The following is a 57032-nucleotide window of genomic DNA, read 5'->3' on the forward strand; positions in this document are numbered from 1 at the left end:
CTTCGAAGAGAGCGGCGACTCCGACCTGACCATGGCGTACGGCTCGCAGCGCCAGCAGGTATGGCGCACCAGCCTGGGGCTGGACACCGGCCATGTCATGCGCCGCGGGGATCGGGAAACTGTAATGCTGACCGGCGGCCTGGCCTGGGGCATGCGTATTCAGTCAGGTGGCGGCACCCGGGCTTCCCTGAGCGCAGACACCACCGGAGGCAGCTTCGTGTTAGCTCCCGACAACCGCACCGTTCACTCGGCCGACGTCAACACCGGCCTGAGCTGGGAGCGTGAGCTGTCAGGCAGTGACAGCATTGCCATCAGCGGCATGTACGAGGGATCGTTCTCGAACCGTGAAACGGAACACGGCGCAAGGCTCACTCTGGCTTACCGCTGGTAAGCGACACGAGCGGTAAACTTCAACTCTATTCGGGCGGCCTGTACGGTACCAGGCTGCCCTGGCCAGGCCCACCCTACTCCACCACCTCGCGCTTGCGCACCACGTCGACTTTCTGCTGCTGCCGCGTCCACTTGCCTTGAGGCTTGTCGATGTACTGGAAGTACTCGTTGGTGAAATTGCCCTGATTGCAGGTGGTGCGGTAGCAGGCCGTGGGCACCTCATGACGTGGTAACACCCGGTTGAAGACTCCAGGTCCGGTCAGCTCGAAGACGTTTTTTTCGTTCTCGTTCTCGATATTGGCGAGGATGGTCTCGCCGATGCGCACGATGCGGGGGTTCGCCGGCTTGCTGGCGATGAAATAGTTGCTGATGTCACCACGGCGGGTGGTGATGTAGAGCTCATCCAGCTCGGGCCTGACGATTCGCGCCAGCGGCCACACCGCATGGGCATCGATATCCAGATAGACCCCACCGTGCTTCTGCAGCACCAGCACTCGCCAGAAGTCGGCCTGCGCCGCCCCCACCTGCAAGCGAGAATAGGCCTCGAAGATCTGCGGCGAGAAATGCTCACGAATGAAGACCGAGCGAGCCTCGGTAATCATGAAGCGGTACTCGAAGCTCGGTGCCATTAAACGGTTGAAGAGATAGTTCAGATAGACCGGCAGCGTGGCTTTGTCGGTGAAGTTGGTTTGCCAGATGATACGCGGCACCTGGGAAGACCGCTTTGAGCCCCACCACGGCGCGGCACGCTCGGGAATGGTGAATCGCTTGTGGGGAAATACATAATGAAAGCCATACGACGCCACCTTGGTAATGTTGGCCAGTAGCTTGACCAACCTGGCGAAGGCCAGAATACCTGTATTCTTCACTTTGTATCCTCTGTTCGAGCACGCCCGACATCTACCGATGCCCTGTGCGTCCCACTGCGATGATCCCTCCATGGTGATCCACCTCTGCCTGCTCCACGCTCATACCAGGCATCGCCTGGAACGGCTGCGGGCAGACGTTGGCCCCCCTACGACAAACCCACGCCAGCCCAGTTCCCTCACTGTCTCACGACCAGGGATCACGCGCTGCGCGCTGTGCGGACTCTAGCATAACGATACGGCTCGCGGACGAGAGAAACACAGGCAGAATCAACGGTTATCGGGCGGACCCGCTTACCGCCTCATGCGTTGCCGGGCCGGCCGCCTAGGCGCGTTGGTGGGTATCGGGTAAACTGGCCGGTCAAACGACATGGCCTGTCTACATGGCTAATTAACACGGAATGTGGAGCACGGATGCGATGTTGAAACGGTTCGCCTTTGTCATTTCCGACCTTTATGGCGGCGGCGCGGAAAAATCGCTGCTGTATACCGCTGACGCGCTGCGTCAACGCGGCCACACGGTGCGCGTCTTCACGCTACGCGAACGCATCGAGCATCGCATTCCCGAAGGTCTCGACATCGTCAACCTGGCCGTCGTCAACCACTTCACCAAGGCCTTCAATACCGTCTGGGTGGAAAAGTGGCAAGCGAAGCAGATCGCCAAGTCCGTCAACGATTATCAAGCCGATGTCGTGCTCTCCTGCTCTTGCGATCGAATTACCCGGCACATGCAGCATCCCAATCTTTACTTCTGGGTAAAAGGCGATACCTCCGCCCAGTTTCGTCACTCAGCCAAGCGAGAAAAGAAGTTTGCCAAGCAGCGCACCTACTACAATGGACGCAAGATAATCGCCGTGTCCCGTGGGGTAGAGCAGAATCTGCTGAACGTCATTGGCATCAGGCCGGCACACATCCAGACCATCTACAATCCCTACGAACGCCAGCCCTTCCTAGAAATGACCAAGGAAGAAGTCTCGCTTCCCTTCGACGAGTACTTCCTGCACGTCGGCGCCTTTACCCACGTCAAGCGGCAGGACCGCCTGCTACGCGCCTACGCTCGAAGTGGTGTGGAAACGCCGCTGGTGCTGCTCGGCAAAGGGGGAACCGAAGGGGAAATCAAGCAGTTGATCACCGATCTTGGACTCGAGGACAAAGTGACCATGCTCGGCTACCGCACCAACCCCTACCCCTTCATCCAGCAGGCCAAGGCACTAATTCTCACCTCCGATGCCGAAGGGTTGCCCCGCGTACTCATCGAGGCGCTGCTGCTGCATACCCCGGTCATCAGTGTGGACTGCCCCAGCGGGCCCAGGGAGATTCTCACGGGTGAACTGGCCGATTTCCTAGTTGGACAGGAAGACGAGCAAGGCCTAGCCGACGCTATCAGCCAAATGGACCAATCGCCGGTCAAGATCGATGAGCGCTATTACCAGCAGTTCTTGACTGAGAACGTCATCCCTCAGTTCGAGGCGCTGTAAACGGGACATGACATGAAACTGCTCAACATCCCGTTCGACGATCGCCGTCGTCGCTACCTGGTCTGCCATGCAAACGGCCTACCCGAGAAGCTCGCGCTCGACAGCACGACCACCACGTCGCAATTCGAAGCCATCGGCAGCAGCCGCTTCTTCGTTTCGCGTGACGGCACACTATTGGCCAAGGTCGTGCCGGACAAGTTCAGGAAAGCGCAGGCCCCGCTAAAATGGCTGCTGCGCGATTACCTCGAGAAACGCTGGCTGGCACAGTGCGACGCGCGCAAGGAGTACAACAGCCTGCGAATCCTGAGGCGCGCCGGCCTGGCCACGCCCCGCTGCCACGGCTGGGGCCTCTCGCTCAACCCCAGCAACCGCTATGCCTCACTGCTGCTGATGGAACATATTCGTAATGCACGCCCCGGTGGCGAAATGTTCGAAGAAATGAGCGAAGCGGATCGCCATTCCTTCCTGAAACTCTTCTGTACCGAAGTGGCCCGGCTCGCCAGATACGGCTACGTGCATCGAGATCTGCACTACAACAACCTGCTGATAACCGAGGCCGGCAGGTTATTATGGATTGACGCCCATGTTCGCCGCTTGCCGAAGCAAAGTGACAAAGCATGGAACGCCCTTGAAGCTTCGCTAACGGAGAGCAAGCTTCGCGGCGCTGCGTACCTCACGGCTACGCGAGAAATATTGCAGGCGGAGCTTCACCCAGGCATCAACCGCCGCTGAAGCGGAATGGAACTGCAAAACCGTTAAGCCATCGATATATGGACATGAATTCAAGCCATGGCGAAATTCCTATTTATCATCGACCAGCTCTCCAGTGGCGGCGCACCTCGCTCTGTCATCAAACTAACGCGTGCCCTACTGGAACAGGAGCATCGAGTCACGCTCATTGCACTCCGCGCCCCGGTCACGCTGCCGGTTCCAGAAGGAGCCAGTGTGCATGTCGTGCCGTTCGCCCCCAAGGGTCGATGGGAAAAGCTGCGTCGTTACGAATTCCACGCCAGGCAGCTCGATGAGTTTCTCGATCGGTTAGGGGAGGCCTTCGACCTGGTCGTCGCCAATCTCAATCACGCCCATCAGGTCGCGGCACGCTCCAAGCTTTCATCCAAGGCCTGGCTGTGTATTCGCTCGGACCCTTGGCAAAGATTGATCTCGCACAAGCAGGGCTGGCAGCGTGCCATCAAGCAGCAAAAGGTGAAGGCGCTGTATAGAAACAAGAAGATCCTTACCCTGACCCAGGAGAATGTACGCTCGCTGGACCGCATCGGCATCCAGCCTGCCAGAGCCGAGGTCATACCCAACCTGGTGGAACTCGAGCATATACGGAAAAAGATGATAGCCCCACTGCCCGAACCCGAGCTGGAGCAATGCGATTTCTGTCTCTTCGTCGGGCGGCTCAACATGCGCCAAAAGCGGCTGGACAGGCTGTTGGAGGGATACAAGGCGAGTGGCACCGAGATGCCATTGATCATGGTAGGCGATGGAGACGCCAACGCCGTGGAGGAGGTGCAGACGCGCGCCGCTGCACTTGGTATCGATAAGCAGGTTATGCTGTTGGGAAGCCGCGACAATCCTTTTCCCTACATGCACCGTGCCCGCCTATTACTGCTGGCCTCTGACTACGAGGGGTTGCCCAACGTCATCATCGAAGCGCTGGCCTGCGGCACGCCAGTGGTGAGCACCGATTGCCTCTCAGGCCCTCGCGACATACTGCAGGGCAAACTGGCGAGAGGCCTGGTAACACCCAAGGAGGACACCGCGGGGTTCGGCCGGGCGATAAGCGACCTGCTGGCCAATCCACCCACCATCGATCCCGAAGCTCTCGAGCAGTACGCACCGGCCACGGTGGTTTCTCGCTACCTTGAGCTAGCCGAAGAAGACGCCATTTCCCGCTGAGTGGAACTTGAGAGAAGGCCCCATAGCACAGCGAGCCAGAACGCGAACATCATCACGCCACTATTGTGCTCCATGAAGGTCTGGGTCAGACCAAAGTCGATATAGGTCACGCTGAGTAGTGCCCCGGCAATTGCCACGGAGCGGACTTCCAGGGAAGGGTGACGGAACTGTTTCATGAACAAGCGCATCGGCACCAAATAGAGCATCAGCAGTACGGCAAGTCCGATCACACCACGCTTGGCGAAGGCATCCAGGTATTCATTATGGGGGTGACCGTACATGGTCACCCCGCGCCGGATCTCACCCGCTTCCCCCAGCTCGATCAGAGCGGCGTGGTAGCCGTCGCTTCCCCAGCCGGTCAGCGGTCGCTCCTTGATGAGCATCACAGCCCCCTTCCACATCTCGAAGCGATCCCCAACCGAGCTGCCCTTCTGACTACCCGCCCGATAATCAGCCACCTGCTCGAAAGCCTGATGAACGCGCGCCTGCACGCCTGTCTGAGGAATGCTGTATACAGCCGTGGCACCCAGTACCACAACGATCATAATGGCAACCTTTACCCGGTTGGGCAGCAAATGACCGTACCCTCGGTACAGCACCCATAGCACCAGCGGGAAGCCGATCCAGCCGCCGCGGCTGCCGGAGAAGATCGAGCCGAGAATGCCCCCCACGGCGCCGACCAACAACAGAGCCACCCAGCCGGATCGCTGCCGCTGCTGCCACGCCCAGCCCAAGCCCGCCAGGCAGAACACCGCCAGCAGCATGCTGAGGTTGCCGAACTGGATGACGTGGGTATAGATGCCGCCTGCACGCTCGGCGTCCTCAACCAGCTTCTGCCAGCTTGCCCAGCTACCCGCGCCGATGGCACCAAGGGCCATGCCGCCCCACATCCACGCCAGGCGCGGTGGGTATGCCATCACGAGCAGCATGGCAGGTAAGGCAAACAGGAAACGTATTGGCTTGTCGAAGCCGCTCGAGCCCTGCCCATCCAGCCAGGCTTCCAGCATTCCCACGGCGGAGTAGGCCATCAACGCAGCGATCACCAGCCAGTCCTGGCGCGTCACTCCCAACGCTGGGCGTACCACCAACAGCCAGGCACTGCCCAGCAGCAGCAGCACCGCGCCGACTGAATAGCCACTGGGCACCACCAGGGCAATGGCGCCCAGCAAAAAGACGGCAAGGCTCGTGTATGTATGGGGAAAGACGGAGTTATCCACGGTGCTGGGCAGGAGGGGCGTCACGCTATGAGCTTTCACAGATCAGTAACTTGGCTGGAATTGGGAGCACTACTCTACCATACACCAGCCAAGCCAATGGAACGTTAAGCGCCCGTTTTATATGAGTTATTGCGCATTCAGCGAACCTAGAAGCCGATACGGCATGATTCGAAGAGCAGTACGCTGTCGACTCAATAAGCATTAGGATTGATGAATCCCTTGGCAATGGTCAGCGCAATGATCCTCAGGTCCAGCCACAGCGACCAGTTGTCGATGTACCACAGGTCGCACTCCACCCGCCGCTGCATCTTGTCCAGGGTGTCGGTCTCGCCACGCAGCCCGTTCACCTGCGCCCAGCCGGTGATGCCCGGCTTCACCTTGTGGCGGCGCATGTACGACTCGACCAGCTCCTTGTAGTGTTCGTTGTGCGCCAGCGCGTGCGGGCGCGGGCCCACGATCGACATGCGCCCCTGCAGCACGTTATAGAACTGCGGCAGCTCATCCAGCGAGGTACGGCGCAGGAAAGCCCCGATAGGGGTCAGCCGCGGATCTCTCTTGGTGGCCTGGGTTACCTGGCCGTTAGCCTCCTGGTGCACCCTCATCGAGCGAAACTTGTACACCTTGAATCGCTTGCCGTTTACCCCCGTACGATACTGCTTGAAGACGACCGGCCCCGGTGATGTGGCCTTGATCAGAATGGCAATCACGATTACCGCCGGCAGGGCAATCAGCGAGAACAGCGTGCCCAGGATGATATCCTCCAGGCGTTTGACGATGCGCGGCACGCCATCGATAGGGGTGACGCTGAGATCCACCGCCAAGTGCCCCGCCACCTCACCCATCCGGTGATTGAGTAGCTGCATGCCGGGAAAATCGGGAATGAAGCGCACCTCGGCCGTATGGTTGCGCAGCGCGAAAAAGATCGACCGAACCACTCCCCCCATCTCCAGGGGCACGCAGATCCACACCTCTCGTGCACCAGACTCCTCCACCCGCTTGACCAACCGCTCCAGTTGCGGCTCGGTGGGAGAACAGCTCATGCGCTCGATGCCGGCAATAGAGTACCCCTCGGCAGGTGAGGCTCGCATGCCCTGGGCTACGCGCACCAGCTGCTGGCCGGGCCCGACGAGGAACACCGAGCGGCGCGCCCCGCCGCGTCGGCGTACTCGTCGCAACAGCAGCTGGGCGACGACACGCAGCCCGGCACACACGATAAAAGAGAAGAGCAGCGTCATGCCCACCCATAGGCGCGAATAACGCTCAGCGGCATGGGCAAAATAGATCAGCGACGTCACCAACACCGCCACCAATAACCAGACGAAGAGCAAACGCATCACCAGCGTGGTGATACGGGTGATCCGCCAGCGCGAGTACCCGCCCTGAGCCATGTTCATCACGATCACCAGCAGGCCCATCACCGCGATGGCCAGCCAATAGCGGTCGTGGTCGGGCGTTATCCCGAAGCGAACCCAGTGGGCGAGGATGCCGGCCCCCAGCACGACAAGAAAATCGAGGACCGGTACAATCAGTTGTGCTGGGTAACGCTCGGCAAAGCTGATTGCCGTGTGCTTCATCGACTCGACTCCTTGCCACCATCATCGTCTTGCATGTGACAACGAGCCGCAGCAATCGGCACCGTCGAAGCAGTAGCATGGCCACCACGAGACAGTGCAGGCCGCCCCCCACCCCATCTTCCTTCCAGCATGTCACGGTCCCCTACAAGTTACGGAGCAACGCATTGAACTCCTGTGCGAATGCGCTGCGCGTACGGTGAATGCGCTCTGCGGCGCCTGTTTCACCCTGCGGCCAGCCAGCGGGCTCGACGATAGCCGACACCAGCTGCGGCACGCTTTCATAAGCGGGCACATTGTACATGCGTAGGAAAGCTTCGGCGGTATCAATTTGGTGGTCGTTGCGATGCTCGCCGAACTCAGCCCGGCGCGGGAGCATCATAACCGGCTTGCCTGCCTCCAGGCAGGCGATGATGTTACCCATGCCGGCATGGGTGACGACCAGATCGGCCGCTTCGAACAGGGCCTGGAATTCTTCACTCGGAAACAGCGGCCGGGCCAGTACATTCGGCCATTCGCCCAGCCCCTCCAGGCTGGCCCCAGGGCCGGCCTGAAAGGTTAGCTGCCACTGCGGCCGTTGCAGGGCCACCTGCTCCACCACTTCGCCAAGGCGGGGAAAGTCGAACTGGGTGCCGGCGGTGAACAGCAGCTTCATAGCAGGCCCCCGAGGTGGCGGACGCGCCCCGTGGCCAGCTCGGGCCACTGGGTGAGTACCTGGGTAGCGAACAGGCACGCAGCGCGACCGGAAAGCGAAAGCCGCCGGCTGTTGGCAATGCTATCCACCCAGATCGTCTTGCGGCCCAGCAGCCACCCGGCGAACAGGACCAAAAGCCCCGGTGCAGCCCCGGTGCTGATAACCGCATCCGCACGGCTCTGCCGTACGATGCGCAGGGCCTGGGGCAACTGCCAAAGCCCACGGTGTAGCTCGCGCACGCTAAAGTCGCGAAGATAATAGTCAGCCAAGCCGTTCTGCCCGGCCCCCGTAGAAACGAATTCGGCCTCGTCGGCCTCCACCAGTTCAGCCAGCCGCTTCAGCTGAACCCAGTGGCCACCGAACGAGGCCGCAAAGAGAACGTTGATCTTGAATACTCCCCAACAAAGGCGACCAGGCCGCCGCACAAATCTGCAACCTAGCTGCCCTTTCCTCACATAGCGCTAACCGGCCCGGGCTTCGTCACTCACCACGCCAGCCATCGGCGCACCGGGCGATCGTGCCGATACCGCATAAGCCAGCATGAACAGCGCCAGCCCCAGGGCGTACGGCGAGAACCCCTCTTCCTGAAAAACCGAGTTAGCCATCAGCGCGATACAGTAGAAGAACGCCAGCCGAACCGTACTCTCCTCCAGGAACGGCAGCGCCACCCTGCGGATCAGCGCCAAGTAGAACGTATAGACCAAGATAATGCCAAGCAGGCCCAACTGGCTCAAGCCTACCGCAAGAACCGAATCGTCGAACTGTGGCCCTTCCACCAATGAGCGAGACATGCTTCCGCCAAAACCCAGGCCACCGCCCAGTACATTTTCCGGAATGTGGAACAGCGCCCCCGCCACCTTGACCATATGCGGGTTGCCGACTCGAAACCCCACCAGGTAAGCCAACAGAAGGTAACCCAGCACGACCGTGAACATGGCTGCAAAGAACAGTCGAGGCCGCATGCGTATCCGGTAGAGTATTTCGAAGATGACGATGAGCCCCAACGCAATCACGCTTCCCTTCACCCCAAAAACCAGGCTGGCCACCAATGCCAGCGCAGCCAGCACGCGCCGCCTGTGGCAGAAAAACCATAGCGAGAAGAAGAGAAACAGGTAGGAAGAGGAAATCGGATGCCCCAGTGCGCCTAGGGGGCGATAGGCATGAATGTCAGGAAACAGCTCAAAATTAAAGAACTTACGTACATTCCGCTCGGCCAACGTCTCGGGTGTGAATAGCTTGCCCATCTTTAGCGAATAGTAATCCGCCATGTTCGTCACCTGATAGAACGATTGAGGCGCAACATACTCGAACGCCAACAGGGCGCCATAAGCCACGAAGATGGCGAACAAGATGGGCGTTACATTGTACGGCCGAACCACTAAGCCAAGCAGAAAGAAGAGGAAGGGAAAGAGATAGAGCCGCAGGTAGGCGGCGGAAGCCGCCAGGCCATTACCAGCCAACCAGCCATATAGGAAATAGCTACTCAGCAGCCCGAGAAACAGGGGCAGAACTATCTTCATAGACCCTGCAGCGATGACAGGCTCCAGCCGGCAAGCCGTAACCAGAAGTGTCAGCAGGCCAAACAGAACGGCAAAATCGATACCTAGCAGCGCCAGCAAGTGGTCCCGCTCAACGATACCAGGCGAGAGCAAACTCGCTGCCAGGTTAGCCAACAAGAAAACGAAAAAGAACTGCCCCGCCCGCCCCTCTCGTACAGCACACAGAAAAGCCACGCATAACAATGGAACGGCAGGTATCAACAGAAGAACATTCCAGGCAGCCAGTATGAAGGTGGCTAACCCCAGGGGAAGAAACAACCTGCCCAGCAGGGGCTGGGGAAGAAGGGAAAACAATCGATCCTCAAGAGACATTCCCACACCAGAGTAGGCCATGGCTAGCTATCCTTGCTATGCTTTGGAAGCGGCTTGTAACGCACCGTGGTTTCAATGCGAACCGTGCCGAGAGAGCGCTTTCTGGTACAGCGCTACCAACTGTTGCGCCACCTGGCGCTGAGTAAACCCCTTATCGATCAGGTGCTGTCGCAACCTGGCACGCAACTCTTCACCTTGCGCTACGCTATCCAGTACTTGCCGCAGGGCTTCACCTAAAGCAGCGCCAGTGGCCTCTTCCACAACCCGGCAGTTCTCAGCGCCGTCTAGAATATGCCGCACCCCGCCCACGTTGCGTGCCACCACCGGCGTACCACATGCCAGGGCCTCGCGTACTGAATTGGGCGAGCCTTCGAAGTCCGACGCCAGCAGGTGAGCACTAGCCGCATTGAAATAGAACGGGACTTCATCCCGAGCGGCCTGGGTCATGATCAACGGCTCTACCATGGCATCATGGCGCTGCACGTAGGCTACCGCCTCGCTGAAGAGATCGAAGCGCTTTTCGGCGCGAACGGTATTGGCACTCACGAACAGCACATAGCGTTTGGAAGGATCGAGCCCAAGCTGCCGCTTGGCAGCCTGCCGATCCTGTATGGTGAAAAGCGTTTCATTCACCCCATTGGGCAACAGCACCGCCCCATGGCCGGCAAAACGCCTGGGCAGCCGCGACTTGTAGACCTTCCACTTACAGTAACAGGTGAGAAACCAGAACACTGGCCAACCTAACGGCGCCAACCGCCCTTTCAGGTTATGCCGGCCATCGTTCATGAACGAGACCACAAGTTTACTGCGTGGCACCGAGAACACTCCCAGCAGGCCGACCAACACGTGGTGACAATGCACCAGATCATATCGGCGGGCATTAAGCAGCATGAACCACCAGGCTTTTAGATAGGCCAAGATGCCATCATTTTCCTTACTAATGACATGTACCTTGACACCAACCCCCTCCTCATACAATGAGTCTATCTGCTCTTTTATAAATACACCTTTCACAGGCGCTAAAGAAGTCGGAAAGGCATTCGTAATATGAGCGGTATTGATTATCTTAAGATCATAGCGACAATCAGACTTATTAATAACCATATGAAACGACCTTAACTAATCAAGCAAGCAAGTCGAGAAAGTATTTTTTGAAACGAAAAACACTATGATCTTCCAGCAGAGCCATCCTATCGAAGGGCAAAAAATTACCTTTTTTATATTCTTTTAGGCCATATAAAAGACTCTCAGCCAGTTCACCGTGGCAAGCAGGAACAAGATAAGAGTTGCTTTCATTCAACAACAACCTAGTATCCCCAACATCAGTTGCAATCACCTCACAACCGGAAGCGATTGCTTCCAGCACAAATTGAGATGGGTAATTTTCGTAAGATTGTAAAGAAAGGGCAAATTTCGTTCTTCTCAGCAAAAACTCTGCCTCCTTACCATCTACATAGCCATGAAGCACCAGCTGCACGTACTCATAAACCCTGCTAGCAAACTCATCGTACAAGTAGCCATCCCCGGCAACGTGAGCAAATATCCTTATCTTTTGACTCTCAATTATGTCCAGCGCCTTCAAAAAGAGATCAACGCCTTTTCCGTCGACCAGCCTACACATGAAAAGGCAGTCTACATCTCTGCCTTCTCGTGAATCCTGCACACAATGATAATTATTTTTTAGCTCTGCAACACGCCTCGAAAATGTACACGGCGAGATGGTTATTTTACTTGGCAAAATATGTTTTCCAAAAATATTTAATAAATTAAATTTTATACTAGGCGACAAGACATCAATGAATCTGGATGACAAAAAGGTAAGGCGCCAAAATAAAAACTCCTTCTTAGTAAAATCTCTTTTTTCTCGCCTGGTAGAATTGACAACAGAAACTGAAACCTTGAATCCAAGAACAAAAGACAAAACACTAAAGACAAAGCTATATGGCCCTGGATTTATGCAAAAGTGCACCCACTTAACTTTTTGCTTTTTTAAAAAAAAAAGAACCTTAATTACAAACAAACACTTTCCAAAAATTCCTTTACCGTAAACTTCAGGAGAAAATATATTGCAATCCTCAGGATCTTTTAGCAAAGTTTTACCATAGAAATCAACAAGCTCGCGATTGGTAATTAGGTAAAAACAGTCACTTTCCTCTCTCAAACTTTCATATAGATAAGAAAATCTCCTTTCAGCGCCACCAGGCGCCCCGGAACAGGCGAAAAAAAATGCCACCCTCATTGCCACCTCATCTGATTCCAAAAAAGCATTGTAATAACAAAAACCATAGAAAAGATTAAATTTTCTTAATAACAGCAGCCACAGTCTCTATGATTTCTTTAGTTAGATATGGATGCATGGGTAAAGAAATGACTTGTTCTGCCAGCCTATCCCCTTCATTCAAGATAGAACTTACATCCCTGACTGCGGGCTGTTTATTGAGAGGAATAGGATAGTGCACAGAAGATGGCACACCGGCACTTTCAAGTGCCATAATCACATCGTCACGCCGAGAGACTCGAATTGTATATTGCGCCCAGCTACTAATATTATATGGCTCAATATATGGCGCAGTCACCATCCCAACAGTTTGAAACATGTTGGTATAAATAGCAGCCACTCGGTTTCTCGCTTCAATTTCCTCTGACAAAATTTTCAATTTCGGTAATAATATAGCCGCCTGCAAGGTATCCAGCCTGCTATTTACACCGACGCGCACATGGTGATAGCGACGATCCTGACCATGACGGGCGATTTGACGAAGTATAGTTGCCAACTCATCATTGTTTGTGAATATGGCTCCACCGTCTCCGTAGCACCCCAGCGGCTTGCTAGGAAAGAAGCTCGTTGTAGCAATGGTGCTAAGGTTACATGATTTTCGACCCTTATACGTTGCACCAAAGCTTTGAGCGGCATCTTCGATAACAGGAATATCATACCGTCCGGCAATGGCATTGATGACATCAAAATCCGCACACTGCCCATACAGGGACACAGGAATGATAGCCTTGGTGCGAGGACTAATAGCCGCTTCAAGCTTGCTTGGATCCAAATTAAATGTACGTGGATCAATATCTACATAAACAGGCTTGGCTCCTAACAATGCCACAGTTTCTGCGGTAGCAATGTAGGAAAAGCCAGGTGTTATCACTTCGTCTCCGTGACCGACTCCTAGGGCCATCTGGGCGATCTGCAGGGCATCGGTGCCGTTAGCACAAGTAATGCAATATTTTGCGCCTGTGTAAGCCTCTAGTTTCTTTTCGAGCTCAGCAACTTCGGGACCGAGAATATACTTTCCATGTGCTAACACGCGCTGTATGCCCGACTCAATCTCGTCTTTGATACGAGCCTGCTGGGCAGCCAAGTCAATAAAGGGCATCATGTGCTTACCACTTCTAGCTGGTTGCCGTTAAGTATATAACGATAACCGGTGTTCTTGCATAAAACATCGCCCTGACCCGACAGCGGCAGATCAAGCTGTTCGCCGTACTGGCTCATCCAACCGATCTGCCTACCTGGCACACCCACCATGAGAGCGTAGGCCGGCACGTCTCTGTTGATTACCGCGCCGGCGCCGATAAAAGCGTACTCGCCAATGGTCACACCACATATGATAGTGCAGTTAGCACCCAACGAAGCGCCCCTCCTGATTAGAGTGTTTCGGTACTCATCCTTTCGCTCAATCAACGAACGCGGATTATAAACATTCGTGAACACCATACTAGGGCCACAGAACACACCTTCTTCCAAGATAACGTTATCGTATACCGAAACATTATTCTGAATTTTGCAGTGATCACCGATGACGACCTTGTTGCCGACAAATACATTTTGACCAAGAGACACGCCTTTGCCGATGCATGCACCGCTGCACACATGCGTGAAGTGCCAGACACGTGAACCATCACCGATCTGTGCACCTTCATCAACAATGGCAGAGTAGTGAATCATTACACTCATATCACACCAGCTTGTTGAGGAACGGATGAGCTTCACTTGCTTTCGGCTCCTGCGGACGAGCTGAACGGATGCTATGAACAGTTTCGATGCAGTGGCGTGCATCCTCTAACCCGTAGCCGCGACCGGCGAGAATCTCCTGGTAGCTTACCGTATGCAGGTCAGTGAAGCCCCCAGAGAATTCTATCTCCTTCCCATCCACACTGATGGAACGGTAAGTTGTCTGATTTTCTTTTACGCTATCGGGCAGATCTTCTGCATCGATCGATAGGAACCAAGGTACACGGGCTTTCTCATATTCCAGGTAACCAGCGGCCTTACAGTCGCTCGAATAATGAAGTACGTTTTTCTGCAGGTTACCGAAAATAAAGTACAGCATGTCGAAAAAATGCACGCCGATATTGGTAGCGACGCCAAACGATTTTCGTGGATCTCCTTTCCAGCTCTCCATGTACCACTTTCCACGGGAAGTTATGTAGGTCAACTCAACCACATGTTTATCGTTACACTGCTCTTGCTCTACCTGCTGCTTAATATCGAGAATTGCTTGGTGATGTCTAAGCTGCAGTATATTGTAGACTCGCCTTCCTGTTTCCTTCTCGATTAATGCAAGTTCATCGAGCAGCTCAGGTGTTGGTACCAAGGGTTTCTCGCAGATTACGTCGCAGCCCAGACGCAGGCCAGCGGCAATATGTGCATGATGCAGATAGTTAGGAGAACAGATTGAAACGTAGTGAAGCGTTGTCTCGGGATTACGCTTTAGTTGCCAAGCATGCTCTTGAAACCTCTCAAACTCGGTGAAGAATTCGCTCTGGGGTGAGATGGAGTCGATGATGCCCACCGAGTCATTGACATCATAGCCAACAGCCAAATTGTTACCAGTTTCCTTTATGGCCTTCATATGGCGAGGCGCGATATAGCCAGCCGCACCGATCAGAGCGAAATTATTCATTCTGTTATATCCTCAGGCCTTGATGATTTTAGTAGAGGACTCTCGATAAATCCCACGGCTGTCAACGATCAGCTTGGCGTGCTGCTTGATCAGCTCGTAATCAAAGCGGTCGTGGTCGGTGGCGAGTACAACAGCATCGAAGCTACCCAAACTGTCGGCGGTCAGCTCGACGCTTGAGAGTTCGAAGTGGTGCTCACGCATCTTGGGGAAAACAGGTACGTGTGGGTCACTATAAGCCACCTTTGCCCCTTTGGCCTGGATCCTCTCCATGATCTCCACCGAAGGCGATTCCCGCATATCATCCACATTCTTCTTGTAGGCGATACCAAGTATAAGTATCCGACTACCTTTAAGAGCTTTGCTATGGTCGTTCAGAACATCTATTAGCTTGCCCACCACATACTCTGGCATGGCGCGGTTCACCTCTCCTGAAAGCTCGATAAAACGGGTATGCAAGCCATACTCACGGGCTTTCCAGGTCAGGTAAAAGGGATCGATGGGTATACAGTGACCACCCAGCCCTGGCCCCGGGTAATACGGGGTAAAGCCGAACGGCTTTGTAGCGGCAGCATCAACGACTTCGAATATATCGATGCCCATACGATCAGCGACAATCTTCATCTCATTGACCAGGCCGATATTCACCGCCCGATGAATATTCTCAAGCAGCTTAGTCATCTCAGCTGCCTTCGTAGAACTCATCGGAATAATCTGCGCTATTGCTGCGGAGTAAAGTGCCACCCCCACCTCGCGACATGCGTGTGTATGGCCACCTAATACTTTGGGGATCGTACTTGTTTCATAGTCAGGGTTGCCAGGATCCTCCCGTTCAGGAGAGTATACAAGAAATATATTAACACCTACATTCAAACCCTTTTCTTGAAGGCGCGGCAGCAACTCTTCTTCAGTAGTACCGGGATAGGTAGTGCTCTCTAGAGAAACTACCTGCCCTTCCCTAAGATAAGGTTTTACTGCCTCCATGGTGTTTATCACGAAGCTCATGTTCGGCTCGCGATACTTATTGAGTGGGGTGGGAACACATAGAATAACGGCATCAACCTCGACTACACGACCAAAATCATCAGTAGCTTCAAACCCTACTTCGACAGCCTTTTCCACTCTCTCTGAAGAAATATGTTCAATATAACTACCCCCTCCATTTAAAATTCTGTTCTTCTTTTTGTCAATGTCAAAGCCAATAACTCGAAAACCAACTTCACAATAACGCAAGCATAAAGGGAGGCCAACGTAGCCAAGACCAACGACCCCGACAACAGCTTCTTTCTTCGTTAACTTAGATATCAAGCACTTATCTATGGACTCCATACAATTCATCCTAACAATAAAAAAACATCTTATAAAATTAATAGCAAAGCCTTATTTTTTACTTAGCTCTAAGTTAATCCAAGAGGCAATTCTATCTTCGTCAGCTTCAATTACATCAGCCATGCCATTCTTCTTTTGGGAAAGGAAATAATCTTCACGCAATCCACCCTCCTTGATATGCTGATCAATTATGCAACTCCTGACCCCAAATAATGCAGCCTCCTGCACAACAGTAGAACTAAACGTCAAATGTACATCCACAGCAGTCAACAGAGCAGGAAGCGCACAGAAACTCGCCTGCTCCCACTCAAAAGCTTCAGCCCCCAACTGACTTTTCATTAAATTCAGCTCACGCAAAATTTTTATGTTATAGAATCCATGCAGCTGCACGGGGTGAAGCCGGAGGTAAAAATAATACTGATTACTATATTTTTTTAGCAAATCCTTAAATACTCGATGCATTACTCCATCATAATCTTCTTCTGGCAAGTATTTTTCCAATCCCCACTGAAGGCTTATAAGAATTTTCGGCTTAGCGCTTAAAGGCGAAGGTATTTTTTTTATAGCTCTCCTCACTATCGAATCATTTTCTCTGACATTTTGAAATCTTTCAACCCAAGGATGCCCAACCACTAAAACTGAAGCACCTTTCTTATTGGCCCACTTCATTATTGTTGCTTTTGAATCATGATCCCAAACCATGAATTCTTCTGGCAAATCTTTTGCAGATGTATCTTTCCTGAATTTTTCCCCATACCAAGGGTGTAAATCGTTTATTACCCCATGTTGAAAATCAACAATTTTTACACCACATTCTCTAGCTGCCAAACATAAAAATTTATCGGGCTGGATCGCGATAATTTTATCAGGAGCACTTCGTTCTATAATCCTTTTCCACATATTTTTCTTTTTTTCATCAACATATTTTTTTGAAACAAACTTAAAACGACTTATCAAACCAAGAAACCTTAACAGTGAAAAAATACGATTAAATGTGTAGTGCTTTCTCCAAGCCTGCCGAGGACTAATCGAGCAAAAAGGTATTAACACAATCTCACAGCACTTTTTCTTTTCTTCTTCAAAAAAAGCGATACTCCCTAACAAAGGGCTATACCAACGCCCTTCTTCAACATAATTATAATGGTTTTGATGACCCACAATAAGAATATCAGTCTCAGGAAGCTCCCTCCAATTATCCCTCACTTTCAATGAACGCAAAATCTCCAATATAAGCTTGGCATCCTTTTTTAAGAGAAAACTTGAGGCAACACTCATCTATTCAGCAATCCCAACGTCGGCTTTATGAACTGGTGAGCACGCTCTAACATCTTTAACAACTTTAACACCTAAAATTTTATTAAGGAAAGAAGGCGGAACTCCGTAACCCGGACGAACAATGCGTACTGCATCTTTTGTAATCAAATCTCCCGCCTTTAGACTTTTCACGAAATACAAAGAACGCCGAAATTGAGCACTCCCCTGCTCACTCGATTTTCTTCCATAATCCACTTGACCCAGCGCCTGCCAAGCTGTTTTAACATCACGGCATAGCGCAGCAAGTTCTGAAGGCTCCAGAGAAAAGCTATCGTCGGGCCCACCGCCGTTACGATCTAGGGTAAAGTGCTTTTCGATCAGGCTAGCACCGAGCGCGACGCTGGCAATCGCGGTGGTATTATCGATGGTGTGATCAGAAAGACCTGTGACTAGACCAAAACGCTCCCGCATGTCCGGGATGGTGTGCAGATTGTAGTCTTCTGGTGGCGCGGGATAACCGCTGACGCAGTGCAGTATCGCCAGTTGCTTACAACCGGCGTCATGGGCAGCGTCAATTGCCTCCTGGATCTCGTCGGCATCGGCCATGCCGGTGGAGATGATCATCGGTTTGCCGGTTTTGGCCACGTATTCGATTAGCGGCAGGTCGACCGCTTCGAACGAGGCAATCTTGTAGGCAGGCGCCCCCAATTCTTCGAGAAGATCCACGGCAGTGGGGTCGAAGGGCGAGCTAAAGATGGTGATGCCCAGCTTGCGAGCATGTTCGAAGAGCGGCTGGTGCCATTCCCATGGCATGTGGGCTTCTTCATAGAGTTCGTAGAGTGTGCGCCCATCCCATAAGCCACCCTTGATCTTGAAGTCGTCGGTATCGCAATCCAAAGTGATAGTGTCAGGACGGTAGGTCTGCAACTTGACGGCATCGGCGCCAGCTTTCTTGGCTTCTTCGATGATCCGCATTGCCGTCTCGAGCTTGCCATTATGATTGGCGGAAAGTTCGGCGATCACATAGGGTGCGTGGCCCTCGCCAATACGGCGGCCGTCTATTTCGATCCAAGGCTGTGTCATACGGGATCTTCTCCTTGTAGGTGGCACCACTCTTCGGCCAGTAGCCCGAAACCGATCACGTCATGGTAGTCATTGCCATCAAAGTAATGGTCGCGCAACGTGGCTTCACGGCGAAATCCCAGTCGTTCGTGAAAGCGCAGCGAACGGTGATTTTTGGCCAGCACCTCAGCGCATAGCTTATGAAGCCCCAGCGTATGGAAAGCGTAGGCCAAGGTGCACTGGCCCAAGCCCTGCCCGCTCCCGGGGGGCGACCCCGGGGCGAGGTAGAACCCCCAGTCGGCGCGTCCGGCGTACTCATCCACTATGTTGAGGTTGACGTATCCCTGCGGTATTGAGGCCTGCTCATATATCCAGAGATGTCGCCGTGTGTCGCGGCTAGCTCGCTCGAACCAGGCTTGATGTTCTTCCAGGGTGATGAGGCGTTGGGTGTACATGTGACGCCGCACGTCGGGATGGTTACGCCATGCCAGAACGCGCTCGAGGTCGGCGCCGAGCATTGGTCGCAGGCGTCTCTCGAGTTGGGTCATGGAGTCGTTACCTTGCCGATATTCCGCATGGCCGTCAGTAGCCGGGAAACACCCCGGCCGTCTACTAGACTGGCGGCCCGTTCACTCATTCTTGTCAATACCGGGGGAGAAATGCATGCAGCTAGCTGTGACGCCAGGGAGTGGGCAAGGTCTTCGGTATCAAGTGTGGCTGACGCACCACTCCGCTCTAGCTGCAGGGCAATTTCGCGCTGGTTTTCGGCAAGTATCAGCATTAGGGTCGGAAGCCCGAGGCAGCAGCGCTCCCAGGAGGTGCTGCCGGCAGCACCAATGGCGAGGTCCGCCGCGGCCATACGCCGTGCCATGTCATCGACGTTAACCACGACCTCGGTTAACCATGGCATTTGCTTGGCCTGGGCAACCACACTTTGCCGCCAGGGTGCAGTGGCCCCCATTACGACCGTAATCTCGAGTTCCGGAGGGAGGTCGCAGGACTGCAGAGCGTCGAGAACCTGTCCGGTGATATTTTCCTTGTCGACACCGCCAAGGCTGATTAGTAACCGTTTGACTTGCGGTTCACTGGTCCTTCGGGCCAGGCTCATCTCACGCCATCGTGCGAACTCGGGGCGCAACAGGGCGTAACAGGGGCCAGCGAGCACTCGGCAGTGTTCAGGTACCATGCTACTATAGTCCTGAGACTCCCGACCCAGGTTTTGATCGAGCAGCAGATCGGCAGCGTGCTGACGATCCGCCAAATCATCGATAACCAGTAAAAGTGGTACCGGTCCGGGGAGGTTGTCACGCACGGCCTTTTCCCAACGGCTATCCAGTGCGTAGTGGTCCACCACCAGCCAGTCCGGTGTCAGGTTGGTCAGCACGTGATGGCAGCTCGCGGCATCCTGCTCCCAGCTCGCACCCAGCCAAGGGGCATGAACGAGCCTCGATGAGGTGTCGGGTTCAAGGTCGTTATCGCGCTGCGGCAGCCGGTGGACGGAAAAGCCGCGCGCCTCGATCACATCACACAGATGCCCCCGATGCTCACGGCAGACAAAGTGACACTCGGCTCCTTGCGCATGCAGGACATCGGCGAGGGTCAGGCAACGCATTACGTGGCCGCTGCCGATCTTGAGCGAAGCATCGGTGCGAAAGATGACGTTCAACCGTCACTCCATGAGGAACTGTCGCCAGCTGGGAGATGAGCCCTGGCGCGACTCAACACAGCTGACTCTTGTATCAGCGCAGAGGCGAAGGCCAGATCATCGAAATCATCGATATCCACTGCGCTTTGCCAGGATATCGCTTCGAACTGGTGGCCTTTTCCATAAAACGTGCCTGCTTGCAGGAAGTCCGTGGCGCGGGCTATCCAGATGGCGCCAGTAGGACAGTACAGCGGCGGCAGATCTTGAGAGCGCTGCTTTGCCGCGTCTGGAAATAGCTGCTCGGGGCTTCCTGTCTCATCAAGGGTGACCGCCCACCAAGGGTTCATCCATCCATAACGAAAGCAGCTGATCTGAAAGGTACGCTGCTTCGTCTCGAAGGCGGATATCGCTTCACGTATATCGTCAGAATTTCTCAGAGGGCAGTTCGCCATTAGTTGAACGACGGTCTGGTAGCTTTCCTGCCAGTGTGCCATTGCTTGTTGTAGCGCGGCTTTGGTGGCGACGCTGACAGGGGTATGGTCATCGGAGTAGCTGCTCCGCAGGAAGGGAACATCGGCCCCCCAAGTACGCGCCACCCGAGCGATCTCAGGATCGTCAGTGGAGACCAACACCCGGGAAAAGCAGCCGGAGTCAAGCGCTGCCTCGATGGTCCAAGCAATCATCGGCTTACCACTAAACTCGATGATATTCTTGCCAGGAATGCGCTTGGAGCCACCGCGGGCTGGAATGACGGCAATACGCTTTTTTACCAAAGCGTCCATCCTCCATCCGGCTGTACCACTTGGCCAGTCATAGCGCTGCTTTGCTCCGATACTAGAAAATCCAGCGGCCCAGTTAACTCGGTTTCCTTCAGCATTCGGCCCATAGGCACGAGCCTGCCATATCGCGTCCTGAAGCCATCGTCGACCCGGCCTTCCACACCGCCATAGGCGATAGCATTCACGCGGATACCGTCAGGGGCCAGACGCACCGCCAATTCTTTTGTCAGATGATTAAGGCCAGCTTTCGCCACCCCGTACTGAATAGCAGACTGGCGATAGTAATCGTCATAAAGCTCGGGGTTGGCAGCAACAACTCCATACTGAGAGCTAATATTGGTTATGGTCTCAAGGGCCTTCGGCTGAGCCTGCCAAAGCGCTATGGAAAGTTCATAAGGTACTACCACGTCCATCAGATATTCCGAGAGGAAGTGCTCGCGCTGGGTCACACCCGCCTCGTCCATCTGGAGGAAGGCTAGACTTCGTGCATTATTGACCAGATGATTGACGCTTATCTGTCGGTGTTGCAGCTCTTCCACAAGACGAATGCCACTTTCATGCTGCATAAGGTCGCACACGAGCCCAGAGGCGCCCTGCCCCATTTCAACTTCAAGCCCCTTGGCTCGCTCACCGGAAGTGGAGGTAAAGATGACCTGCCAGCCTTTGCGGCAGAAATACTCAACGAAACAGCGACCGAACTTCCCCGTTCCACCGGTAATCAATATGGTGGGAGTGGTCATGATAAGCCAGCCTCCAGTATCTTGATGACTTTCTCGTTGTATGCACGAGAGGAACGAATCGTCCGGGTTTCGATGCCTTCGACAAAATCGATCAGCGCTGCCCTGAAGGCTGAAAAGCTGTCGGTAAACACTAAATCTTTCCAACCCTTGGTGCCATGCACGCGAATCATTAACGGGCCTGCCCCATCACCTGTGGCGTGAAACGTCGTAAACACGCCACTTTCCCAGTTCACACCAAGGCTTGCGGCGTTGCCATTGGAGGGTCGAACGCCGCTAGAGTGAAAGCTTATCGGCTCGTCATTTTTCCTCAGCAACCCCAGTACCGGCTCAATGAGATGAATAGCATACTTTGCCCAGCTCTTGGGGGTGAAAGCTGTTATTTCACGGATTTCCCCTAGTGCGTTGCGATCCGACTCATCAAGGAGCAACTCATGACTGTAGCGTAGGGCAGAGCAAGAGAAGATCTGCCCCGGGTACTGTTCGAGCGCATAAAGCCTTTGCAGATCCGCCAGAGATAGAGCTATGGGTTTGTCGATATAGATTGGCATGCCCTGCTCAATGAACAGGTTGGCATGGGCCAGATGATTTTCCGCATCGTCCCTGGCCAGGAGTATGGCATCCGCGTGTTGTGCTAGTGCCTCAAGCGACTCACAAACCGTCGCGATCGAAGCAGCCCGGGCGACGTGCCGGGAGATGGCGACGTCTTGGGTCCATATCGCCGTCACCTGCGCCTGTGGGATGCGCGCTTCGGGCCATGACTGTTGTTCCAGATATCGCGGAATCACCGGAAACCCACAGTTTTCCATCGCCACCGGATCATAACCATTGAAGATGGCACTCCAAGAATAGGGATGTCCGTTTCCTTCCGATAAACCGATGACGCCAAGCCTAATCGTCATAAACTCCACTTAGCCGGATTGATTAATTCTTCATCTTCTACTTCGAGTGCGTCGGGGATGATAAGCTCAGAACGCGGTACCGACACTATCAGCTCCGCCAGTTGAGCCGCCGACTGTACGCCGACCACCACGCGGTGAACACCAGTTTGCTGACAGGCAAAACCGAGACAGGCTCTCACCGCAGATATGTTTTTCTCCGCAAGCCAGCTGTCATAGCATGCCAGCTGGTTTTCCCAGTCCCGAAAATAGGCGGGCCGATCTTCAGGCCGCATCAAGAGTAAGCCTTGCAAAAATACAGACCTAGCATGCACCTCGATACCACGCCGATTAAGTTCCCCCAGCCAACCGGAGGAAAGCAGGCGCCTGTCCATCAGGTTGAACGGAGCCTGCACCAGATCGAAGTGATAGTGGGATAATAGAGTGTCCAACTCCCCCGGCTGATAGATCGACACCCCGATCTTGTCGATTCGGCCTTGAACCTTGAACGACTGAATCGCCTCATAGACCGCCTCGCCGCCTTCGTCGAACAGTTGCATGGGGCGATGCAGCAGCACTGCCGAAAGCGTATTGACTCTCAGCGCCTTGAGAGATGACTCGATAGACTGCTCGACCCAAGTAGAGATACAGCCGACATTTGCTGGGATTGGTGGCACCTTGGTGATCACCTCGAAGTCGCCAACGCCAACCTTGCCGAGCACCTCTTCACTGCTGCCATAGGCGGCGGCGGTGTCTAAAGTGCGTATGTCATGCTTCAGAGCAAGCCGAAGGATTCGATGCACCTCTTCGGAAGCAACCTTGCCTCCGGTATTTGCTATCCCGTAGTCAAGGCCGAACTGGGCGGTTCCAAGGGCCAGCTTCATGAAAGAGCTCTTTCAAGTGCCGACACTACATCATCCTGCTGCATTTCTGTCATCGTCGGAAATAGGGGCAGGCTGACCGCATCGGCGTAGTAAGCTTCTGCGACAGGGAAGTCACCTAGTTTGAAGCCAAGCTCCCGATAGTAGGGTTGGGTATGCACCGGGATGTAGTGCAGATTGACGCCGATACCCAGCTCTCGCAGGCGCTCGAACACCTGACGATGCGTCGGGGTGATAAAGTCGCGCTTGAGACGGATGACGTAGAGGTGACGGCCTGAGTAGCTATTTGGAAGCTGCCAAGGTGTGGTGACGGGCAGCCCGGCCAAGGCGGTATCATAACGAGCAGCCAGGACGTTGCGCTGAGCTACGTAGTCGTCCAGGCGATTTAGCTGAGAAAGCCCAAGTGCGGCCTGCAGCTCGGTCATGCGGTAGTTGTAGCCCAAGTCAATCTGTTGGTAGTACCAAGGACCATCGGCCTCGTGGGTCATCAGCGCCGGATCTCGCGTCACGCCGTGGCTGCGCAGCAGGTCCATGCGACGGGCCAGCGCATCGTTATTGGTTAGCGCCATGCCGCCTTCGGCGGTGGTGATGATCTTCACGGGATGGAAGCTAAACACGGTGATATCGCTATAGCCGCCGTTACCGATGTAGTCGCCTTGATATTTTCCACCGATGGCGTGCGAAGCATCCTCAATAACACGAAAACCGTAGCGCTTACTCAGTTCGTGAATCGTCTGCATATCGCAGGGCTGACCGCAAAGGTGCACCGCCACTACGACCTTGGGCAGGCGCCCTGCTCGCTCGGCTTGCTCTAGTTTAGCTGCCAGAGCCTTGGAGCAGAGATTGTAGGTGCGTGGATCAATATCCACGAAATCGACCTTGGCACCACAGTAAAGACCACAGTTGGCGGAGGCAACAAAAGTAATAGGAGAGGTCCAGAGCCAGTCGCCCTTCCCTAGACCTAGTGCCAAGCAGGCAATGTGTAGCGCCGAGGTAGCGCTGTTTACCGCCAGCGCATGGTGAACGCCTACCTTATCGGCCACGGCGCGCTCGAAGCGTGGCACCACCGGGCCTTGGGTCAGAAAGTCCGACTGCAATACCTCAAGCACGGCATCGATGTCGGCCTGCTGAATATCCTGACGTCCATAAGGGATCATCAGATGGCCCCGATCTTTTCCCAATTGGCATCGATCCATGCTCGAAGCTCGCTGTCGCTCATCCATTCGGCATTGTTATCGCTGGCATAGACGAAACCTTCCGGCACCCTTTTTCCTTCCTTGATGCGGTTAGCGTCCTTATCCCAGCTGTTGATCGCTGGTAGGATCTTGAAATGTTCGGGGTACTCGTAGGTGTAATAGGCATCTTCGGCGCCGATCATCTGCTCGTGCAGTTTCTCGCCAGGTCGAATACCGATCACTTCCTGTTTAGCCTCCGGAGCAACGACCCGCGCCAGGTCGGTGACTTTCATGGAGGGAATCTTTTTTACGTAGATCTCGCCACCTTCCATATCCTCAAAGGCATGCCATACCAGCTCCACGCCTTGCTCAAGGCTGATCATAAAGCGAGTCATACGCTCATCGGTAATAGGCAACACGCCCTTATCACGGATCGACATGAAGAAAGGTATTACCGACCCCCGGGAGCCCATCACGTTGCCGTAGCGAACTACCGAAAAACGTGTTTCGTGGCCACCCGCATAGGAATTGCCGGCTACGAACAACTTGTCTGAGGTCAGCTTGGTAGCGCCATAGAGATTAATTGGACTGCTTGCTTTGTCTGTGGACAGAGCCACTACTTTTTTGACGCCTTTGTCGATACAGGCATCAATCAAGTTCATCGCGCCGATAACGTTGGTCTTGACACACTCGAAGGGATTGTACTCGGCGGTAGGCACGATTTTGGTGGCTGCAGCATGTACCACATAGTCGACCCCATCTAGTGCACGGTAAACCCGGTCCCGATCACGCACATCGCCGATAAAGAAGCGTACTCGAGAATCACCTTCAAATTTCTTGGCCATATCCCACTGCTTCATCTCATCCCTAGAAAAAATGATCACTCGCTTGGGATTATAGTGCCCAAGCAGCATTGGAATGAAGGTATGGCCGAAGGAGCCGGTACCACCTGTGACCAAGATAGATGAATTATTAAACATTCGCTATTTACCTTTCAAAAATCGTCAAGCATGTTCTGCCATGCGCTGGAATATGGTGTTACGTTCTGCCAGATCGCTATAGCAACCTTGATCAACAGACTGGCCGTTAGCAAGTAAAAAAATACTGTCACATTGCCTCACTGTCGCTAGGCGATGGGCAATCATGATTATGGTCTTCTTTCCCGAAAAATCGTGAATAGCATCCATGATGAGCTTCTCGGTGATACCATCAAGCGCACTGGTAGCCTCATCGAGCACGAGAACGTCAGCATCGTCGTATAAGGCTCGTGCTATGCCGATTCTCTGGCGCTGACCACCCGAGAGCTGAACGCCTCGCTCACCGACATGCGTATCCAGTCCTTGAGGAAGTTCCTCGATTAGCTCATCGAGGTGCGCCATGCGGATGGCCTGATGTATTCTTGCTTCATCGATATTTTCAGGCGGAATGCCAAAAGCAATATTCTCCCGAATGCTGGCATCCGCCAGGAAAATGCTTTGAGGTACGAAACCAATACTGTTCTGCCATTTTCGACGATTAGCATCGTTGATTGGTTGCCCATCCACTAGCAGCTCCCCTTGCTGAGGCTGAATCAAACCCAGTAGCACATCGATCGCAGTCGACTTGCCCGAACCCGATGCTCCTACCAAGCCAATCACCTGTTTCGCTGGTATGGTCAAAGTCAGGTCCTTCAAGGCAGGCTCTTCCTTGCCTGGGTAAGTCAACGAAATATCGTGTAGCTGTATTTCTGTGTTGACAATCAATTTTTCCGGTGCCGCTAACTCCGCGGCAGCCATTGTGGCTACTGCATCCTGATCGATAGCTTGATGGTAGCTATGCTGCATGGCTTCGCGAATCGATTCGAAGGCGGCCATATTACCTTTTATCTTTGCCAGGCTCTGGTAGGCCTGCTGGAAGGCCGGTAGCATCTTGAAGCCTGCCAGAGCGTAAACGGAGAGTACCGGCAGCATATGGCCCAAGCTGCCCTGGTGCACTCCCAGCAGGTAAAGCACCAGCAGCATGATGCTGCCAAAGGCGATCAATTGCATCGCGTAGCGAGGCACTTCACTCAACGCCTGGTTCACTCCTTGCGCCCTGGCCAATTTATCGCTCGATTGAATGAAACGCTGGGTGAACAAGGCTTGGCGGCCCAGCAGAAGAACGTCCTTGATGCCACCGAAGCCTTCATTCATCAGCTTGTAGCGTAGCGTATTCATATTGGAGATACGGCGGCCATTGTCAGCCAATCTTCTGCGAACCACCTTGAACAGCAATACGTAGGCAAACAGGAACATTGCCAAGCCGAATAGCGTGACCATAGGGTCGTAAAACACCAGCCCCACCACCATGAAGCCCGCCATGGCCAGCTTGGCATTAAGCTGCAGGACCGGGTTGAGGATACTGTTTGTGACTCGCTGTGTTTCCTGTGCCACCTGCTTGGTCAATTGGCTACTGCTGCCGCTAGCGTGGAATAACCAGGGCTGGTGCAGGTAGTGGGTATAGAGCCGCTGACTGATCTGTGCCCCCACGCTATTTGCAAACATGGCCATACGCCAAGTAGTCAGCATCGAGAATCCGGTGCCCACTATCATCACGAGCAGAACGGCAGAGCCGAGCCAGAACAGGAAGGTACGCGGCGAATCCGCCCCGATGGCTGCGTAGAGTTGCGCCAGCATGCCCTCACCTTCCAGGCGCGACATATCGCCAACCACCGACATGAAAGGGGCGATGGCAGCGACACTGGCAATCTCTGCGAAGGCCATGATCACGACCAGCAGCTGCAGTCGCAGAAAGCGCTTGCGTTGCCTGGGCGTCAGCAGAGAGTAGAGCTCTTTCAAGAGGTCAAACATAGAGAAGCTGAATACCGCTTTAAGGGTAAGCCGTGCTATGCAGCGTTACCGACCTACCGAGTAGTAAGTGAAGCCCTTCACTGCCATTCGCTTCGGCTCGAACATGTTGCGCCCGTCGAAGATCAGCGGCTCGGCGAGCTGTTGCTTCATCTGCTCGAAATCCGGGGCACGGAAACTCTGCCATTCGGTGACGATCACCAGGGCGTCGGCGCCGCGCAGGGTGGCTTCCTTGGTGCCGCACAGGGAGAGATCGTCGCGGTTGCCGTAGATTCGCTGGGCTTCTTCCATCGCTTCCGGATCGAAGGCCTGTACCTTGGCGCCGGCTTCCCACAGCGCTTCCATCAGCACGCGGCTGGGGGCTTCGCGCATGTCATCGGTGTTGGGCTTGAAGGCCAGGCCCCAGATGGCGAAGGTCTTGCCTGCCAGGTTGCCCTGGTAGTGCTTGTCGATCTTCTGGAACAGGGTGGTTTTCTGCTCCTCGTTGCGCGCTTCCACCGCCTTGAGCACCTTGGCGTCGAAGTCGATATCGCCCGCGGTACGGATCAGCGCCTGTACGTCCTTGGGGAAGCAGGAGCCACCGTAGCCCACGCCTGGATAGATGAAGTGGTAGCCGATGCGCGGGTCGGAGCCGATGCCCTGGCGCACCTTCTCGATATCCGCGCCCAGGCGTTCGGCCAGGTTGGCCATTTCGTTCATGAAGCTGATTTTGGTGGCCAGCATGCAGTTGGCGGCGTACTTGGTCAGCTCGGCGCTGCGTACGTCCATCACGATCATCTTGTCCTGCTGGCGGCTGAAGGGCGCATAGAGCTCGCGCAGCATGTCTTCCGAAACACGGCTGGCGGTACCGATGATGATGCGGTCCGGCCGCTGGCAGTCGCCGACCGCGCTGCCCTCCTTGAGGAACTCAGGGTTGGAGACCACGTCGAAGCGCAGGTCCTTGCGACCGCGGGCTTCCAGTACGTGATCGACCTTGTCGCGCACCTTGTCGGCGGTGCCCACCGGCACGGTGGACTTGTTGATGATGACCTGGTCGCGCTCCATATGCTGGGCGATGGTCTCGGCTACGGCCAGCACGTACTTGAGATCGGCACTGCCGTCTTCGTCCGGCGGGGTGCCCACGGCGATGAACTGCACCTGGCCGTGCTTGACGCCTTCGGCGGCATCGGTGGTGAACCTGAGCCGGCCGGCGGCATGGTTCTCCTTCACCAGCGGCTCCAGGCCCGGCTCGTAGATGGGAATCTCACCTTTGCTCAGGCGCTCCACCTTGGCGGCGTCCACGTCGACACACACCACCTGATGGCCCACATCGGCCAGCACGGCCCCTTGCACAAGGCCCACGTAGCCGGTTCCGAATACGGTAACGTTCATTGCCGTCCCTTTATGATGGCTCTTTCAAGTGAGTATTACTGATAGTGTCAGGCTGAAGTTCAAGCCAGGGCCTGAGCGTCATTTACCGCTGCATCTTTCCCAGCGCTGGGGGCGAGGTAATCGCTGCCCAGCGTCACGCTGATCTCATGCCCTGCCCCTTCGGCCCATTCCAGCAGCTTGGCCTTGAGTGCCGCCTGGGCGTGGGGGTCTCCGTGCACCAGGCGCACTTCCCTGGGTGGGTGGCGCATGCGGCGCACGAAGTTGAGCAGGTCGTGTTGGTCGGCGTGGGCCGAGTAGCCGCTGACGGTTTCCACCCGGGCGCGAATGTCGATGCGCTGGCCGTCGAGCATGACCCAGCCGCCCTTGGGCCCGAAGCGCTGAATGTCGCGACCCGGTGTGCCGTGGGCCTGATAGCCGGTGAAGAGCACGCAGTGGCGCTCGTCACCGAGCATACGCTTGAGGTAGTTGACTACCCTGCCGCCGCTGACCATGCCGCTGGCGGCGATGACTACGGCAGGCCGACCGGTCTCGGCCAGGTAGGCCACGGTTTGCTCGTGCTCCTGGTGGCTGTCCACGGTGTAGAGATTCTCGAAGCTGAGCGGATGGCGGCCGCTGCGCAGTGTCTTGTGCGCTTCGGCGTCCCACCACGGCTTGAGTTCGCGGTACACCTCGGTGAAGCGAGCGGCCAGGGGGGAATCGACGATGATCTCGAGTTCGCGCCAGCGCTCGCTGCGTGCGTTATGGATCAGCCCTTCCAGCTCGTAGAGCAGTTCCTGGGTGCGGCCCACGCTGAAGGCGGGGATCACCACGGTGCCGCCGTTCTCCAATGCCCGGTCGATGGCGGCTTGCAGCCTGCCGCGGCGGTGGCGCCTGTCTTCATGCAGGCGGTCGCCGTAGGTGCTCTCCAGCAGCAGCACGTCGGCGCGATACGGCGCCTTGGGTGCCGGCAGCAGCGGTGCGTAGGGCGCGCCCAGGTCGCCGGAGAACACGGTGCGCTGTCGTTCGCCGCTGGCTTTATCGTACGTATCAACCTCCACGTAGGCGGAGCCGAGGATATGCCCGGCGCGCTGCAGCTTGACCCTCACGCGGTGGCGCTCGTCGTCGAGCACGGTGCGCCAGGCTTGGTAATCCAGCGCCACCAGCCGCCCCTGCACTTCGGCCAGGAAGCGCTCAATCAAGTGCCGGTCGCGGGTGAAACCGATCTTGAGAGCGTCTTCGATCACCAGCGGCAGCAGCCGGGCCGAGGGCACCGAGCAGAGGATCGGCCCCTGGTAGCCCGCCGCGAGAAGGTAGGGCAGCCGGCCGATGTGATCGATGTGCACGTGAGTGACCACCAGCGCCAGCACGTCGTCCACGGGGAAGCGCACCTTGTGCTGCTCGAGACCATCGAGGTGCTCGGCGTCCTGACCTTGGAAGATGCCGCAGTCGACGAGCAGGGCACGGTCCGGTGCGACCTGCAGCCGATGGCAGCTGCCGGTAACGCCGGCACCGCCTCCATGGTGGAGTAGGTTCAAGAAGTCATCCCTAACTAATTGTTTAGCTAAACGCCATAAAAGCCGCGATACCACTCGACGAAGCGCTTCACGCCCTCCCCCACGCCCACCTTGGGGCGATAGCCGGTGGCCTTGAGCAGCGCTTCGGTGTCGGCCCAGGTGCGCGGCACGTCGCCGGGCTGCATGGGCAGGTATTCGCAGATGGCCTCGCGCCCGGTGGCGGCTTCCAGCGCGCGTATGAAGCTCATCAGCGAGACGGGCGCGCCGTAGCCGATGTTGTAGAGCGCAAAGGGCGCTGTGCTCTGGTCCGGCCGGACACTGACAGCGGTGCGGTCGGGATTGGGCTGAGGAATCACGTCGAGTATGCGCACGATGCCTTCGACGATGTCGTCGACGTAGGTGAAGTCCCGCGACATGTCGCCGTGGTTGTAGACCTGGATCGGCTTGCCTTCCAACATCGCCTTGACGAACTTGAAGATCGCCATGTCGGGCCGTCCCCAGGGGCCGTACACGGTGAAGAAGCGCAGCCCGGTCATCGGCACACCGTAGAGGTGCGCGTAGGTGTGACTCATCAGCTCATTGGCCTTCTTGGTGGCCGCGTAGAGGCTGACGGGGTGGTCGACGCTGTCGCCGGTGTCGAACGGCGTTTTGGCGTTCATGCCGTAGACCGAGCTCGAGGAGGCGTAGACCAGATGCCCTACCTTGTGCTGCCGGCAACCTTCCAGCACGTTGAGGTGGCCGATCAGGTTGGAGTCGGCGTACACATGGGGGTTGTCCAGTGAATAGCGCACCCCGGCCTGGGCGGCGAGGTGGATCACGCGGTCGAACTCGTTCTCGCGAAACAGCGCCGCCATGGCCTCGCGGTCGCCGAGGTCCATGTGGATGAAGCGAATATCGTGGCAATCGGCGAGGTCGTGCAGGCGCGCCTGCTTGAGGGTGACATCGTAATAGGTGTTGAGATTGTCGATACCGACGATCTCGTGGCCCTGCCCACTCAGGCGCTTGGCCACGGCATGACCGATGAAGCCGGCGATGCCGGTGATCAGCAATTTCACGCGTTACCCTTACCTTGTGCTTGCGCTGGTCTTTTGGTTGCGCTGGCCTTGGGCTTCATGGCGCGGCCCTTCAGGCACGCTACCGCCCGGGGATTGTTCCGGGCGGTTCCCTGGCCCTGCGATGAGCGATACCAGAACGGGAACGGAACGTTGCGAAAACGCGCACGGCAAGCCTCAGGCAAGGTTCAGCCCTTGGCGTCAGCGCTCACGGTCCGTTGCCGAGCTGAGGCTCGACACGTCTGAAACACAGCATGGAAGCTGCGCTTCCTGGTCCCTGCCGGGTATCGTTATTGGAATGACGCAATTCTACGGCACTCGGGGGCGATGCTCTACCGCGGAGTAGGCGCAGAATGCCTGAATCGTCAGATGCTTGTTCGCGTCTTACGAAAATAAGACAGGGCGTCGCACGATTTACCGAGAAGCGCTCTCAGCAACGCTGGATCAACGACAGCGCCACACCGCGAGGCGGTGCATCAGCGCGATCAGGATGAGGCCGGCGGAGAGCCAGCCGAGGCCCGCCACCAGGGCGTCGAAGCCGCTGGGCGCGGCATAGGGCGGACGAAAGCTCATGCCATGCTCGACAAGCCGTGCCGTGAGATAGGTAGGCGCCGCCACCAGCGCCAGCGCGGTACTGGAGCGCCATTTGGCCAGGCCCCGCGTGATACGCCAGGGCTCGCTGGGCGGTTTGACGTCAGTCTTGGCGCCGGCGCCGCGCGAGGCCTTGGCACTGGCGTTACGGGAGCGCTTGGCCGTGGCGGGTTGGCGCGTCGCACCGCTGCGCTTGGCGGGCTTGCGCTTGGCCTTGGCGCCACCCAGCGGCATCCCGTCTGCCAGCCATCGCAACAGGCGCGAAAGCGCCCAGCCGAACGTGAACAGCACGGACAACGCCACACTGCCCATCACCAGCAGATAGGTCATTGGGGCAGACAGGTCGATCATCGGGATCAGGCTATATGGCCCAACGTGCGCAGGGTACGCAGCAGGTCGGCCACGCTCTCCCTGGGCTGGGCGTATTCCTTCATCAGCGACTGGAGCCGCGTTTCGAAAGCCTGCTGACGCTGCTCCTGCTCTTCCGCCTCGAGCTCCGCCAGGCTGCGCACCGGCGGCCCAGTGGGTATGTCGAGACGAGAATCGGGCTTCTCCAGTTCGCGCAACGCCTGGGCAAAGGCGTCGTCGAGTTCACGAAACTTGCGCAGCTTCTCGCGCTCGTCCATCGATCGGTTGGGTTTTTGGTTTCTCATCATTTTCCGTGATTGCTCAAGTACCTGGCGGCACCCGATGGTGAGTCGGCCGAGTATACCGCCAACGCGCCGAGTAGCGAAGGCCAGTCAGTACGCTACGCTGACAAGGATACCCATGGGCTCGCATGAGGAGCGCCGTATCGAACCCGGCAACAATTATGCACAAACGGTCAAACACGTTAACCAAACTTGCCTTTGCCTCCCGCGAAAGCGCATAAAGAGATGCATAAAAACCATAAAAACTGATGCGCCTGCCTGGCTTACCCGGGCATCAGTACGGGCACCAGCGTTTGTTATGGATGCAGCAACCACGATGTTGCTGCAGCATCGAGCAAGGGACAGTTATGTTTAACGAGATGATGCGGGCGGAGATCTGGCTGCAGGATCACTTGGATAGCCAGCAGGGAATAGAAGACCTCGCCAGCCGACTCGGTTATTCGACCTCACAGGTCCGGCGCAGGTTCAAGCAGTGCTTCGGTCTGTCCCCTAGCGCTTACCGTGATACCTTGCGGCTGGAGAAGGCGGCACGCCTGCTGGCGTTTACCCCCTATTCCATCCAATCGATTGCGAGCCGGTGTGGCTATCAGAATCATTCCGCTTTCAGCCGCGCCTTCCAACGATACCACAATCAAACACCACGCCAATACCGCCAGGCGTTGAGATTGAAACTTCACCACAACCCATACTGCCAGGGGCATGGCGGCGATCCGCCTCAATACGTGATCCGCAGAGCGCCTTCTCGCCAGGCGCTGGTGACACGCCTGTATCGCAAGGAGCGTGGCCACCCCCTCACAGCGCTACGCAAATGGACGCAACATGCCAAAGGGGTGGAAAGCCTGCCCGACCGCTTGCGACAAGGGCAAACCATTGCCCTGCTACACAACGTTCCACTGCCCAGCGATATGGAGCGCATCGACGTTGGCCCGCTCGTGGATGGAAGCGAAGCGCCGGGCATTGCCATTCCCGCCTCCTTTCGCCTGCTGAAACTGCCAGCTCAGCAGCATGCTTGCGTGGCGCTGGAATGCATGGAAGAGATACCGGACGTGCTCCAGTACCTGATATGCGAAGGCCTGCCACAAGAGAACCTCCACGCCAATGGAGACGCCCTTCAGGTGGAGTGGGACGAGAAAGGGATTCTGATCAGGCTTCCCGTTCAGCCAGCTTGACTGCCGGAGGGCACGCGCTATCGGCGCGCGCCCTCCTCTATTGCACGTGCTGCCAGAAGTCTGCGATCAAGATTCGACGCGAACCAGCCAACCTTCTACGGTGTCGGAACCGAACTCGTCCTTCCACGCCTTGAGCGTCTTCTGGTTGCCACCGCGGGTTTCCACCACTTCGCCGGTTTTCGGGTTCTTGTAGATCTTCAGCTTGCGCTTGCGGCGCCCGGTACTGGAAGTTGCCGCGGCTTTGGCCGGGGCCGACTTGCCGCCTTTCGGCTCGAGCAGGTTAATGACATCGGCGGAGCTCTTGTTGAACTCACGCATCAATGCTTCGAGCTTGTCCTTGAACTCCAGTTCGGCCTTCAGGCGCTCGTCGTTCTGCAGCCGCTCCATTTCCGCCTGAAGCTGCTTGAGCTGCTGCTCTTTCTGCATGAATTCGCTGAGAAGAGACATAATACACGGTCCTTGCTATGGGAGGATGTTTTGGGATGCCGCCTATAAATACAACAACTCGAACCAAATGACAACACGTTCAAATTGGTTTTAGCCAGCTCTCACCGTCTGCGTCAAAAAGAGAACCTTAATAGCAGGCTGCATGAAAGATTCCAGCTTACCGAAGCAGGGTCGGCAGAAACAATTCGACTTGTACGTGCAAATTTTCTACCAATGACTCTACTTGGAAAGAATCTGAACTTGGCTTGTGATACTCGATTACACCGAAAACACTAGACGCTACGCAACGCTTCCACCGGATACGCACCTCCATCTGGCAAGCGCTGCGCCCTCACCCTGGCATGGACAGGCAGCACACCCGGCAGCGCTAAACATATTTAAATCAGTTTTTTCTAATTGAGAGATTTGTACATGACAGCCCCTTTGTTACACTCAAGGAGAACACGACGAAAGGGATGTCATGTACTTGTTTCATAACTTACGGTCACGAAACGATTTATGCTCGGAAGACAAGCGAATTTTCGATAGCTACCTCGGCCCTGTGCGGGAGCTACAGAAGGGAGGTCATCTGGCCCGCGAAGGGGACACGATGCGGTCCCTGCACCTGATCGAGAAGGGGTGGGCCTGCCGCTACAGGATGCTGCGCGATGGCAGCAAGCCCATCACCTCGTTGCTTTTACCCGGCGATATCAGCGACAACGGCCAAGGCCTGCACACCAGGCTGGAGTTCTCCATCAAGGCCATCACGCCGCTTCGCTTCAATACCATCGATTCGGCGAGCGCCGAGCGGTTGTTCGAACGTCCGAGAATACTGCGCCTGTTCAGAACGTCGGGGCATATTAGCCATAGCATGGCACTGAACTGGATCATCAATGTCTCGGCACGTAGCGCCGAAGGGCGTATCGCCAACTTATTGTGCGAGTGCTACGCCCGCTCCCACGCTGCCGGCCTGACCTTTCGAGGCCGATACTTCTTTCCGCTCACGCAAATCGAGATATCCGACGTACTGGGGCTCTCCAGCGTTCACGTCAGCCGTTCGATCAACAAGATCAAGCGCAAGGGCTTGATCGAGAATTGCGATCACAAGCAGATTCGCATCAAGAATTGGCATGCTCTGGCACTACTGGGCGATTTCAATCACGACGATCTAGAGCTCACCTCCTGACCGCCAGCCTTCATACGGCAACACAAGCACAACAGCCGACTCCCCCCTAGCCTATTCCATACCTCATCAGCGATTGAAAAAAACCGGCGCACACCACTAGGCTCCGGGGCGTGGGCCAGACTCTCCCGGCGGTGAGAGAGATACCCCATCACCAAGGCGAGGGCATTACGTCCTCATCAACGTATTGCTGGGTACGATTGCGGTAGCGGTTCGGATCCCCTTCGGCCTCCTCGGCCCATGCAGACTCCACAATCGGCGCATGGAAATCCCGGCTGCGGTCGCGGCCACAGACAGTACAGCGAGCTCGCCACCAGAGGTAGACCTCACCCTCGCCTGAGAACCCGGCCATAAGATAATGGCGGTAACCGGGCGGCGGATATTCCCGGTACCACTGCTGCAGTTGGGTATCAGTATCTGGAAGTGCCAAATCGATCTCGTAATAGGTTTGGGTGCGGTAAGAGAACCAGCGCGCCTGCACTGAAGACGGGGCAGGCATGGGACGAGGCAAAACGGCAGTTGCGCCCCCTGTGGGAGGCCGCTTGTCGAACCCGCCGCCCAGATTCCCACCCGGCGACCACCACGTATGATCGAAGGTCAATTCTTCTACCCACACCGGCCTACCCGTTGGGCCACCATTGAGCTGCACGGCAAAATCGTACCGCCTTAGCTCCGGTTGGGGCTCAGCCTCGCAAGCACTGGTCAGTAATAGCAGTGCCAACAGTAGCGCAGGCCGCAGGCGGCTCATCCATGAGCTAGGCATCCTGAGGCTCCTGCGGGGCCGCCACCGGCACATGGCGATTGGGAAATACCCGTCGCTTGCCGCCAGGCTCCGGGGCGTGGGTCAGGCTGTCCGAATAGCAGCACGAAAGCACAGGCTGGCTTCGACTCACTCGTCATCATTCCCAAGGCGAAGGAATGATCCCCTCTTCAATCCGTCGTTGAGTCTGACTGCGGAAAGTAGACGGGTCGCCCTCCACTTCCTCGGCCCACGCCGACTCCACTATCGGTGCATGGAAATCTTGACTGCGATCACGACCGCAGACAGTACAGCGAGCTCGCCACCAGACGTAGACCTCGCCTTCGCCGGAGAAGCCGGCCATAAGATAATGGCGGTAATCCGGCGGCGGATATTCCCGGTACCACTGCTGAAGCAGAGCATTCGTTCCCGGCAGCGCCAGATCGATCTCATAGAAGGTCTGTGTGCGGTAGGAGAACCAGCGTGCTTGCATCGACTGTGGAACTGGCAGATAACTGCCAAGAATAGCAGTCCTGTTCCCTCTTGGAGGCTCGCGATCAAACCCTTCACTCAGCCCACCAACCGGAGCTCCCCAGGTACGGTCGAAAGTTAAATCCTCTACCCATACCGGCCAACCACGAGGCCCACCCACGGTCTGAAGCACGAATTCGTAGCGTCGCGCCTCCTGTTCCGCCTCGCAGGCAGTGGTCAATAGCAGCAGTGCCAGTAGCAGACCCTGGCGGAAGCGGACTAACCATCTAGGCATCCTGAGGCTCCTGCGGGGCCGCCACCGGCACATGGCGATTGGGGAATACCCGGCGCACGCCGCTAGGCTCTGGGGCGTGGGCGAAGCGATCTCGCAAGGTGAACGGGTACTGGCGGTGAGAGGTATGGATGTAACCGGCGAAATGCTCGTGCGACATCTCCAGCATCCACTGCCGTCCGTGTCGCCTGCCGCCTTGCCACCAGCTATCGATCAAGGCTTGCAGCTCGGCGGGGATGGTATGGTCTGGGTCATCCCGGAGTTCATCTAGGGGCACCCAGGCTCGCTTCGCCTCTTCATACATCTGATGCAGGGCGTAGATCGCCAGTTCCTTGCGCGTGGCGCGCCGCTCGACTTCGAGCACGTCCATGCCCTCCACGCGAATGTCGAGCCCTCGAGCCTGCGCTTCCGCCTGAGCCCGGCGAATCGTCTCCCCATTGGCGCCTAGCCCGCCGCGATGGCGCACGATCAGTTCTTCAAGGTTGGCGAAGTCCGCTTCGTGCTGGGGGTTCTCGTAGCCTCCGCCCACGTCAGAATGCACCCCCGGCAGGGCAATCTCGGCGAAGTTGCCGGGATGGTTGCCTTGCGCATCGGCAATGCTGCTAAGCGGAAAGTTGCGGCGGATCTCGTGATAGGCGGTAAGCTGCACCACGCGCGCCGCACTGCCCGAGGCGATGTAAAGATCGAAATCGAGGTTCTCGGCGTTGCCGGGCCAGTAGAAGCTGCCCACGGTATCGAACAGACCGACGAAGCGCACCTGCGGGAAGGGAATTGGTGAAGGCGGAAAGGCTTCGATGAGGCGTAGCGGCGGCCGGTACTCGCCAATTCGAAAGTCCGGCACCGTCACGGCTGCCGCCTCACCGAGCCCGAAGTCCGGTACCATCAGGGTTTCCGGCCAGCGGTGGATGAGGTTGACGAAGTGCCGCGCCAAAGCCGCGCCGCGACTGAAGCCGAACACATCGAAGGTCACCAGCGAATCGCGGGGGTTGGCCTCAAGGATCTCGCGGACCTCATTCAACGCCTGCTCGATACGCGCATGACCGCCCTCCGGGCCGATGCCGGTACCCATGCCGATGGCGTCTTCGGGGGCTACGAAGCCATCCTCGCCCTCACGGCCGGTGATAGTTCCCACACCCTGAATATATACGGGGTAGTGTTCTTCATCATCTCGATACAGGCCATGCAATTTGGCCACGTTAGTGATATCGCGGTCGGGTAGCTGGCGGTCGTTGTACATGTTGTTGCCGGTGCCGTCGAAGAATACGCCTATCTGCAGGGTGCGCGGTCGTTCGGGAGGAGGCTCCGGCACTGGCGGCGGGGTGGAGGTCCGCGGCGCTGGCGTGGGCACGGGACGAGTGACGCCCCAATCACCGTGGCGCTGCAGCATGGCCACGGCCTGCGGCCCCAGCCCCCGTGCATTGAGACGCGGCAGCAGGAAATTGACCAGGCTGCGGCCGCTGAACGCTCCCCGGGCATTCGAGCGCCACTGCTCCCCGTTCCATTCGACCAGAGGAAGAAAGGGACGGTCGAAGCCGTCATTCAAGACCAGTAGCAAATTACCCTGCTCGACCGCCTTGACGATCGTTCGGATCGCCTCATCCTTGTCCGGCGCCCAGCCAATGCCCCCTGCCTTGGCATACAGCCGGGAGAGCCCTTCCCGGCCAGTCTCTCTCGACAACTTGTCTTTTACCTTGCTCGAGGCAAAGGTGGGCGACTCGATGAAGGGAAGATCAATATCCCTGACGTCATGGCGACGTATGAGCTTAAAGAACACTGCCACCTCTCCCTGGTGTTCGGCTGGGCAATGTCTATTAGGGTATTCGGATGGGAAAGCGCTCGGCTATGGACGATTTCCTACACTACTGTAAGCCAACGTCTGGTATTGGTGTAAGGAAGCGCCCTATTTACCTGTCAGGCACAGGCGCTACCAGTAGCTTGGATAGCGCCGATGACGGGCCAGATTATTGACTAGAATCGCTACCACCAGCATGACAATACAGCCAATGCCGATCGGCATCAGCGGATACCACCAGCCCAAGGTGGCGATTGTCTCGCCGCCAATCACGGCGCCCAGAGCCGCGGCGGCGCCGGGAGGATGCACGGTGTGGGTGAGCTGCATGGCAAGCACCGAGAGCGACACGGCAAGCGTGACCGACAGCGCCGTACTACCCAACAGCTTGAAGCAAGCCACCCCCACCAGGGCGGAAAGCATACTGCCGACCAGCACGTTGCGCGGCTGCGCGAAGGGGCTGCCGGGTGCCGCATAGATCAGTACCGACGTGGCGCCGAAGGAGGCCACGATCAATAGATGATGAGAGAGCCAGTGCGCACTTAGCCAGCAGATGGCGCCCATGCCGCTGAACGCCCCGAACCACGACCACAGGGCATCCTGCCAGTCGGGGCTGGGTGCTCGGGTTCGTTCGGCGCGCATCTTGCTGAGGTAAGTCTTCATCTGCCTTCGGTCTGCACAAAATAGGTGCAGGAGTCTCGCAAAGCGCACCACAAAAGTGAAGGCAAGTTTTTTTATAAGAACATGCCACAGGTTTGACCAGGGTCATAATCCGACGGTCATTCACACGCTCATTTGAAACTTTGTGTTACAGCCGTTAGGGTTAGCGGTTTTGTCGGGCAGGGAAGCCGGCACGGTTGGCTTGGCGTCAAGCACAGCGTAAACCGAGGCTGCCACTGGGGTACTCGGGCTTGCCGGCCATGCTTTTCTGACAGAAGGCATCGCTATGAACGAGAACCGAAACGTCAAGATACGCGTGCGTCACTTGAGCAAGGTCTTCGGCAATCAGCCGAAGAAGGCTCTCGAACTGCGCGACAAGGGGCTCAAGCGCCCCGAGATACTCGAGAAGACGGGACAGACGCTGGGGCTCTCCGATATCAGCTTCGATGTCTATGAGGGCGAGCTTCTGGTCATCATGGGATTGTCCGGCTCGGGCAAGTCCACGCTCATCCGCTGCTTGAACCGATTGATCGAGCCCACCGAGGGCGAGATCGTCATCGACGGCGAGAACATTCCCGAACTTGGCGACAAGGCACTGCTGGAGTGCCGCCGCCGGCACTTCTCGATGGTGTTCCAGAATTTCGCGCTCTTCCCCCACCGCACGGTACAGCAGAACGCCGAGTTCGGCCTCGAGATACGCGGCGTGGACAAGGCCGAGCGCAACGAGATTGCCCGCAATGCTCTCAAGCAGGTGGGGCTCGACGGTTGGGAGGACGCCTACCCCAACCAGCTTTCCGGCGGTATGCAGCAGCGCGTCGGCCTGGCACGGGCGCTGGCGAACGACTCCACCGTATTGCTGATGGATGAGGCCTTCTCGGCACTCGATCCGCTGATTCGCGGCGACATGCAGCAGGAGCTGCTGGAACTGCAGCATCGCATGCAGAAGACCACGGTGTTCATCACCCACGATCTCGACGAGGCGTTGACCATCGGCGACCGCATCGTGCTGCTCAAGGATGGCGAGATCGTGCAGATCGGCACGCCGGAGGAGATTCTCACCCGCCCCGCCGACGACTACGTGCGCCGCTTCATCGAGGGAGTCGACCGCTCGCGCATCCTGACCGCCGAGAGTGCCATGCGCAAGGTGCGTGCCACCGTGCGCGACACCGACGGGCCGCGTACCGCCCTGCGCAAGATGCATGAGCATGCCATCGACTCCATCTACGTGACCCGCCGCGACCGCAGCCTGGTCGGGCTGCTCGAGGCCGAGGCGGCGGAGAACCTGGTCAAGGAGGGCAAGGAAACCATTGCCGGCGCCCTGACCCAGGACTACCGCACCGTGGGCCCGGACGAGCCGATGCACAACCTCTTCGCCATGTTCAGCGAGAAGAGCTTCCCCATCGCGGTGGTGGACGAGCAACAGCGCCTGTTGGGCGTCGTGGTCAAGGGGGCGGTGCTCGATGAGCTAGCCCAGGCGGCAGAGGAAGGAGGCAACTGATGGCGATCGAGATTCCCCGTATTCCACTGGGCAAGTGGATCGAAGACGGCCTGAACTGGCTCACCAGCGAATACTCGATGGTGACTCGCGGCATCTCACGGGTGACCCAGACCGGCATCGAGTGGCTCAACGAGAGCCTGATGTGGCTGCCCGTATGGGCGCTGCTGGCGATCATCGCCGGGCTGTGCTGGAAACTGGCCAACCTGCGCCTGGCCATCGGCGCCGTAGCCGGCCTGGCGCTGATCTGGAACCTCGGCCTGTGGGAGCCGATGATCGAGACCCTCACCCTGGTGGTCATCGCCACCCTGGTGGCAGTGGTCATCGCCTTGCCGGTAGGTATCGCCGCGGCGCTCTCCGAGCGGCTCTACCGCGCCATAATGCCGGTGCTGGACTTCATGCAGACCATGCCGGCCTTCGTCTACCTGATTCCGGCGATCCCCTTCTTCGGCATCGGTTCGGTGTCGGCGATCTTCGCCACGGTGATCTTCTCGATGCCTCCGGCCATACGCTTCACCACCCTGGGCATACGCCAGGTACCGGTAGAGCTGATCGAGGCGGCGGACGCCTATGGCGCCACCCGTGGCCAGAAGTTGTTCAAGGTGCAGCTGCCGCTGTCGCTGCCCACGGTAATGGCAGGCATCAACCAGACCATCATGCTGGCGCTCTCGATGGTGGTGATTGCCGCCATGATCGGCGCCGACGGCCTGGGCAGCGAAGTATGGCGCGCCATCCAGCGCCTGCGCCCCGGCGACGGCTTCGAGGCGGGTATCGCCGTGGTCATACTGGCCATGCTGCTCGACAGGCTGACACAGTCGCTGCGGAAATCTCGCAAGAGCTGAGCGCAGCCCCCTTCCTTGCAACCCGGACGTGGAAGGGGCAGGCTGGTAAAGCAATGCAAAGCAAAGTTAAACGGAGGAAAGCATATGGTTACCAAACCACGTACTAGTGGCCTTACCGCACTGGCACTGGCCGTCGGAGCCGGCCTTGCCGCCGGTGCCGCCCAGGCCCAGGACAAGGGCACCGTGCACCTGGCCTACGTGGAGTGGTCATCCGAGGTGGCCTCCACCAATGTGATGCGCGCCGTCCTCGAGCAGGCGGGCTACGAGGTCGACATGACCGCCCTCTCCGCCGCTGCCATGTGGCAGTCAGTGGCGACCGGCGATGCCGATGCCATCGTGGCGGCCTGGCTGCCGACCACGCACGAAGAGTACATGAACCGTGTCGGTGAAGATGTCGAGGATCTCGGCCCCAACCTGGACGGCACCAAGCTGGGCCTGGTGGTACCGGAATACACCGAGGTCGACAGCATCGCCGAGCTCAACGAGCATACCGATACCTTCAACGGCGAGATCATCGGTATCGACCCCGGCGCCGGCCTGATGGGCCTGACCGAGGATGTCATCGACACCTACGACCTGGAGCTGGATCTGCGTAGCGGCAGCGGCGCCACCATGACCGCCGCCCTGGCCAACGCCATTGCCAACGAGGAAGACGTCGTCGTCACCGGCTGGACACCGCACTGGAAGTTCGCCCGATGGGATCTCGAGTACCTCGAGGATCCGGAGAACGTCTACGGCGGTGCCGAGCAGATCCACACCGTAGTGCGCCAGGGCCTGGAAGACGACATGCCCGAGGCCTACGCCATCCTGGACGCTTTCGAGTGGACGCCCGAACAGATGGGTGAAGTCATGCTCATGAACCAGGAGGAAGACGCCGACCCGTACGAGAACGCCAAGCAATGGGTCGAAGAGAACCAGGACGTAGTGGAAGAGTGGCTTAACGGCTGATACGTCACCCGTACGTCCCATTAAAAAACGCCTTGGCACGACATGTGCCAAGGCGTTTTGCTTTATTGGAGCCGCTCGGTCAGGATGCTTCGGCGTGGAGCTTGAATCCCAGCGCGTTCATGACTTTCATGATCGTGGCAAAGCTGGGGTTACCATCGGCGGAGAGTGCTTTGTAGAGCCCCTCACGAGTCAGCCCGGTGTCACGCGCCAGTTGTGCCATGCCGCGAGCGCGAGCAATGTCACCCAGGGCCGCGGCCACCAGTGCAGGATCGTTCTCCTCAAAGCAGGCCTCGAGATAGAGAGCCATTTCCTCTTCGGACTCCAGATGGTCGACAACATCCCACTTTTTCAGAGCGTTCATGGAACCTCCTTCAACTCGCGTGCCAGCTGCTTCGCGATCTCGATATCTTTGGCCTGGCTGCCTTTGTCGCCGCCAGCCAGGAGAATCACCAGCTCGAATCCTCGCTGCACGAAATACACCCGATAGCCGGGACCATAGTGAATGCGCAGCTCCGATACGCCCTCGCCCACCGGCTCACAATCACCAAAATTGCCTAGCTCAATGCGGCGTATCCTGGCCAGTATCCTAGCCTTCGCCCGGTGGTCTCGCAGTTTAGCGAACCAGGTGGCGTAGGTATCCGTTTGGCTGATGCTCTTCATGATCGAAAGTGTCAACTATAGTTCACGACAAAGCAACCGCTAGTTGACAAGGCCATTGAAAATATCTCCGCAGGGAGCTCAGTGGTACCGAGCAGATCCACACCGTGGTGCGCCAGGGCCTGGAAGACGACATGCCCGATGCCTACGCCATCCTGGACGCTTTCGAATGGACGCCCGAGCAGATGGGCGAAGTCATGCTCATGAACCAGGAGGAAGACGCCGACCCGTACGAGAGCGCCAAGCAGTGGGTCGAAAACAATCAGGACGTGGTGGAAGAGTGGCTTAACGACTGAACTACACCAACCAGCCCTGTCTGAGCGAAGCACTATCTCGCTAGAGACGTAAAAAGAAGCCCGGGCCCTACTGGAGACAGGCCCGGGCTTTTTAGCGCTTTATGGAAATAGAGGGTCTATAGCTCACGCCACCCAGTCGGCTGGCTTCCGCCGCCTATCAATTGATCGAGAAGGGAGACAGCAGCGGAACTGTATCGGAGGTCAGAGTTGCCCTTGGCATCAAGATCCGTACCGCCCTTGTTGCCGTTGCCGTTGCCCTTTCCCTTACCTTTCCCCTTACCGTTACCACTTTCGCTTTCGCTTTCGCTATCAGTTCCGCCAGAAGCCTCTTCGGACTTGAGCATGACAATTCCACCATAAAGGTTGAATGTACCCGTTGCCATCTCGATCCTGCCCCCTTCCTCTACGAGGATGAGCCCTTCGTGATGTGCCGTGCCATTTGCCTTTTCAAGCGTGCCCCCATCGCGGACGATTATGATTCCAGCGGTAGCCTGGTTACCGTTCATTTTTACGTTGCCAGTGATCTCAATAACTGAGGGCGAGTTGCGAGCCCCATCGAAGCTGATGCTACCACTTGAAAAGCTTGCGTCGGGGGTCGGCAGGCCAGCAATGAACGCCTCCCAAAACTCTCTTTTATCAGCATAGTCATCATGATCGGGCGAGAAATGTGCAAAATCGGGAACGTCCAGGTCAGTATCTCTATCTGGCTCTGGTGTGGTTCGGCAATGAGAGCCCGTGCAATTGAAGCTATCCGGAAGTGGATGATCTTCTCCATGAAGATGGCCATCTGCGCTATGAGAGCACTCAAGCCCAATGCAGGTGAAAACGGCATCCAAGTCTGGAGCACCACCTCCACCATAGCTGACCAAGATGTATCGTTCCGCATCGTCGGGCCTACTGCCTACTCGACCATGTCCTATAAGATAGCGGCTGGCACTGGGAGGGCTGAAATTGGGAATTAACCCTTCATCGATAGCTGCCTGCAGTCCTGCGGCATTCAGCATGGTATAGCGATGGCGAAACCTGCCATCATCGCCGCTTATCCAAGAGGACCAGATATTATCGCCATTCGTGATCGGCCCAGGCCCCAGAAAAGCTTTATCTGGATCTGCCACACCCGCAGCAGCCCCCATCTCAGCGGCCATCTGGGCTTGCGAGGCAGTTCGGTAGTTGCCCGCCAACCTCTCGTTCACCAGACTGCCACTCACACCGGAGAGACCAAGCATCAGCGCCATGCTCAGTATGGACAGCACCACGACGAGGGCTGCGCCTTGTTGTTGCTTCGGACCCACCATATGAGTCTCCTGTCAGATAAAAGCTACATAACTTTACATTGCAGGAGGGGGCGAAGTCACGCTCACGCCAAGATCTACGCTATGCCTACTGAAATAGAAAAGAAGCGGCTCATTAGCCGCTTCTTTCAAACGTTGCAGAAATTAGCAGTTGGCAAGAGTTACGCCAGTAAAGCCATTAGCACAAGACCATGCACCGCCTGTGGTTCGGGTCAAAGTAACAGAACTACCATTCCTTGTTGATACGATTGTCCCAGCGCCTGTACCGTCAACAGATATCGTAACTGTCGCAGGTGTAGTAACGGTCGAAGACGGATCATTGCCATCGAAAAGCTCAGCTTCCACAGGAGTCTTGAAGGAGGAAGCCTCGCTATAGGCTGCACTCGCGTTAGATCTTGCAATGTAATTCTGATACTGCGGAATCGCTATCGCCGCCAGAATGCCGATGATCGCCACGACGATCAGCAGCTCGATCAAGGTGAAACCGCCCTGGCCCTGCTTGGCGGCTGCTCGTTTCTTCATCAATTCTTTCATGCTCATCGCAGTCGTCCCCTGCTCTGTGGTGCCCGGTGGCTTCGTTCGCCCTGGGCGGTTGCACCTGCGGCTCGATCACCGCCATGTCGTGGCTCGGCCCGTGGGCCTTGCCTGTCCCCTTGCTGGGCCTTCTCAAGCTTTTTCGGTTCTTCCTGTAGTAACTGCCTGAGTTGGCTCCCTTCTAGCGGCTACCTAGCGTGTGCCTTGCCGCTAACATTAGATGACTCAGCCTTCGCCTCGCAAGCGCTACCTACGTAGGTAGGTCGTTGACTTCAGCATAAGCCATGATGTTGTTAATACCAGTTGGCGTGGCGTTTGTCAGCCTGCTGTGAGGAATGATATCAACGGTCTAGAATGCGGGTAACCTTTCTCTCACGCTTACCGCCCTTGCGGGCCCATGCTCGAGGCGCCATGAACGACTATCGAACGGCACCGGCCGGTGCCCAGGAGACAGCCAGCCACAGCGCCAACCCACCGCGAGCGGCCGACACCGAGGGGCTGCGCGGTTTCGCTCGTCGGCTGGTGGAGTACGGGCTGCTTTCCCGCCCGGCCGCCGAGCGGGCGGAACATGAGGCCCGGGAGGCCGAGACGAGCCTGCTCCAGCATGTGATCGATGCCGGCCTGGTCACGGCGCGCCAGGGCACGCTGTGTGCGGCATGGGAGTACGGCCTGCCGCTGGTGGATCTCGACGCGCTGCGCCTGGCGAGCCTGCCACCGGCCAACGAATATCCCGAAAAGCTGCTGCGCAAGCTGTGTGTGGTGCCGCTCAGTCGCCGCGGCCATCGGCTGACCGTTGCGGTGCCCTACCCCTCCACGCTGGCCCTGCTTGACGAGCTGCAATTCGCTACCGGCCTGAGCATCGAGGCCGTGCTCTGCCCGGTTGACCAGTTGATGCCGGTGCTCGAGGCCTACCTGGCGCAGCATGAGTCGAGCATGATGGACGAGCTGGCGGGCGTGGATGATGCCATCAGCGAACTGGAATTCGACGATGGCGTCGACATCAGCGAGGAACGCGCCAGCGATGCCGCCCAGAGCGGGGCCGATGACGCACCGATCGTCAAGTTCGTCAACAAGATCCTGCTCGATGCCATTCGCCGCGGGGCGTCGGATATCCACTTCGAACCCTACGAGACCAGCTATCGGGTGCGCATGCGCGTGGACGGCATGCTGATGGAGTCGGCGCGGCCACCCTTTGCCATGCGCTCGCGCATCGCCGCGCGCCTGAAGGTGATGGCGCGGCTGGACATCTCCGAACGCCGCCTGCCGCAGGATGGTGCCATCAAGCTGAAGGTATCCAAGACCCGCTCGATCGATTTCCGCGTGAACTCGCTGCCGACCGTGTACGGCGAGAAGATCGTGCTGCGTATTCTCGATCCGACCTCGGCGCAGATCGGCATCGATGCACTGGGCTTCACGCCGGAACAGCGCGAGCTCTACGAAGGCGTGCTGGATCAACCCCAGGGCATGATCCTGGTGACCGGCCCCACCGGTAGCGGCAAGACGGTGACGCTCTATACCGGCCTGAATATTCTCAACGAGGTACAGCGCAACATCTGTACCGCCGAGGATCCGGTGGAGATCAAGGTGCCCGGGGTCAATCAGGTCAACGTGCTGCCCAAGATCGGCCTGGACTTCGCCAGCGCGCTGCGCGCTTTCCTGCGCCAGGATCCGGACGTGGTGATGGTGGGCGAGATACGCGACCTAGAGACTGCCGAGATCGCAGTGAAGGCTTCTCAGACCGGCCATCTGGTGCTCTCCACGGTACACACCAACTCCGCCGCGGAGACGCTGACCCGTCTGGCCAACATGGGCGTGCCGGCGTTCAACATTGCCAGCTCGGTGAGCCTGATCATTGCCCAGCGCCTGGCACGGCGGCTATGCAAGCACTGTCGCCAGGAGGCGGAGCTACCCCGCGAGGTGCTGCTCCAGGAGGGCTTCACCGAACAGGAGGTAGACAGCGCCACGGTGTATGAAGCCGTCGGCTGCAAGCACTGCACGCATGGCTACAAGGGGCGGGTGGGCATCTACGAAGTGGTGCCGATCAGCAATGCCATGAGCCAACTGATCATGCGCAACGGCAACTCGATGGACTTCGATAGCCTGGCCCGCCAGGAAGGCCACCCGGACCTGCGTCGCAGCGGGCTGTTGAAGGTAATGCAGGGGATCACTAGCCTGACCGAGATCAACCGCGTAACGAAGGATTAACAAAACACTGCAATTTATTGCCGTGTCGGGCCAGGAATAACACTTAAGTCAGGCACACTTGGGTCGATAATTACAGGAAAGAAAAACCACATTGAAACTGCTGCAGGGAATCTATGGCAACCAGAACGGCGAAAGCGCCCCGGAAGCTCAAACTTTACCGTTGGCGCTGGACGGGCAAGGGCCCTGGCGGTCGCCTGGTCAGCGGCGAGGTGGTGGCCGCCGAGAAGTTCGAGGTGGAGCGCGAGCTGGCCAACCAGAGCATCATCGTCAAGAACGTGCGTCGCAAGGGCGGGCTGACCGGCGGCATGGGCACCATCAAGCCCCGTGACACCATGCTCTTCGCCCGCCAGATGGCCACCATGATTCGTGCCGGGGTACCGGTACTGCAGGCCTTTCAGGTGGTCGCCGAAAGCATTCGCAAGCCGGCCATGAGCGCAGTGGTACAGCAGATGATGAACGAGGTGGCCGCCGGCTCGAGCTTCTCCCAGGCGCTGCGCAACCATCCGGAACATTTCGATAGCCTGTTCTGCAATCTGGTGGAAGCCGGCGAGAGTTCCGGCTCGCTTGACCGCATGCTCGACCGTATCGCTACTTACAAGGAGAAGGTGGAGTCGCTGAAGGGTCGGGTGAAGAAGGCACTGTGGTATCCGATCGCTGTGATCCTGGTGGGGATCGGCGTCACGGCGCTGCTGTTGATCAAGGTCGTGCCCCAGTTCGAGAGCCTGTTCCATGGCTTCGGCGCCGAACTGCCGGCCATGACCCGCATGACCATCGCCCTTTCCGAATTCGCCCAGCAGTACTGGCTGTGGGGGCTTGGCGGCCTGATCGCCTTCGTCTACCTGATGCGCCAGGGCATCAAGCGCTCGCCGGCCTTCGCCTACCGCGTGCATGCATTCCTGCTCAAGGTGCCGGTGCTGGGCGACATCTTCGACAAGTCCGCCGTGGCGCGCTATTCGCGCACGCTGGCCACCACCTACGGCGCCGGCGTGCCCATGGTGGAAGCGCTGGACATCGCTTCCGGGGCCACCGGCAACCTGGTCTACGAGCGCGCCACGCGACAGATCCGTGAGGACGTTTCCACCGGCCAGCAGCTCCACTTCGCGATGCGCCTGACCGAGCGCTTCCCTGCGCTGGCGGTGCAGATGGTCGGTATCGGCGAGGAGTCCGGCGCGCTGGACGCCATGCTCAACCGGGTGGCCGACTACTACGAGGAGGAGGTCGACAACAAGGTCGACGCCCTCACCTCGCTGCTCGAGCCGCTGATCATCGTGGTGCTGGGGATCCTGGTCGGCGGCCTGGTGGTCTCCATGTACCTGCCGATCTTCGAGCTGGGCACGGTGCTGTGAGTGTGTTATGGCTGCTGGCGGTCGTGCTGGGTCTTTGCCTGGGCAGCTTCCTCAACGTGGTGATCGTACGCCTGCCGGTCATGCTGATGCTGGGCTGGCGGGCCGAGGCCCGCGAGGCGCTGGAGCTGCCCGAGGAGGAAGCCCCTCACTTCAACCTGCTGGTGCCGCGCTCGCTCTGCCCCCAGTGCGAAACGCCCATTGCCTGGCACGACAACCTGCCGCTGATCGGCTGGTTCAAGCGCCGTGGTCGCTGCGCTTCCTGCCATGCCCGGATCAGCCCGCAATATCCGCTGGTGGAGCTGGCCGGTGCCGGCCTGGCGTTGGCCGTGTTGGCGCTCTACGGGGCCACCTGGCAGGGTCTGTTCGTGTTCGGCGCCTGCCTGGCGCTGCTGGCCCTGGCCGTGATCGACCTGCGCACCCAGCTGCTGCCGGACATGATGACGCTGCCGCTGTTGTGGGCCGGGCTGCTCTACCAGTTGCTGTTCCAGCCCCTGATGCTTTCCAGTGCCGTCATCGGTGCGATAGCGGGCTACCTTGCCCTGTGGAGCGTCTACTGGCTGTTCAAGCTGGTGACCGGCAAGGAGGGCATGGGTTACGGCGACTTCAAGCTGCTGGCGGCCCTGGGCGCCTGGCTCGGCTGGCAGTACCTGCCCATGGTGCTGATCCTTTCTGCGGGCGTGGGCGCCATCGTCGGCATCCTGGTACAGCTCGCCCTGCCCCGCCTGCGCGGCGCGCCGATGCCGTTCGGCCCCTACCTGGCCGCTGCGGGCTGGATCGCGCTGCTGGTGGGAGAACCGCTGATGGCCGCCTATATCGGCTTCATTTGATAAGCGTGGGAGAGTGACTTTGATCGTTGGCGTAACCGGCGGTATCGCTTCCGGCAAGAGCACCGTGGCGCGGGCCTTCGCGACGCTGGGTGTGCCTTGGGTGGACGCCGACGACGTTGCCCGCGAAGTGGTCGAGCCCGGCGAGCCGGCGCTGGCCGAGATTGCCGCGCGCCATGGCTCGAAGGTCATTCAGGAGGATGGCTACCTGAACCGCCGCACGCTTCGCGAGATCGTGTTTGCCGAACCCAGCGAACGGCTGTGGCTCGAATCAGTGACCCATCCGCGTATCCGCCAGAGGATCCTCACCCATCTGGAACGGCTCCAGAGCGAAGGAGCGCCCTACGTGCTGCTGGTCTCACCGCTGCTGTTCGAATCGGGCCAGAGCGAGATGGTCGATCGCTGCCTGGTGATCGACGTGCCGGAGAGCCTGCAGCTCGCCCGCACCGCCGCCCGTGACGACGTCGACGAAAAGCAGGCCCGCGCCATCCTGGCCGCGCAGATGCCGCGCAGCGAACGCCTGGCCCGCGCCGATGACGTGATCGACAACAGCGGCAGCGAGGAAGATCTTGCAGCCCAGGTTGCCGTACTCGATCGACGCTATCGAGAGATGACCGGGAGCCGCTAGAATGTTAGCAAAGCCACCAACCGTTTGGGTTTCATGAGCCAACACGACCAACGCCCCCTGACCGTCGCCTGTCCGCAATGCCAGAAAAAAGTGGTATGGAGCGAGAAGAACCCTTACCGCCCCTTCTGCAGCGAGCGCTGCAAGCTGATCGACCTGGGCGCCTGGGCCGACGAATCGCACCGCATCGCCGGTGAGCCGGCACTCGACGAGACCAACATCGACGAGTGGCTGGCCCGCGCCGACCGAGGCGACGATCGGTGAGCCTGGCCCCGGCGCCGACCTATCGGCTGCTCGCCGAGCTGGAGGTCGCCTTCGACAGGCTGATCGAGTGTACCGAGTCGCTGCTCGAGGTCTACGCCGCGTCTCCTGCCGAGGCCTGGGCCTTCCAGGCCGAGGCCAGTACCGATTGGCTGCGCCGCGCGCTGCTCGACTTCTGGTACACCGATGGCCAGGACGGCCGCGCCACCCGCAGCCATGTCGGCTTGGTGGCCGCCGACGAGCCGCTGCTGACCAAGGTGGCGGAGGTGAACGCGGCGAAGGCAGAGTTCGCCGCCCAGCTCGCCCACATACGCGACAATCATCCGCCGCTGCTGGCCGAGGCCAAGGCGGTACTGCCGTTCCGCCACCCGCACCTGCACGACCACCTGCGCGGCAGCGGCCTGGCCCGGCTGCACCTCAAGCAGTGTTGGCGTGCCATTCCGGTGGCCGAGGCGCCGGTCGCCCGGGTACGCCTGGCGTGGTACTCGAGCGGTCGCTCGATCAAGCGTCTCACGGTACGCGAGGTGGAGCAGAAGCTGCTGGCGCTGGACAGCGACGCCCCACACGTGCGGATCCAGCTGCGCAAGCTGGCCGCCCTGCCCTCGAGCGAGCCGCTGGCCCAGGTGCAGAGCCAGGCGCCGTTGATGCGCGCCAACCTGTTCTATTGCGAGCCGCTGGAAGATGGCCGCAGTCGCCGCGCCATGAACGTGGCCCTGCCGCTGTTCCTGCCGGCGCCACGCGGCCACCTGCCCGACCACAACCTGCCACCAGCCGCCCCGCCTCAGAGCCGTACTCGGGCACGTCGCAGCGACGAAAAGCTGGAGGAACATCCCTACCTGCCATCGCTGCGGATCTACCGCTATCGCTGAGTCGCGGTGAATGAGAAAGGCGAGAAAACCTAGCCTGCCTGTTGGGCCTGGTACTCCAGCTCGCCGGCGACGTCGGAGGGGAGTTTCAGCGCCTTGGCCAGTTGGTCGAGCCAGGCGCGCTCCATGGGATTCTGTTCGTCGATCACCGCGACGCTGATCAGGTACATCTCGCGCGCCGCCTGGGGCGAATCGGCCTGGCGTGCCAGCGCGTCGGCATCCAGCGGGGCGCTGAGCTGCTGCTCGACCCAGCGATGCAGTTCATCGTCGGCGCCCAGGGCGTCGATCTGCCCGGCGATCAGTTCACGCTCCTGCGCGTCGATATGGCCATCGGCACGGGCGGCCATGATCATGGCCTGAAGGAGCTCCAGGCTGCGGCGCTCCTGCAGTTCGCCTTCCAGCACCTCGACCCGCTCGCCCTCGGCACCGCTTGCCGCTGCCTGACCGCCTGCGGCCTTGGCCCCCTGAGAGTTCTGCCAGGCTTTCCAGGCCAGCACACCGACCGCCGCGACCGCCCCATACTTGAGCGCCTTGCCGCCGAGCTTGCGCCCGCGCTTCGACCCGACCAGCAGCCCCATGGCGCCGCCGCCCAGCAGGCTCTTCACGTCCAGGCCACTGCCGCCACTCGATGACTGGCCCGCTGCACTGCCGCCTCCCAGCTGGCGAGTCAGGCCCTCGAGCATGCCTTTGACGTCCACACCGCCGTGCTTTTGACCGCCATGCTGCTGACCACCGGCCTGCTGCATGAGCTGCTGCAAGATCTTGCTGGCATTCATCGACGTTGCTCCATGAAAGAGGAATCGGTATCAGACAGGGCCTGAGGAAGCATACCACTCCAGCGCCTGCTCCATGCGGTCGTAGCCCCAGAAGGGTTCATCGCCAGCCATGAAGAAGGGGGCGCCGAAGATGCCCAGCGCCTGGGCGCGGGCCGTGGCGTCACGCAGCGCCTGCTTGGCCTCGGGACATTGCCCCTCCTCCAGCAGCGCCGCGGCGTCGAGCTTGAGTTCGGCCAGGCAGTTGGCAATGACGCCGGTGTCGGCAATGTCCTCGTCGTGCTCGAAGTTGGCGCGGTAGACGCTGCGCACGAACGCCGGCACCCACGGCTCGTCGGCGTGCCAGTTGGCGATGCGCGCCGCCAGCAGACCACTGCGCGGAAACTGCGAGGGGCGCCGGAAGCGGATACCGTCGCGGTCGCACACGCGCTCGATGTCTCGCCACATGTAGCGCCCCTTGGCCGGGAACAGCTTGAAAGGCGTGTCGTTCCAGCCCTGGGCCTGGAAGATCGGCCCGAGCAGGAACGGCTGCCAGCGCACCTTGATGCCCCGCTCGGCAGCCTTGTGCTCGATCTGCATGGCAGCGGGATAGGAGTAAGTACTGGCGAATTCGAACCAGAAGGTAAAAGACATGGCGGCTCCTCGTGTCTGGCTAAAGAGTCGTTCGCTTTAGCTACCGGTGCAAGCCCGCAGTCTCCTTGATCGGCATCATGCACGCCTTCCACGACTCCTCCATACTGAGCTGTATTAGCGCTGAGGAGAATGCTTGGTGAAAGCCCTGGACGTAACGCAGGTTTACCGCGCCTGCCCCGAGGAAGCCTTCGATTTCGACGTGACCAGCGAGCTCGAGTCGCTGGACATGCTGAGCGGCCATGCCCGCGCCCGCGATGCACTGGACTTCGGCACCTCCATGCGCAGCGACGGCTTCAATCTCTACGTGCTGGGCCACCCCGGCCACGGCAAGCATCAGCTGGTGGGCCGCTTTCTCGCCGAGCGCTCGCGCGAAGAGCCCACCCCGCCGGATATCGCTTATCGCTACAACTTCGATGATCACACGCAGCCACTGCACTTGCTGCTACCCACCGGCATGGGTCGGGTGTTGCGGGCCGATCTCGAGCAGCTGACCGAGGAGCTACGCTCGGCCATACCCGCCGTGTTCGAAGGCGACGAATACCAGAATCGCCTGCAGGAGCTGAAGCAGGCCATGGGAGAACGCCAGCGTGACGCCATCGAGGCGGTACGCCGCGAGGCACGCGAGCATGACATCCTGCTTCTTTCCACGCCCAACGGCTTCACCTTCGCTCCGGCGGGCGAGGATGACAGGATGATGCCGCCGGAGGAATACGAGAAGCTCGACAAGGACGACCGCGAACGGATCGAAGGCACGGTGCAGGTATTGCAGAAGAAACTCGCCAAGGCCATTCGCCACATGCCGCGCCTGGCGAAGCAGCTGCGCGAGCAGATCAGCACGTTGAACGGCGAGATGCTGCAAGCCGTCATCGACGCACCGCTGGCCGAGCTGGAGGAGCGCTACGCCGATCATGGCGGCGTGCTGGATCACCTCAGGGCGCTGCGCGAGGCCATGCTACTGCATGTCGACTCGTTCATCGCCGACGAGCCCGAGATGCCACCGGAGGCGATCTTCAACCGCTTCCAGATCAACCTGCTGGTCGACCATACCGGTTGCGAAGGCGCTCCAGTGGTCTACCTCGACCTGCCGACTCATCAGCACCTGGTCGGGCGCATCGAGCACCACGTTCACAACGGCACCTTGCTGACCGACTACTCGCTGATTCGTGCCGGCGGACTGCACCGTGCCAATGGGGGGTACCTGGTCGTGGATGTGCGCGCCATGCTGATGCACGCTGGCGCCTGGGAGACTCTCAAGCGAGTGCTTCGCGCCGGCGAGATCCGCACCGAGTCGCTGGAGCAGGCCTATGGCCTGATAAGCACCACCACGCTGGAGCCCGAACCGATACCGCTCGATCTCAAGGTGGTACTGCTCGGCGAGCGGCTGTTCTACTACCTGCTGTGCGAGCACGATCCCGACTTCCTCGAGCTGTTTAAGGTGCAGGCAGACCTGGAAGACGAACTCGACCGCAATCACGGCAACCAGCCGCTCTACGCCCGCATGGTGGCTACCCTGGCGCGGGAGTCGGCGCTGCGCCCGCTGGACCGCAGCGGCGTGGCGGCAGTGATCGAGCGCGCCAGCCGCCTGGCCGACGATCAGGGCAAGCTTACCGCCCGCCACCGGGCCCTGAGCGACCTGTTGGAGGAGGCCGACCACTGGGCCGAGCGCGCTGACGCCAAGGTGATCTCGCGAACCCACGTCGAAAAGGCAGTCGCGCAGCAGCTGTGGCGCGCCAGCCGCATTCACGAGCGCAGTCACGAAGCGATTGCCCGCGGCACCGTGGCGATCCAGCTCGAGGGCGTGGTGGTCGGCCAGGTCAATGGCCTCTCGGTGATGAGCCTGGGTGATTATGCCTTCGGCCAGCCGACACGCATCACGGCCACCGCCCGGCCAGGGCCTGGCCAGGTGGTCGATATCGAGCGCGAAGCACGCCTGGGCGGGCGCATCCACTCCAAGGCGGTGATGATCCTGTCGCGCTGCCTGGCCAGCCGCTTTGCCCCGGATACGCCGCTCTCGCTCTCCGCCAGCCTGGCCTTCGAGCAGTCCTACGGCGGTATCGAAGGTGACAGCGCCTCGGTGGCCGAAGCCTGCGTGCTGATCTCGGCCATCGCCGGAGTCGGCATCGACCAGCGCCTGGCAGTGACCGGCTCCATCGATCAGCACGGCCGCGTTCAGGCCGTGGGCGGGGTCAACGAGAAGATCGAGGGTTTCTTCGACATCTGCCAGGCACGCGGCGGGGTGCAGGGTCACGGGGTGCTGCTGCCCGCCACCAACGTGGAACACCTGATGCTCAAGCGTGAGGTGCGCGATGCCATCGCCGCCGGCGATTTCCGCGTCTATGCCATCGAGCAGTTGGACCAGGCGCTGGAGTTGCTGACCGGATTGCCCCCCGGCGAGCGGGATGAAGAAGGCCGCTACCCGGCCGGGAGCCTGAACGGCCGGGTCGTCGAGCGCCTGGAAGCCTTCCAACAGGCCGTGAAGAAGAGCAAGGGCAAGGAGAGCGGCAAAGAGAACGACCCGCAGGACGGCCAGGCAAGCGATGACGACGGGACCGACGAGGAGCGCAACGATGACCAGTGACGACGCGCCGCAGGGCGGCGCTGCACCACCAGCGAGCCTGGACGTGGTACGAGTGCTCGCGCTGCTCGACGCCTCCCGCCACAGCCTGGCGGCCCTCGCGGCGGCGGTGGAGCTGGCCAGCCAGCGTCACGCCGAGCTGGTGGCGCTCTACGTCGAGGATCTGGACCTGCTGCACTGCGCCGCCTTCCCCTTCTCTTGCGAGATCGGCGCTCAGTCGGGGCTGACGCGCCCGCTCACGCCTGCCGCATTGGAAGCCAGCATCGCCCACCAGCTACAGCGCGTGCAGCAGGCCCTTGCCGCCGCAGTGGCCGGGCGCGACCTGCGCCATCGGCTCGAGATCAGCCGAGGACGGGTTGCCGCCGAGGCGCTGACCAAATCGGGGCCGGATGACGTGCTGGTACTCGGCAAGAGCGGCACCACGGAGCGCTGGGGAAAGCGGCTCGGCTCCACCAGTCGCCGCCTTATTCTCGAAGCCCCGTGCAGTGTGCTGCTGTGGGACGAGTCGCACCCCTACAGACGCGGCCCGCTGCGCTGGCTGGCAGCAGGCGAGTCGAGCCCAGCGCAGGCCGGAGGCGCGCCATCGTTACCAGCATGGCTGGCATCGCTGTTCGACGGCGCCTCGCCCCTGCCGCTGCAACATGCCGGAGAGCTGGAACGAACTCTCGACCGCGCCAACGCCGGTGGGTTGCTACTGCACCGAGGTGAGCTGGAAGGCCTGCTAGCGGAGGATGAGCAGCTGATTGCGCGGGTGCCGCTGCCGATCCTGATCATTCCGTAGGCAGCCTGCCTGATGCCACTCAGGCGTCAAGCTGCCCTTCCTGGCGGGATGTCGCCAAGGGCTGGGGTGGGGCCGGGCCATCCGGTGTTTCCAGAGGCGGCTGTTTCAGCCGCGGCATGGCGGCGACGCGCCGATCGATATAATGGAGGAGGACCAGCTGAGCCACTAGCACCGCAAGGCACCACATCAGCCCTATCAACACGACGGCATTCCTCAATGAGACCGACGCGGCCTCGTTGAACCGAGTGTATTCCTTGCCGTGACGGACCAACAGAGAGGGCGGCGATCAAATTTTGCTATAGCCTGGCTTCGACGCGCTCGAGAATCTGCCGACTTACCTTGTTGACCAGCGGCTTGGCGGCCTTGGTAACGGCCTTTTCGACCAGCCGGTTGCGTATGGCATAGGTCAGGGTGAAGAAGACCTCGGTGCCCGCCTCGACCGGGCTGAGCCGGTAACAGCCCTGGTTATGTACGCCATCCACCGACTCCCAGGCCAGCACTTCGGGCGGTCGGTTCTCGGTAATGGCAACATCGAAGGTCCAATCCATGCCCACGGCGTGTACGTGCCAGCGGTAGCGTTCGCCGCCAAGCGGCTCGATCGCCTTGATCAGGTCGGAATAGTCGGCGAAGTCCTCGACCCGCTCCAAGAGGGCAAAGACCCGCTCCGGTGGGGCCTTGAGAATTGCGCTATGTTCGATAGTGGCCATGCGGTTCCCTATGCTGCAGTACGAC

General features: G+C 58.4%; 57 protein-coding genes and 1 pseudogene (1 of these 58 only partly in view). 18 read left to right on the forward strand and 40 right to left on the reverse strand.

Annotated elements, in window-relative coordinates; genetic code table 11:
* On the forward strand, window positions 1–391 hold the 3' portion of the coding sequence (locus KPL81_RS12565; protein ID WP_219792476.1) for an autotransporter outer membrane beta-barrel domain-containing protein. 1520 nt of this gene lie to the left of the window's left edge; the window shows 391 of its 1911 coding nt (coding positions 1521–1911); its start codon lies off the left edge, out of view; its stop codon occupies window positions 389–391.
* 73 nt (window positions 392–464) lie between these two features.
* On the opposite strand, the gene KPL81_RS12570 is transcribed toward KPL81_RS12565, so the two are convergent.
* Window positions 465–1259, reverse strand: a complete 795-nt coding sequence (locus KPL81_RS12570) for a glycosyltransferase family 32 protein (RefSeq protein WP_338035613.1) — start codon at window positions 1257–1259, stop codon at window positions 465–467.
* 416 nt (window positions 1260–1675) lie between these two features.
* Here KPL81_RS12570 and KPL81_RS12575 point away from each other — a divergent pair, with 416 nt between their 5' ends.
* The 3 genes from KPL81_RS12575 to KPL81_RS12585 are packed head-to-tail and all read left to right on the forward strand — an operon-like array spanning window position 1676 to window position 4639.
* Window positions 1676–2734: a glycosyltransferase gene (locus KPL81_RS12575; protein WP_219792648.1), complete on the forward strand. Its 1059-nt coding sequence runs from the start codon at window positions 1676–1678 to the stop codon at window positions 2732–2734.
* Window positions 2735–2746: 12 nt separating this feature from the next.
* Entirely contained in the window at window positions 2747–3466 is a 720-nt protein-coding gene (locus KPL81_RS12580) for a lipopolysaccharide kinase InaA family protein (RefSeq protein ID WP_219792478.1), read from the forward strand.
* A gap of 57 nt (window positions 3467–3523) precedes the next feature.
* Window positions 3524–4639, forward strand: coding sequence for a glycosyltransferase (locus KPL81_RS12585; protein WP_219792479.1), 1116 nt, complete (start codon window positions 3524–3526; stop codon window positions 4637–4639).
* Here KPL81_RS12585 and KPL81_RS12590 read toward each other — a convergent pair.
* The 27 genes from KPL81_RS12590 to KPL81_RS12720 all read right to left on the reverse strand — a co-directional run bounded on the left by KPL81_RS12590 (window position 4600) and on the right by KPL81_RS12720 (window position 32621).
* Window positions 4600–5880, reverse strand: coding sequence for an O-antigen ligase family protein (locus KPL81_RS12590; RefSeq protein ID WP_338035614.1), 1281 nt, complete (start codon window positions 5878–5880; stop codon window positions 4600–4602). The two genes, KPL81_RS12585 and KPL81_RS12590, sit on opposite strands and share 40 nt — an antisense overlap.
* Window positions 5881–6047: 167 nt before the next feature.
* Window positions 6048–7430 (reverse strand): undecaprenyl-phosphate glucose phosphotransferase, encoded by a 1383-nt coding sequence (locus KPL81_RS12595; protein ID WP_219792480.1) that lies wholly within the window; start codon window positions 7428–7430, stop codon window positions 6048–6050.
* A 142-nt stretch (window positions 7431–7572) separates the two neighbouring features.
* Entirely contained in the window at window positions 7573–8082 is a 510-nt protein-coding gene (locus KPL81_RS12600; protein WP_219792481.1) for a glycosyltransferase, read from the reverse strand.
* A complete protein-coding gene (locus KPL81_RS20630; protein WP_338035615.1) occupies window positions 8079–8360 on the reverse strand; it encodes a hypothetical protein in 282 nt (93 codons plus the stop codon). Before KPL81_RS20630 ends, KPL81_RS12600 begins: the two co-directional genes overlap by 4 nt.
* Window positions 8361–8582: 222 nt before the next feature.
* A complete protein-coding gene (locus KPL81_RS12610) occupies window positions 8583–10013 on the reverse strand; it encodes a hypothetical protein (protein WP_219792482.1) in 1431 nt (476 codons plus the stop codon).
* Window positions 10014–10064: 51 nt separating this feature from the next.
* The gene (locus KPL81_RS12615; RefSeq protein WP_219792483.1) at window positions 10065–11096 is read right to left on the reverse strand and encodes a glycosyltransferase family 4 protein; all 1032 of its coding nucleotides are present in this window, start codon (window positions 11094–11096) and stop codon (window positions 10065–10067) included.
* A 19-nt stretch (window positions 11097–11115) separates the two neighbouring features.
* Window positions 11116–12225 (reverse strand): glycosyltransferase, encoded by a 1110-nt coding sequence (locus KPL81_RS20755; RefSeq protein ID WP_219792484.1) that lies wholly within the window; start codon window positions 12223–12225, stop codon window positions 11116–11118.
* A 61-nt stretch (window positions 12226–12286) separates the two neighbouring features.
* Window positions 12287–13372: a DegT/DnrJ/EryC1/StrS aminotransferase family protein gene (locus KPL81_RS12625; RefSeq protein ID WP_219792485.1), complete on the reverse strand. Its 1086-nt coding sequence runs from the start codon at window positions 13370–13372 to the stop codon at window positions 12287–12289.
* The gene (locus tag KPL81_RS12630; protein WP_219792651.1) at window positions 13369–13950 is read right to left on the reverse strand and encodes an acyltransferase; all 582 of its coding nucleotides are present in this window, start codon (window positions 13948–13950) and stop codon (window positions 13369–13371) included. The genes KPL81_RS12625 and KPL81_RS12630 overlap by 4 nt, the downstream gene beginning before the upstream one ends.
* A 1-nt stretch (window position 13951) precedes the next feature.
* Entirely contained in the window at window positions 13952–14899 is a 948-nt protein-coding gene (locus KPL81_RS12635; RefSeq protein WP_219792486.1) for a Gfo/Idh/MocA family oxidoreductase, read from the reverse strand.
* 12 nt (window positions 14900–14911) lie between these two features.
* Window positions 14912–16225, reverse strand: a complete 1314-nt coding sequence (locus tag KPL81_RS12640; protein WP_240549228.1) for a nucleotide sugar dehydrogenase — start codon at window positions 16223–16225, stop codon at window positions 14912–14914.
* 51 nt (window positions 16226–16276) lie between these two features.
* Window positions 16277–17500: a hypothetical protein gene (locus KPL81_RS12645; protein ID WP_219792488.1), complete on the reverse strand. Its 1224-nt coding sequence runs from the start codon at window positions 17498–17500 to the stop codon at window positions 16277–16279.
* Window positions 17501–18562: a pseudaminic acid synthase gene (pseI, locus tag KPL81_RS12650; protein ID WP_219792489.1), complete on the reverse strand. Its 1062-nt coding sequence runs from the start codon at window positions 18560–18562 to the stop codon at window positions 17501–17503. It abuts the gene before it with no gap.
* Window positions 18559–19089: a UDP-4-amino-4,6-dideoxy-N-acetyl-beta-L-altrosamine N-acetyltransferase gene (pseH, locus tag KPL81_RS12655; protein ID WP_219792490.1), complete on the reverse strand. Its 531-nt coding sequence runs from the start codon at window positions 19087–19089 to the stop codon at window positions 18559–18561. The genes pseI and pseH overlap by 4 nt, the downstream gene beginning before the upstream one ends.
* Window positions 19086–20207: a UDP-2,4-diacetamido-2,4,6-trideoxy-beta-L-altropyranose hydrolase gene (pseG, locus tag KPL81_RS12660; protein ID WP_219792491.1), complete on the reverse strand. Its 1122-nt coding sequence runs from the start codon at window positions 20205–20207 to the stop codon at window positions 19086–19088. Before pseG ends, pseH begins: the two co-directional genes overlap by 4 nt.
* On the reverse strand, window positions 20204–20968 hold the full coding sequence (locus KPL81_RS12665; RefSeq protein ID WP_219792492.1) for an acylneuraminate cytidylyltransferase family protein: 765 nt from the start codon (window positions 20966–20968) through the stop codon (window positions 20204–20206). The genes pseG and KPL81_RS12665 overlap by 4 nt, the downstream gene beginning before the upstream one ends.
* Window positions 20953–21705 carry an SDR family oxidoreductase gene (locus KPL81_RS12670; protein WP_219792493.1) on the reverse strand — a complete coding sequence of 251 codons (753 nt, stop codon included), beginning with the start codon at window positions 21703–21705 and terminating at the stop codon, window positions 20953–20955. Before KPL81_RS12670 ends, KPL81_RS12665 begins: the two co-directional genes overlap by 16 nt.
* Window positions 21702–22604, reverse strand: coding sequence for a Gfo/Idh/MocA family oxidoreductase (locus KPL81_RS12675; RefSeq protein ID WP_219792494.1), 903 nt, complete (start codon window positions 22602–22604; stop codon window positions 21702–21704). The genes KPL81_RS12670 and KPL81_RS12675 overlap by 4 nt, the downstream gene beginning before the upstream one ends.
* Window positions 22601–23464, reverse strand: coding sequence for an aldo/keto reductase (locus tag KPL81_RS12680; protein ID WP_219792495.1), 864 nt, complete (start codon window positions 23462–23464; stop codon window positions 22601–22603). Before KPL81_RS12680 ends, KPL81_RS12675 begins: the two co-directional genes overlap by 4 nt.
* On the reverse strand, window positions 23461–24657 hold the full coding sequence (pseC, locus tag KPL81_RS12685; RefSeq protein WP_240549229.1) for a UDP-4-amino-4,6-dideoxy-N-acetyl-beta-L-altrosamine transaminase: 1197 nt from the start codon (window positions 24655–24657) through the stop codon (window positions 23461–23463). Before pseC ends, KPL81_RS12680 begins: the two co-directional genes overlap by 4 nt.
* On the reverse strand, window positions 24618–25616 hold the full coding sequence (gene pseB / locus KPL81_RS12690) for a UDP-N-acetylglucosamine 4,6-dehydratase (inverting) (protein WP_219792496.1): 999 nt from the start codon (window positions 25614–25616) through the stop codon (window positions 24618–24620). Before pseB ends, pseC begins: the two co-directional genes overlap by 40 nt.
* A gap of 24 nt (window positions 25617–25640) precedes the next feature.
* Complete coding sequence (locus KPL81_RS12695; protein ID WP_240549230.1) at window positions 25641–27452, reverse strand: ABC transporter ATP-binding protein; 1812 nt, start codon at window positions 27450–27452, stop codon at window positions 25641–25643.
* Between the two features lie 57 nt (window positions 27453–27509).
* The gene (locus KPL81_RS12700; RefSeq protein ID WP_219792498.1) at window positions 27510–28832 is read right to left on the reverse strand and encodes a UDP-glucose dehydrogenase family protein; all 1323 of its coding nucleotides are present in this window, start codon (window positions 28830–28832) and stop codon (window positions 27510–27512) included.
* A gap of 59 nt (window positions 28833–28891) precedes the next feature.
* Window positions 28892–30346: an MBL fold metallo-hydrolase RNA specificity domain-containing protein gene (locus tag KPL81_RS12705; protein WP_219792499.1), complete on the reverse strand. Its 1455-nt coding sequence runs from the start codon at window positions 30344–30346 to the stop codon at window positions 28892–28894.
* Window positions 30347–30372: 26 nt separating this feature from the next.
* Window positions 30373–31380 (reverse strand): NAD-dependent epimerase, encoded by a 1008-nt coding sequence (locus KPL81_RS12710; RefSeq protein WP_219792500.1) that lies wholly within the window; start codon window positions 31378–31380, stop codon window positions 30373–30375.
* 441 nt (window positions 31381–31821) lie between these two features.
* A complete protein-coding gene (locus KPL81_RS12715; RefSeq protein WP_219792501.1) occupies window positions 31822–32298 on the reverse strand; it encodes a hypothetical protein in 477 nt (158 codons plus the stop codon).
* Window positions 32299–32324: 26 nt separating this feature from the next.
* Window positions 32325–32621: a hypothetical protein gene (locus KPL81_RS12720; RefSeq protein WP_240549231.1), complete on the reverse strand. Its 297-nt coding sequence runs from the start codon at window positions 32619–32621 to the stop codon at window positions 32325–32327.
* A 344-nt stretch (window positions 32622–32965) separates the two neighbouring features.
* On the opposite strand from KPL81_RS12720, the gene KPL81_RS12725 reads away from it, so the two are divergent.
* Window positions 32966–33787, forward strand: a complete 822-nt coding sequence (locus KPL81_RS12725) for a helix-turn-helix domain-containing protein (RefSeq protein ID WP_209478037.1) — start codon at window positions 32966–32968, stop codon at window positions 33785–33787.
* A 66-nt stretch (window positions 33788–33853) separates the two neighbouring features.
* On the opposite strand, the gene KPL81_RS12730 is transcribed toward KPL81_RS12725, so the two are convergent.
* Window positions 33854–34234, reverse strand: coding sequence for a histone-like nucleoid-structuring protein, MvaT/MvaU family (locus KPL81_RS12730; protein ID WP_209478036.1), 381 nt, complete (start codon window positions 34232–34234; stop codon window positions 33854–33856).
* Between the two features lie 460 nt (window positions 34235–34694).
* On the opposite strand from KPL81_RS12730, the gene KPL81_RS12735 reads away from it, so the two are divergent.
* Window positions 34695–35399, forward strand: a complete 705-nt coding sequence (locus tag KPL81_RS12735; RefSeq protein ID WP_276314064.1) for a Crp/Fnr family transcriptional regulator — start codon at window positions 34695–34697, stop codon at window positions 35397–35399.
* Between the two features lie 148 nt (window positions 35400–35547).
* Here KPL81_RS12735 and KPL81_RS12740 read toward each other — a convergent pair whose 3' ends face one another.
* The 4 genes from KPL81_RS12740 to KPL81_RS12755 all read right to left on the reverse strand — a co-directional run bounded on the left by KPL81_RS12740 (window position 35548) and on the right by KPL81_RS12755 (window position 39350).
* Complete coding sequence (locus tag KPL81_RS12740; protein ID WP_219792503.1) at window positions 35548–36159, reverse strand: DUF2931 family protein; 612 nt, start codon at window positions 36157–36159, stop codon at window positions 35548–35550.
* Between the two features lie 136 nt (window positions 36160–36295).
* The gene (locus KPL81_RS12745) at window positions 36296–36901 is read right to left on the reverse strand and encodes a DUF2931 family protein (RefSeq protein WP_219792504.1); all 606 of its coding nucleotides are present in this window, start codon (window positions 36899–36901) and stop codon (window positions 36296–36298) included.
* Entirely contained in the window at window positions 36894–38576 is a 1683-nt protein-coding gene (locus tag KPL81_RS12750; RefSeq protein WP_240549233.1) for a phospholipase effector Tle1 domain-containing protein, read from the reverse strand. Before KPL81_RS12750 ends, KPL81_RS12745 begins: the two co-directional genes overlap by 8 nt.
* A 246-nt stretch (window positions 38577–38822) precedes the next feature.
* On the reverse strand, window positions 38823–39350 hold the full coding sequence (locus KPL81_RS12755) for an HPP family protein (protein WP_219792506.1): 528 nt from the start codon (window positions 39348–39350) through the stop codon (window positions 38823–38825).
* A 283-nt stretch (window positions 39351–39633) separates the two neighbouring features.
* Between KPL81_RS12755 and KPL81_RS12760 the strand changes: the two genes are divergently transcribed.
* The 3 genes from KPL81_RS12760 to KPL81_RS12770 all read left to right on the forward strand — a co-directional run bounded on the left by KPL81_RS12760 (window position 39634) and on the right by KPL81_RS12770 (window position 42632).
* Window positions 39634–40845: a quaternary amine ABC transporter ATP-binding protein gene (locus KPL81_RS12760; RefSeq protein WP_219792507.1), complete on the forward strand. Its 1212-nt coding sequence runs from the start codon at window positions 39634–39636 to the stop codon at window positions 40843–40845.
* 5 nt (window positions 40846–40850) lie between these two features.
* Window positions 40851–41684 carry an ABC transporter permease gene (locus KPL81_RS12765; RefSeq protein ID WP_219792654.1) on the forward strand — a complete coding sequence of 278 codons (834 nt, stop codon included), beginning with the start codon at window positions 40851–40853 and terminating at the stop codon, window positions 41682–41684.
* 84 nt (window positions 41685–41768) lie between these two features.
* Window positions 41769–42632 carry a glycine betaine ABC transporter substrate-binding protein gene (locus KPL81_RS12770; RefSeq protein WP_219792508.1) on the forward strand — a complete coding sequence of 288 codons (864 nt, stop codon included), beginning with the start codon at window positions 41769–41771 and terminating at the stop codon, window positions 42630–42632.
* Between the two features lie 79 nt (window positions 42633–42711).
* On the opposite strand, the gene KPL81_RS12775 is transcribed toward KPL81_RS12770, so the two are convergent.
* The gene (locus tag KPL81_RS12775) at window positions 42712–42993 is read right to left on the reverse strand and encodes an addiction module antidote protein (protein WP_219792509.1); all 282 of its coding nucleotides are present in this window, start codon (window positions 42991–42993) and stop codon (window positions 42712–42714) included.
* Complete coding sequence (locus KPL81_RS12780; protein ID WP_219792510.1) at window positions 42990–43292, reverse strand: type II toxin-antitoxin system RelE/ParE family toxin; 303 nt, start codon at window positions 43290–43292, stop codon at window positions 42990–42992. The genes KPL81_RS12775 and KPL81_RS12780 overlap by 4 nt, the downstream gene beginning before the upstream one ends.
* A gap of 83 nt (window positions 43293–43375) precedes the next feature.
* On the opposite strand from KPL81_RS12780, the pseudogene KPL81_RS12785 reads away from it, so the two are divergent.
* Window positions 43376–43585 (forward strand): annotated as a pseudogene (locus KPL81_RS12785) (glycine betaine ABC transporter substrate-binding protein); the annotation flags it as partial.
* Between the two features lie 116 nt (window positions 43586–43701).
* Here the strand turns inward: KPL81_RS12785 and KPL81_RS12790 are convergent.
* On the reverse strand, window positions 43702–44880 hold the full coding sequence (locus KPL81_RS12790) for a hypothetical protein (RefSeq protein WP_219792511.1): 1179 nt from the start codon (window positions 44878–44880) through the stop codon (window positions 43702–43704).
* Window positions 44881–45021: 141 nt separating this feature from the next.
* Entirely contained in the window at window positions 45022–45417 is a 396-nt protein-coding gene (locus KPL81_RS12795) for a pilin (RefSeq protein WP_276314066.1), read from the reverse strand.
* Window positions 45418–45822: 405 nt separating this feature from the next.
* Between KPL81_RS12795 and pilB the strand changes: the two genes are divergently transcribed.
* From pilB to KPL81_RS12825, 6 genes are all read left to right on the forward strand, one after another.
* Window positions 45823–47616 carry a type IV-A pilus assembly ATPase PilB gene (pilB, locus tag KPL81_RS12800; protein WP_240549235.1) on the forward strand — a complete coding sequence of 598 codons (1794 nt, stop codon included), beginning with the start codon at window positions 45823–45825 and terminating at the stop codon, window positions 47614–47616.
* A gap of 113 nt (window positions 47617–47729) precedes the next feature.
* Entirely contained in the window at window positions 47730–48962 is a 1233-nt protein-coding gene (locus KPL81_RS12805) for a type II secretion system F family protein (RefSeq protein ID WP_219792512.1), read from the forward strand.
* Window positions 48959–49789 carry a prepilin peptidase gene (locus KPL81_RS12810; protein ID WP_338035616.1) on the forward strand — a complete coding sequence of 277 codons (831 nt, stop codon included), beginning with the start codon at window positions 48959–48961 and terminating at the stop codon, window positions 49787–49789. The genes KPL81_RS12805 and KPL81_RS12810 overlap by 4 nt, the downstream gene beginning before the upstream one ends.
* A gap of 19 nt (window positions 49790–49808) precedes the next feature.
* Entirely contained in the window at window positions 49809–50414 is a 606-nt protein-coding gene (gene coaE / locus KPL81_RS12815) for a dephospho-CoA kinase (RefSeq protein WP_219792513.1), read from the forward strand.
* Between the two features lie 33 nt (window positions 50415–50447).
* Window positions 50448–50675 carry a DNA gyrase inhibitor YacG gene (gene yacG / locus KPL81_RS12820; RefSeq protein ID WP_219792514.1) on the forward strand — a complete coding sequence of 76 codons (228 nt, stop codon included), beginning with the start codon at window positions 50448–50450 and terminating at the stop codon, window positions 50673–50675.
* Window positions 50676–50677: 2 nt separating this feature from the next.
* Window positions 50678–51541: a DNA replication terminus site-binding protein gene (locus KPL81_RS12825; RefSeq protein ID WP_219792657.1), complete on the forward strand. Its 864-nt coding sequence runs from the start codon at window positions 50678–50680 to the stop codon at window positions 51539–51541.
* A gap of 29 nt (window positions 51542–51570) precedes the next feature.
* Here the strand turns inward: KPL81_RS12825 and KPL81_RS12830 are convergent, their stop codons facing one another.
* Window positions 51571–52314, reverse strand: coding sequence for a tellurite resistance TerB family protein (locus tag KPL81_RS12830; RefSeq protein WP_219792515.1), 744 nt, complete (start codon window positions 52312–52314; stop codon window positions 51571–51573).
* A 30-nt stretch (window positions 52315–52344) separates the two neighbouring features.
* Window positions 52345–52944 carry a 2-hydroxychromene-2-carboxylate isomerase gene (locus tag KPL81_RS12835; RefSeq protein WP_219792516.1) on the reverse strand — a complete coding sequence of 200 codons (600 nt, stop codon included), beginning with the start codon at window positions 52942–52944 and terminating at the stop codon, window positions 52345–52347.
* 136 nt (window positions 52945–53080) lie between these two features.
* Here KPL81_RS12835 and KPL81_RS12840 point away from each other — a divergent pair, with 136 nt between their 5' ends.
* Together KPL81_RS12840 and KPL81_RS12845 are read left to right on the forward strand one after the other, a co-directional pair.
* Window positions 53081–55522 (forward strand): Lon protease family protein, encoded by a 2442-nt coding sequence (locus KPL81_RS12840; protein ID WP_338035617.1) that lies wholly within the window; start codon window positions 53081–53083, stop codon window positions 55520–55522.
* A complete protein-coding gene (locus KPL81_RS12845; RefSeq protein WP_219792518.1) occupies window positions 55512–56300 on the forward strand; it encodes a universal stress protein in 789 nt (262 codons plus the stop codon). The genes KPL81_RS12840 and KPL81_RS12845 overlap by 11 nt, the downstream gene beginning before the upstream one ends.
* A 296-nt stretch (window positions 56301–56596) precedes the next feature.
* On the opposite strand, the gene KPL81_RS12850 is transcribed toward KPL81_RS12845, so the two are convergent.
* A complete protein-coding gene (locus KPL81_RS12850) occupies window positions 56597–57007 on the reverse strand; it encodes an SRPBCC family protein (protein WP_209478012.1) in 411 nt (136 codons plus the stop codon).
* Between the last annotated feature and the right edge of the window lie 25 nt (window positions 57008–57032).

The organism is Billgrantia antri, assembly GCF_019430905.1.
GTDB classification, from domain to species: domain Bacteria; phylum Pseudomonadota; class Gammaproteobacteria; order Pseudomonadales; family Halomonadaceae; genus Halomonas; species Halomonas antri.

Excerpts from the sequence above, each read along its gene's own strand:
- KPL81_RS12795 (WP_276314066.1), bottom strand. The coding sequence starts at position 45,417 with ATGAGCATGAAAGAATTGATGAAGAAACGAGCAGCCGCCAAGCAGGGC.
- KPL81_RS12700 (WP_219792498.1), bottom strand. The coding sequence starts at position 28,832 with ATGAACGTTACCGTATTCGGAACCGGCTACGTGGGCCTTGTGCAAGGG.
- KPL81_RS12835 (WP_219792516.1), bottom strand. The coding sequence starts at position 52,944 with ATGTCTTTTACCTTCTGGTTCGAATTCGCCAGTACTTACTCCTATCCC.
- KPL81_RS12770 (WP_219792508.1), top strand. The coding sequence starts at position 41,769 with ATGGTTACCAAACCACGTACTAGTGGCCTTACCGCACTGGCACTGGCC.
- KPL81_RS12585 (WP_219792479.1), top strand. The coding sequence starts at position 3,524 with ATGGCGAAATTCCTATTTATCATCGACCAGCTCTCCAGTGGCGGCGCA.
- KPL81_RS12730 (WP_209478036.1), bottom strand. The coding sequence starts at position 34,234 with ATGTCTCTTCTCAGCGAATTCATGCAGAAAGAGCAGCAGCTCAAGCAG.
- KPL81_RS12610 (WP_219792482.1), bottom strand. The coding sequence starts at position 10,013 with ATGGCCTACTCTGGTGTGGGAATGTCTCTTGAGGATCGATTGTTTTCC.
- KPL81_RS12725 (WP_209478037.1), top strand. The coding sequence starts at position 32,966 with ATGTTTAACGAGATGATGCGGGCGGAGATCTGGCTGCAGGATCACTTG.
- KPL81_RS12680 (WP_219792495.1), bottom strand. The coding sequence starts at position 23,464 with ATGAAGCTGGCCCTTGGAACCGCCCAGTTCGGCCTTGACTACGGGATA.
- KPL81_RS12775 (WP_219792509.1), bottom strand. The coding sequence starts at position 42,993 with ATGAACGCTCTGAAAAAGTGGGATGTTGTCGACCATCTGGAGTCCGAA.
- KPL81_RS12780 (WP_219792510.1), bottom strand. The coding sequence starts at position 43,292 with ATGAAGAGCATCAGCCAAACGGATACCTACGCCACCTGGTTCGCTAAA.
- pseI (WP_219792489.1), bottom strand. The coding sequence starts at position 18,562 with ATGACACAGCCTTGGATCGAAATAGACGGCCGCCGTATTGGCGAGGGC.
- KPL81_RS12715 (WP_219792501.1), bottom strand. The coding sequence starts at position 32,298 with ATGACCTATCTGCTGGTGATGGGCAGTGTGGCGTTGTCCGTGCTGTTC.
- yacG (WP_219792514.1), top strand. The coding sequence starts at position 50,448 with ATGAGCCAACACGACCAACGCCCCCTGACCGTCGCCTGTCCGCAATGC.
- KPL81_RS12755 (WP_219792506.1), bottom strand. The coding sequence starts at position 39,350 with ATGAAGACTTACCTCAGCAAGATGCGCGCCGAACGAACCCGAGCACCC.
- KPL81_RS12675 (WP_219792494.1), bottom strand. The coding sequence starts at position 22,604 with ATGACGATTAGGCTTGGCGTCATCGGTTTATCGGAAGGAAACGGACAT.
- KPL81_RS12625 (WP_219792485.1), bottom strand. The coding sequence starts at position 13,372 with ATGATGCCCTTTATTGACTTGGCTGCCCAGCAGGCTCGTATCAAAGAC.
- KPL81_RS12635 (WP_219792486.1), bottom strand. The coding sequence starts at position 14,899 with ATGAATAATTTCGCTCTGATCGGTGCGGCTGGCTATATCGCGCCTCGC.
- KPL81_RS12595 (WP_219792480.1), bottom strand. The coding sequence starts at position 7,430 with ATGAAGCACACGGCAATCAGCTTTGCCGAGCGTTACCCAGCACAACTG.
- KPL81_RS12745 (WP_219792504.1), bottom strand. The coding sequence starts at position 36,901 with ATGCCTAGATGGTTAGTCCGCTTCCGCCAGGGTCTGCTACTGGCACTG.
- KPL81_RS12790 (WP_219792511.1), bottom strand. The coding sequence starts at position 44,880 with ATGGTGGGTCCGAAGCAACAACAAGGCGCAGCCCTCGTCGTGGTGCTG.
- pseC (WP_240549229.1), bottom strand. The coding sequence starts at position 24,657 with ATGGATCGATGCCAATTGGGAAAAGATCGGGGCCATCTGATGATCCCT.
- KPL81_RS12720 (WP_240549231.1), bottom strand. The coding sequence starts at position 32,621 with ATGAGAAACCAAAAACCCAACCGATCGATGGACGAGCGCGAGAAGCTG.
- KPL81_RS12740 (WP_219792503.1), bottom strand. The coding sequence starts at position 36,159 with ATGCCTAGCTCATGGATGAGCCGCCTGCGGCCTGCGCTACTGTTGGCA.
- KPL81_RS12575 (WP_219792648.1), top strand. The coding sequence starts at position 1,676 with ATGTTGAAACGGTTCGCCTTTGTCATTTCCGACCTTTATGGCGGCGGC.
- pseB (WP_219792496.1), bottom strand. The coding sequence starts at position 25,616 with ATGTTTAATAATTCATCTATCTTGGTCACAGGTGGTACCGGCTCCTTC.
- KPL81_RS12600 (WP_219792481.1), bottom strand. The coding sequence starts at position 8,082 with ATGAAGCTGCTGTTCACCGCCGGCACCCAGTTCGACTTTCCCCGCCTT.
- pseH (WP_219792490.1), bottom strand. The coding sequence starts at position 19,089 with ATGACCCAACTCGAGAGACGCCTGCGACCAATGCTCGGCGCCGACCTC.
- KPL81_RS12830 (WP_219792515.1), bottom strand. The coding sequence starts at position 52,314 with ATGAATGCCAGCAAGATCTTGCAGCAGCTCATGCAGCAGGCCGGTGGT.
- KPL81_RS12580 (WP_219792478.1), top strand. The coding sequence starts at position 2,747 with ATGAAACTGCTCAACATCCCGTTCGACGATCGCCGTCGTCGCTACCTG.
- KPL81_RS12615 (WP_219792483.1), bottom strand. The coding sequence starts at position 11,096 with ATGGTTATTAATAAGTCTGATTGTCGCTATGATCTTAAGATAATCAAT.
- KPL81_RS12850 (WP_209478012.1), bottom strand. The coding sequence starts at position 57,007 with ATGGCCACTATCGAACATAGCGCAATTCTCAAGGCCCCACCGGAGCGG.
- KPL81_RS12665 (WP_219792492.1), bottom strand. The coding sequence starts at position 20,968 with ATGGACGCTTTGGTAAAAAAGCGTATTGCCGTCATTCCAGCCCGCGGT.
- KPL81_RS12845 (WP_219792518.1), top strand. The coding sequence starts at position 55,512 with ATGACCAGTGACGACGCGCCGCAGGGCGGCGCTGCACCACCAGCGAGC.
- KPL81_RS12640 (WP_240549228.1), bottom strand. The coding sequence starts at position 16,225 with ATGGAGTCCATAGATAAGTGCTTGATATCTAAGTTAACGAAGAAAGAA.
- KPL81_RS12645 (WP_219792488.1), bottom strand. The coding sequence starts at position 17,500 with ATGAGTGTTGCCTCAAGTTTTCTCTTAAAAAAGGATGCCAAGCTTATA.
- KPL81_RS12630 (WP_219792651.1), bottom strand. The coding sequence starts at position 13,950 with ATGAGTGTAATGATTCACTACTCTGCCATTGTTGATGAAGGTGCACAG.
- KPL81_RS12760 (WP_219792507.1), top strand. The coding sequence starts at position 39,634 with ATGAACGAGAACCGAAACGTCAAGATACGCGTGCGTCACTTGAGCAAG.
- KPL81_RS12735 (WP_276314064.1), top strand. The coding sequence starts at position 34,695 with ATGTACTTGTTTCATAACTTACGGTCACGAAACGATTTATGCTCGGAA.
- pilB (WP_240549235.1), top strand. The coding sequence starts at position 45,823 with ATGAACGACTATCGAACGGCACCGGCCGGTGCCCAGGAGACAGCCAGC.
- KPL81_RS12670 (WP_219792493.1), bottom strand. The coding sequence starts at position 21,705 with ATGACCACTCCCACCATATTGATTACCGGTGGAACGGGGAAGTTCGGT.
- KPL81_RS12805 (WP_219792512.1), top strand. The coding sequence starts at position 47,730 with ATGGCAACCAGAACGGCGAAAGCGCCCCGGAAGCTCAAACTTTACCGT.